This window comes from Moritella sp. PE36 (assembly GCF_000170855.1).
Classification (GTDB): domain Bacteria; phylum Pseudomonadota; class Gammaproteobacteria; order Enterobacterales; family Moritellaceae; genus Moritella.
In genome coordinates this window covers 57672-115342 of the sequence record NZ_ABCQ01000006.1, presented here as the reverse complement: position 1 = coordinate 115342, position 57671 = coordinate 57672, and the positions used below count along the sequence as shown (strand labels likewise).

45 protein-coding genes (2 of these 45 cut by a window edge) are annotated in these 57671 nt (G+C 41.0%); 36 read left to right on the top strand and 9 right to left on the bottom strand.

Going from position 1 to position 57671, the window contains the following annotated elements; translation table 11 throughout:
- From secD to PE36_RS06070, 3 genes are all read left to right on the top strand, one after another.
- Positions 1–1290 carry the 3' portion of a protein translocase subunit SecD gene (secD, locus tag PE36_RS06080; RefSeq protein WP_006031090.1) on the top strand. The gene continues 555 nt to the left of window position 1, outside the view, so only the last 1290 of its 1845 coding nucleotides appear in the window; its start codon lies beyond the left edge, outside the window; the stop codon is at positions 1288–1290.
- Between the two features lie 11 nt (positions 1291–1301).
- Positions 1302–2246, top strand: coding sequence for a protein translocase subunit SecF (gene secF / locus PE36_RS06075; RefSeq protein ID WP_006031089.1), 945 nt, complete (start codon positions 1302–1304; stop codon positions 2244–2246).
- A gap of 161 nt (positions 2247–2407) precedes the next feature.
- Positions 2408–2776: a rhodanese-like domain-containing protein gene (locus PE36_RS06070; RefSeq protein ID WP_006031088.1), complete on the top strand. Its 369-nt coding sequence runs from the start codon at positions 2408–2410 to the stop codon at positions 2774–2776.
- A gap of 105 nt (positions 2777–2881) precedes the next feature.
- Here PE36_RS06070 and PE36_RS06065 read toward each other — a convergent pair whose 3' ends face one another.
- Entirely contained in the window at positions 2882–4102 is a 1221-nt protein-coding gene (locus PE36_RS06065; RefSeq protein WP_006031087.1) for a response regulator, read from the bottom strand.
- A 387-nt stretch (positions 4103–4489) separates the two neighbouring features.
- Here PE36_RS06065 and PE36_RS06060 point away from each other — a divergent pair, with 387 nt between their 5' ends.
- From PE36_RS06060 to ribA, 8 genes are all read left to right on the top strand, one after another.
- Positions 4490–5266, top strand: a complete 777-nt coding sequence (locus PE36_RS06060; RefSeq protein ID WP_006031086.1) for an ABC transporter ATP-binding protein — start codon at positions 4490–4492, stop codon at positions 5264–5266.
- Positions 5241–6305, top strand: coding sequence for an iron ABC transporter permease (locus PE36_RS06055; RefSeq protein WP_006031085.1), 1065 nt, complete (start codon positions 5241–5243; stop codon positions 6303–6305). The genes PE36_RS06060 and PE36_RS06055 overlap by 26 nt, the downstream gene beginning before the upstream one ends.
- The gene (locus PE36_RS06050; RefSeq protein WP_006031084.1) at positions 6302–7348 is read left to right on the top strand and encodes an iron ABC transporter permease; all 1047 of its coding nucleotides are present in this window, start codon (positions 6302–6304) and stop codon (positions 7346–7348) included. The genes PE36_RS06055 and PE36_RS06050 overlap by 4 nt, the downstream gene beginning before the upstream one ends.
- A gap of 61 nt (positions 7349–7409) precedes the next feature.
- A complete protein-coding gene (locus PE36_RS06045; protein ID WP_006031083.1) occupies positions 7410–8381 on the top strand; it encodes an ABC transporter substrate-binding protein in 972 nt (323 codons plus the stop codon).
- A gap of 297 nt (positions 8382–8678) precedes the next feature.
- Positions 8679–10769, top strand: a complete 2091-nt coding sequence (locus PE36_RS06040; protein ID WP_043994037.1) for a TonB-dependent siderophore receptor — start codon at positions 8679–8681, stop codon at positions 10767–10769.
- 391 nt (positions 10770–11160) lie between these two features.
- Positions 11161–12135, top strand: coding sequence for a DMT family transporter (locus PE36_RS06035; RefSeq protein ID WP_006031081.1), 975 nt, complete (start codon positions 11161–11163; stop codon positions 12133–12135).
- Positions 12136–12192: 57 nt separating this feature from the next.
- Entirely contained in the window at positions 12193–12864 is a 672-nt protein-coding gene (locus PE36_RS06030; protein WP_043994069.1) for a cytochrome b/b6 domain-containing protein, read from the top strand.
- 218 nt (positions 12865–13082) lie between these two features.
- Positions 13083–14135 (top strand): GTP cyclohydrolase II, encoded by a 1053-nt coding sequence (gene ribA, locus PE36_RS23945; RefSeq protein WP_006031079.1) that lies wholly within the window; start codon positions 13083–13085, stop codon positions 14133–14135.
- An 84-nt stretch (positions 14136–14219) separates the two neighbouring features.
- Here the strand turns inward: ribA and PE36_RS06020 are convergent, their stop codons facing one another.
- Positions 14220–14975, bottom strand: coding sequence for an ABC transporter substrate-binding protein (locus PE36_RS06020; RefSeq protein WP_006031078.1), 756 nt, complete (start codon positions 14973–14975; stop codon positions 14220–14222).
- Between the two features lie 81 nt (positions 14976–15056).
- Here PE36_RS06020 and PE36_RS06015 point away from each other — a divergent pair, with 81 nt between their 5' ends.
- Complete coding sequence (locus PE36_RS06015) at positions 15057–17363, top strand: response regulator (RefSeq protein WP_006031077.1); 2307 nt, start codon at positions 15057–15059, stop codon at positions 17361–17363.
- A 328-nt stretch (positions 17364–17691) separates the two neighbouring features.
- On the opposite strand, the gene PE36_RS06010 is transcribed toward PE36_RS06015, so the two are convergent.
- On the bottom strand, positions 17692–18153 hold the full coding sequence (locus PE36_RS06010; protein ID WP_006031076.1) for a cytochrome c: 462 nt from the start codon (positions 18151–18153) through the stop codon (positions 17692–17694).
- Between the two features lie 173 nt (positions 18154–18326).
- Here PE36_RS06010 and PE36_RS06005 point away from each other — a divergent pair, with 173 nt between their 5' ends.
- The 3 genes from PE36_RS06005 to dnaJ all read left to right on the top strand — a co-directional run bounded on the left by PE36_RS06005 (position 18327) and on the right by dnaJ (position 22669).
- On the top strand, positions 18327–19238 hold the full coding sequence (locus PE36_RS06005) for an ABC transporter substrate binding protein (protein WP_006031075.1): 912 nt from the start codon (positions 18327–18329) through the stop codon (positions 19236–19238).
- 282 nt (positions 19239–19520) lie between these two features.
- A complete protein-coding gene (gene dnaK / locus PE36_RS06000) occupies positions 19521–21446 on the top strand; it encodes a molecular chaperone DnaK (protein WP_006031074.1) in 1926 nt (641 codons plus the stop codon).
- Positions 21447–21541: 95 nt separating this feature from the next.
- Positions 21542–22669 (top strand): molecular chaperone DnaJ, encoded by a 1128-nt coding sequence (dnaJ, locus tag PE36_RS05995; RefSeq protein ID WP_006031073.1) that lies wholly within the window; start codon positions 21542–21544, stop codon positions 22667–22669.
- Between the two features lie 91 nt (positions 22670–22760).
- On the opposite strand, the gene PE36_RS05990 is transcribed toward dnaJ, so the two are convergent.
- Positions 22761–23483 carry a hypothetical protein gene (locus PE36_RS05990; protein ID WP_006031072.1) on the bottom strand — a complete coding sequence of 241 codons (723 nt, stop codon included), beginning with the start codon at positions 23481–23483 and terminating at the stop codon, positions 22761–22763.
- Between the two features lie 276 nt (positions 23484–23759).
- On the opposite strand from PE36_RS05990, the gene PE36_RS05985 reads away from it, so the two are divergent.
- From PE36_RS05985 to carB, 5 genes are all read left to right on the top strand, one after another.
- Positions 23760–24692, top strand: a complete 933-nt coding sequence (locus PE36_RS05985) for an ROK family protein (protein WP_006031071.1) — start codon at positions 23760–23762, stop codon at positions 24690–24692.
- Positions 24693–24836: 144 nt separating this feature from the next.
- Entirely contained in the window at positions 24837–25454 is a 618-nt protein-coding gene (locus PE36_RS05980) for an FKBP-type peptidyl-prolyl cis-trans isomerase (protein ID WP_006031070.1), read from the top strand.
- Positions 25455–26301: 847 nt separating this feature from the next.
- On the top strand, positions 26302–27120 hold the full coding sequence (gene dapB / locus PE36_RS05975) for a 4-hydroxy-tetrahydrodipicolinate reductase (protein WP_006031068.1): 819 nt from the start codon (positions 26302–26304) through the stop codon (positions 27118–27120).
- A 183-nt stretch (positions 27121–27303) separates the two neighbouring features.
- Positions 27304–28464, top strand: coding sequence for a glutamine-hydrolyzing carbamoyl-phosphate synthase small subunit (gene carA, locus PE36_RS05970; protein ID WP_006031067.1), 1161 nt, complete (start codon positions 27304–27306; stop codon positions 28462–28464).
- A 27-nt stretch (positions 28465–28491) separates the two neighbouring features.
- Complete coding sequence (gene carB / locus PE36_RS05965) at positions 28492–31710, top strand: carbamoyl-phosphate synthase large subunit (RefSeq protein ID WP_006031066.1); 3219 nt, start codon at positions 28492–28494, stop codon at positions 31708–31710.
- A 164-nt stretch (positions 31711–31874) separates the two neighbouring features.
- On the opposite strand, the gene PE36_RS05960 is transcribed toward carB, so the two are convergent.
- Positions 31875–32096, bottom strand: coding sequence for a hypothetical protein (locus PE36_RS05960; RefSeq protein ID WP_006031065.1), 222 nt, complete (start codon positions 32094–32096; stop codon positions 31875–31877).
- A 212-nt stretch (positions 32097–32308) separates the two neighbouring features.
- On the opposite strand from PE36_RS05960, the gene PE36_RS05955 reads away from it, so the two are divergent.
- The 12 genes from PE36_RS05955 (at position 32309) to tadA (ending at position 44009) form a co-directional block, all read left to right on the top strand.
- Entirely contained in the window at positions 32309–32833 is a 525-nt protein-coding gene (locus PE36_RS05955; RefSeq protein ID WP_006031064.1) for a Tfp pilus assembly protein FimT/FimU, read from the top strand.
- A gap of 52 nt (positions 32834–32885) precedes the next feature.
- Complete coding sequence (locus PE36_RS05950) at positions 32886–33440, top strand: hypothetical protein (protein WP_006031063.1); 555 nt, start codon at positions 32886–32888, stop codon at positions 33438–33440.
- On the top strand, positions 33440–33907 hold the full coding sequence (locus tag PE36_RS05945; protein WP_006031062.1) for a hypothetical protein: 468 nt from the start codon (positions 33440–33442) through the stop codon (positions 33905–33907). The genes PE36_RS05950 and PE36_RS05945 overlap by 1 nt, the downstream gene beginning before the upstream one ends.
- Entirely contained in the window at positions 33908–34345 is a 438-nt protein-coding gene (locus PE36_RS05940; RefSeq protein ID WP_006031061.1) for a hypothetical protein, read from the top strand.
- 150 nt (positions 34346–34495) lie between these two features.
- A complete protein-coding gene (gene sstT, locus PE36_RS05935) occupies positions 34496–35710 on the top strand; it encodes a serine/threonine transporter SstT (RefSeq protein WP_006031060.1) in 1215 nt (404 codons plus the stop codon).
- A 346-nt stretch (positions 35711–36056) separates the two neighbouring features.
- Positions 36057–37067: a low-specificity L-threonine aldolase gene (gene ltaE, locus PE36_RS05930; RefSeq protein WP_006031059.1), complete on the top strand. Its 1011-nt coding sequence runs from the start codon at positions 36057–36059 to the stop codon at positions 37065–37067.
- Between the two features lie 154 nt (positions 37068–37221).
- Entirely contained in the window at positions 37222–37632 is a 411-nt protein-coding gene (yciA, locus tag PE36_RS05925; RefSeq protein WP_006031058.1) for an acyl-CoA thioester hydrolase YciA, read from the top strand.
- A gap of 402 nt (positions 37633–38034) precedes the next feature.
- Complete coding sequence (locus tag PE36_RS05920) at positions 38035–38889, top strand: RNA polymerase sigma factor RpoD/SigA (protein ID WP_006031057.1); 855 nt, start codon at positions 38035–38037, stop codon at positions 38887–38889.
- A 199-nt stretch (positions 38890–39088) separates the two neighbouring features.
- On the top strand, positions 39089–40777 hold the full coding sequence (locus PE36_RS05915) for an NAD-dependent malic enzyme (RefSeq protein WP_006031056.1): 1689 nt from the start codon (positions 39089–39091) through the stop codon (positions 40775–40777).
- A gap of 240 nt (positions 40778–41017) precedes the next feature.
- Complete coding sequence (locus PE36_RS05910) at positions 41018–42208, top strand: glycine C-acetyltransferase (protein WP_006031055.1); 1191 nt, start codon at positions 41018–41020, stop codon at positions 42206–42208.
- Between the two features lie 102 nt (positions 42209–42310).
- Positions 42311–43336, top strand: coding sequence for an L-threonine 3-dehydrogenase (tdh, locus tag PE36_RS05905; RefSeq protein ID WP_006031054.1), 1026 nt, complete (start codon positions 42311–42313; stop codon positions 43334–43336).
- Positions 43337–43460: 124 nt separating this feature from the next.
- The gene (gene tadA, locus PE36_RS05900; protein WP_006031053.1) at positions 43461–44009 is read left to right on the top strand and encodes a tRNA adenosine(34) deaminase TadA; all 549 of its coding nucleotides are present in this window, start codon (positions 43461–43463) and stop codon (positions 44007–44009) included.
- Here the strand turns inward: tadA and PE36_RS24540 are convergent.
- Positions 44006–44149 (bottom strand): hypothetical protein, encoded by a 144-nt coding sequence (locus PE36_RS24540; protein WP_006031052.1) that lies wholly within the window; start codon positions 44147–44149, stop codon positions 44006–44008. The genes tadA and PE36_RS24540 overlap by 4 nt on opposite strands.
- A 134-nt stretch (positions 44150–44283) precedes the next feature.
- Positions 44284–45747: a membrane-bound lytic murein transglycosylase MltF gene (gene mltF / locus PE36_RS05895; protein WP_006031051.1), complete on the bottom strand. Its 1464-nt coding sequence runs from the start codon at positions 45745–45747 to the stop codon at positions 44284–44286.
- Positions 45748–46034: 287 nt separating this feature from the next.
- Between mltF and purL the strand changes: the two genes are divergently transcribed.
- Both purL and PE36_RS05885 read left to right on the top strand, forming a co-directional pair.
- Positions 46035–49928 carry a phosphoribosylformylglycinamidine synthase gene (gene purL, locus PE36_RS05890; RefSeq protein WP_006031050.1) on the top strand — a complete coding sequence of 1298 codons (3894 nt, stop codon included), beginning with the start codon at positions 46035–46037 and terminating at the stop codon, positions 49926–49928.
- Between the two features lie 199 nt (positions 49929–50127).
- Positions 50128–51009 carry a chemotaxis protein gene (locus PE36_RS05885; RefSeq protein ID WP_006031049.1) on the top strand — a complete coding sequence of 294 codons (882 nt, stop codon included), beginning with the start codon at positions 50128–50130 and terminating at the stop codon, positions 51007–51009.
- Positions 51010–51116: 107 nt separating this feature from the next.
- Here the strand turns inward: PE36_RS05885 and arcA are convergent, their stop codons facing one another.
- Positions 51117–51833 (bottom strand): two-component system response regulator ArcA, encoded by a 717-nt coding sequence (gene arcA, locus PE36_RS05880; protein ID WP_006031048.1) that lies wholly within the window; start codon positions 51831–51833, stop codon positions 51117–51119.
- A gap of 813 nt (positions 51834–52646) precedes the next feature.
- On the opposite strand from arcA, the gene PE36_RS05875 reads away from it, so the two are divergent.
- On the top strand, positions 52647–53126 hold the full coding sequence (locus PE36_RS05875) for a putative 4-hydroxy-4-methyl-2-oxoglutarate aldolase (protein WP_006031047.1): 480 nt from the start codon (positions 52647–52649) through the stop codon (positions 53124–53126).
- A gap of 153 nt (positions 53127–53279) precedes the next feature.
- On the opposite strand, the gene aceK is transcribed toward PE36_RS05875, so the two are convergent.
- Positions 53280–55004 (bottom strand): bifunctional isocitrate dehydrogenase kinase/phosphatase, encoded by a 1725-nt coding sequence (gene aceK, locus PE36_RS05870; protein WP_006031046.1) that lies wholly within the window; start codon positions 55002–55004, stop codon positions 53280–53282.
- Between the two features lie 331 nt (positions 55005–55335).
- On the opposite strand from aceK, the gene thrA reads away from it, so the two are divergent.
- On the top strand, positions 55336–57671 hold the 5' portion of the coding sequence (gene thrA / locus PE36_RS05865) for a bifunctional aspartate kinase/homoserine dehydrogenase I (protein WP_006031044.1). 124 nt of this gene lie beyond the right edge of the window; 2336 of the gene's 2460 nt are visible here — the first part of the coding sequence; the start codon lies at positions 55336–55338; its stop codon lies beyond the right edge, outside the window.

Here is a 57671-nt window from a genome sequence, read left to right as displayed (position 1 = left end):
GATGCAGCAATCAAACTTATTGAAACTAAATATCAAGACCTACTGTTAACTGACAGTGAAAATAACGGTCAATTTAGTCTCACGGCAAAAATGTCAGAAGATAAACTTGCCGAAATCAAAGAATATGCCCTTCAACAAAACATCACTATTATCCGTAACCGTGTAAACCAACTAGGTGTTGCTGAGCCGCTAGTACAGCGTCAAGGTGCAGACCGCATTGTGGTTGAATTACCGGGTGTTCAGGATACCGCTGGTGCCAAGGAAATTTTAGGCGCAACGGCCACGTTAGAATTCCGTTTAGTTGATAATAAAGCGGACCCTTATAGCAGCCGAGTGCCTGCTGGTAGCCAAAAATATACCACACGTGACGGTCGTCCTGTGGTACTGAAGAAACAAGTTATCTTAACCGGTAACCACATCACGGGTGCCACATCGAGCTTAGATGAGTTTAGTCGTGCACAGGTGAATATCGATCTTGATTCGCAAGGTGGCAGTAAAATGTCTCGTGCGACGAAAAAAGCAATCGGCACATCAATGGCGACAGTATTCATTGAATACAAACCAACGGGTGAAAAAACGGCTGATGGCAAATCGAAACTGCAAAAAATTGAAGAAGTCATTAACGTGGCGACAATTCAAGCGCAGTTAGGTCGTAGCTTCCGTATTACTGGCTTAGACAGTAGCAGCGAAGCTAAAAATCTGGCGTTATTATTACGTGCAGGTGCGTTAGTTGCACCAGTGCAAATCGTTGAAGAACGTACTATCGGTCCTAGCCTAGGTAAGCAAAATATTGAAAACGGCTTATCTGCGATGATTTATGGCATGATCGCCATTGTTATCTTCATGGCTATCTACTACCGTAAATTTGGTCTTGTTGCCAATGTGGCGTTATCTGCCAACATCATCATGATCATTGGTATTATGTCGATGATCCCGGGTGCGACAATGACGCTGCCAGGTATTGCCGGTATCGTATTAACAATCGGTATGGCGGTTGATGCCAACGTACTGATATTTGAACGTATTCGTGAAGAGCTAAGAGACGGTCGTAGCATTCAACAAGCGATTCATTGTGGTTATGATAATGCGTTATCAACTATTGCTGATGCCAATATTACGACGCTATTAACGGCGATCATTTTGTTTGCGGTTGGTACTGGTGCGATCAAAGGTTTCGCTATTACGCTAGCAATTGGTATTGCTGCTTCTATGTTTACTTCCATCATAGGAACACGAGCGATCGTGAACTTCCTTTGGGGTAATAAAAAGATCGATAAACTTTCAATCTAAGGGGATTAATTATGTTTGAAATTATTAAAACAAAACGCACGATCCACTTTATGAAGATGACGAAACCCGCGTTTATTTTATCCGCGCTGTTAGTTATTTTATCGATATCTTCTATTGCGATCAAAGGCATCAATTGGGGTCTTGATTTCACCGGTGGTACGGTGATTGAAGTGGGTTATGATAAACCTGCAGATCTTGAAATTATTCGTCCGCTGTTATCCGCGGAAGGATTTGATGATGCGGTGATCCAACATTTTGGTTCTAGCCGTGATGTATTGATCCGCCTTGCACCACGTGAAGGTTTGGACAATGAGCATCTTGGTAGTCAAGTTATTACCGCATTACAGGGCTATGATAAGAGTGTAGAAATGCGCCGTATCGAGTTTGTTGGTCCTAATGTAGGTGATGAATTAGCTGAACAAGGTGGTCTAGCGCTGCTTGCTGCGTTAATTTGTATTTTGCTTTATGTTGGCGTACGTTTTGAATGGCGTTTAGCATCGGGCGCGGTATTAGCACTGGCGCATGACGTTATCATCACGTTAGGTATCTTCTCGGTATTACAGATTGAATTCGATTTAACTATTTTAGCGGCGTTATTGACCGTTATTGGTTATTCATTGAATGATACGATCGTGGTATTTGACCGTATCCGTGAGAATTTCCGCCGCATGCGTATTGATGATGCTGTCGAGATCATGGATGTATCATTAACGCAGACATTATCACGTACGTTAATCACCTCTGGTACAACATTAATGGTATTAGTATCATTATTCCTGAAAGGTGGCGCACTGATCCATGGTTTTGCATTGGCGCTATTAATCGGTGTTGTGGTTGGTACCTATTCTTCGATTTACGTAGCGAGTGCATTAGCACTGCGATTAGGCGTATGTCGTGAAACGATGTTACCACCCGTGGTCGAAAAAGAAGGCGCAGACCAAGATCCAATGATGTAAGCATAAGGGAAACATAGCTAACTCATTAGTCTTTGGACTGCCATAAAACCCGCCTAGTGCGGGTTTTTGTTGTTTTATGCGCTGGGCGATTGAATTATCAGATATAAAATGAAATTATAGTTCGGTAAGCATTTGCTATTAAACCAAAAAGGATAACAACTATGGCTCATAGTCAGCGATTTTTAGATTTATGTAATGAAGCACGCAAAGTGGTTAAAGAATGCAGCTGTGATGATGTAAAGCAGTGGCAAGATGAAGGTAAACAATTTGTACTGGTAGATGTGCGAGAAGAAAGCGAATGGGCTGCAAGCCGTATTAGCGGTGCTGAGTACATGGGCCGTGGCATTATTGAGCGTGATCTAGAAGGAAAATATCCAGCACTTGATACCTGTATCGTACTGTATTGTGGTGGCGGTTATCGTTCAGCATTATCCGCTGAGTTCATCCAGCGTATGGGTTATACCGATGTTATCTCTATGGATGGCGGTTTCCGTGAATGGAAAATGAAAAGTTATCCGATTAGTAAATAGGTTATTTTTATTATCGAATGAATGTTGTCATGTGAAGTACAACATTCATCTTGTTAGCATAATATGACGCTGAGAATTGATAACTTTTTAACTCTTCTTATCACGCTATTGGTAGACAACTTGGTTACGGCCATTAGTTTTCGCTTTATATAAACGAGCATCGGCTTCGGAGATCATTTCATCAATCGGTTTATTGCCAAAGCTGACGCCTATACTGATCGTAATCTTGATTTCCTCGTCATTGTGCTTCATGGTTAATTGTTCAATCTTATGACGTATTAACTCCAGTTGCGGCACAAAATCTGCGCGATCGCTATTACTTTGAATACAAAATTCTTCCCCGCCAAAACGAGCCACTATCGCGTCTGAAAAGTGATGTTGTAATTGCTGACTGATGGCCACTAAGACCGTATCTCCGCCATCATGGCCATAATTATCATTCACTTTTTTGAAAAAATCAATGTCCAGCATGGCAATATTCTTATGTTCAGAAGTGCTACTGCTACTGTGCTGACTAAAGAAATAGCGTCGGTTCCATAAACCGGTGAGCGCATCTTGATTGGCCATCTTGTAGAGTTTGTCGGCGGTATCTTTCATGTTGAGAATATGATGGATTCGACAATAAAACTCTTCTTGATTAAAAGGCTTATAGAGAAAATCATTAGCGCCGGCTTTAAGAAAACGGGCCGTCATCGAGCGATCACTACTGCCGGATAGACCTAGAATGGCCAGTTGATTCCGATCGAACTGTCGCCGGATCTCCCGGGTCATGGTTATGCCGTCTTTTTTGGGCATGTCATGATCTGTGATGATCAAACTGATATCGGGATGCTGTTGTAATAACTGGATCGCCTGCTCACCATTTTCAGCAGCAATGACCTGCAGGTTTTGTCGCTCTAGTAAATTAATGAGATGGGAACGCACGGTTGCAGAGTCTTCAACTACCAGCGCTTTATGGCGGCTATTTTCTTGCAGACGTTGTAATAATGGGATGAGATAGGATACCGACGATACACTGTCTTTTAATAAGTAGTCAATGACACCTTTTGATAACACTTTTTCGCGAATATGATCACTGAAATGAGCGGTTAAAATAATGGCTTGTACGCCATAGCTCAACACATGTTCGATGATTTCACCGTCATGACCATCAGGTAAGCAGTAGTCCAGTACCGAACAAAGAAAATCGCTTTCTCGTGCGAGGATCTCGCGTGCTTGTGTTATTGATTCAGCAAATACTACTTGAAAACCAGCTCGGCTCAGCAGGACATTAAGGTATTTGCGAAAAGCTCGGCTGTCTTCAACAACAAGTATTTTGCAGAGCAATTAGATATCCTTCTTTTTGTTAACTTCACAACAATCATATTAGATGTTAACTCGTTGAAAATAAATGGCTATATCTATAGTGTTGTGATTGATAGAGTTTATTTAGTTAATGAAACACTATAGCACTATAATATTCTTTGTGTTTTACCACCTTAGGTATAAAATTTAGGTTGATTCAATTTATTGTTGTTGATTACTGTCATGTCTTGAACAGAATCAGTAAATACTTGCGGAGTAAATCTGCATTTACTTCAACTAAAGTCTGCTCATTAGTCTGTTACCATCTTCCTATTATATTTGTCCTTTTTTTAGCCATGTTATACCCGCGGTTTACATCATATTTGTTATTGGTTATCATTCTCATCAACACCATTATGTTGATATACTATGACTCTCAAAATCGATAACGTCAGTTTTGCCTACCAAGCTGATCGTAAAATATTAGATGCCATTTCTCTGACTTTTGAACCGGGAAAATTTTATGTGATCATTGGTCAAAATGGCTGCGGTAAAAGTACCCTGTTCAATTTGATCATGCGTCATTTACCCTTGTCATCAGGGCAGATCAGCATTAATGGCAAAGACCTACAGCAACTTTCCTTTAAAGAGCAAGCACAGCGCGTTTCAGTATTATCGCAGTCTATGCCATTGCCTGAGTTTATGACCGTCGCGGATATGGTGATGCAAGGGCGTTTTTGTTATCAAGGTTTCTTTTCTCGATTTAGTGCCGAAGACCGAACGATAGCTGAGCAAGCAATGCAAAAAATGCAACTCACCGAACTGGCAAATAAACGCTTGTCGACACTTTCCGGTGGTCAACAACAACGTGCCAGAATGGCGATGTTACTCACCCAACAAACGGACATCGTATTGCTGGATGAACCGACTACACATTTAGATTTAAAGCATCAATATATGCTGTTAGACCTAGGTCGAGAGTTGGCAGAACAAGGTAAAACTGTGGTTGCTATTTTGCATGATATGACCCAAGCGGCGTTATACGCGGATCACGTGATCGTGCTTGCCGAGCAAAAAGTATATGCGCAAGGTGCGGCACAATCGGTGATCACCGATACCATGATGCAACATGTTTTTCATGTAAACACGTCACGTGTTGGTAACGAAAAGGTCGGTATTCATGTTCCAACGCATCTCATTGCCTAGCACTTTATCGCGTTCTTTATTTAGAATCTTACCCGGCTATCGTTTCCTTGGCGCGGTATTTTTATTGACGTTGATACTGTTACTGGTGGCGTTAACCCATATTAGTATAGGTGCGAGATCGATAGCTTGGGCTGATATTTTTCAAGCCATTTTCGCTTTTGACAGCCAGCAGTTTGTTCACCACATCGTGATCAAACAAAGATTACCGCGTTTGGTTGTCGCCATGGCCTGTGGGGCAATGTTAGGTCTGGCCGGTTTTAGCGCCCAGAAAATGTTTCAGAATCCGCTGGTATCGTCTTCCACACTCGGGGTTAGTAGTGGGGCGGTATTCTTCAGTTTGTGTGCCATCTATTTCTTTAATGTATCTGAGAATGATATTTTTATTCCGGCGTTTCTCGGTGCCGCGGTTGCCGGGCTCTTTACGTTGTCGATGACGGAAATGATGAATCGCTCGAGTATTTCCAAGAACTTGCATATTGTGCTGGCAGGCAGCCTGGTTTCTATGTTGTTCTCCTCGCTAAGCAGTTTTTTGATGCAGCTCGATCCACTGCGCTTTGCTAATGTTCAAGACTGGTTACTGGGTGATATTAGTCCCGCTGACTTCACCGATTTAAGTCGAATTTATCCTCTGGCATTGCTGGCGATCGGGGTGCTGTTAAGCCAAGGACGCTCGTTGGACGTGATGATCATGGGGGAAAAACAGGCGCGTAGTGCCGGGGTTAATGTCACCCGAACCCGTAATATCACCTTGCTGTGTATTTTTTTACTGGCCTCGTTAGTTGTCTCGATTGTCGGTCCTATCGGTTTTATTGGCTTGGTCGTACCGCATATCAGTAAGTTTTTTGTCAGCGAGGTGGGTAATAAAGGTGCCTGGTTATCGATGCTTATCGGTGGTTTATTATTGAGCCTGTCAGACTTACTCGCTCGTATCATAATTGCGCCCAAGGTATTGATCGTCGGTGGTGTCAGTGCATCTATTGGCAGTATTTGCTTTTTATGTTTACTGTATTTTATGGTCCGGGATAAACGTATGTCATGAATATATTTGACGATCAAAATATGATCATAAGTCCCTCGAAAGGGATCAGCTTACCGATTTATAAACGCACTTTCTGGGTGCTCTGCGCATTAGTGCTAGTGCTGAGTCTGAGTTTTGTTTTCAGTCTTAAATTAGGCTCGGTCAGTGTTTCATGGGCAGATGTTTACGGAGTTATTAGCTTTGATGTCGCGCTTAATGACGCTACGTCTACTATCTATGAACTAAGATTACCCCGTATTATGGGGGCTATTGCTGCGGGTGCATTGATGGCGTTATCGGGTTACTTATTACAGACTGCCGCGCGTAATGCGTTGGCCGATCCTGGCGTATTAGGGCTTTCTGATGGTGCGGCGTTGTCAGTCATTGTGCTGTATGTGGTGTTCTCACAGGTTTCCTTAACGGCGAGTATTCTTGCTAGCTTCTTTGGGGTATTCGTTACCGCGTTGCTGGTGCTCTGGTTTGTCCATAAAAACCTCAACGGGACCTTTATCGTATTAGTCGGTATTGCCGTGGGTGCGGTTGTGTCTGCGTTCAGCGATATACTCTTGTCATCGGTCACTATCGAAGATATGGCTTTTCTTATGGCGTTTTTATCCGGCAGTTTTTTATCTCTGGATCTTGCCAGTGCCAGCTTTTTAAGTATCTGGATGACGGTGATCATCGCGGTGTTTTTGTTGTTAAGCCGTTATATTAATCCGCTCAATTTTGGTTATCAGCACGCCATGTCATTAGGCGTTGATGCCAAAAAATATTATATATTTATTATTATATTAGCGGTATTTGCGATGGCGCCTGTGATTGCCTTGGTTGGTTCTATCGGATTTATTGGCCTGATCGCTACATTTTTAGCTAAAAATATTATTGGTTATCGTGGCACGGAATTAGGTATTGTCAGCATGTTGTTAGGGGCAATAATGACGCTTTGGGCTGATACCCTTGGACGGACACTCTTTGCGCCGATCATGATCAATGCCGGTGTATTTATTGCGTTAATCGGCGCATTATTTTTTATTATCATGACGCGTTACATTGTTAGGCAGTAGCCTGATGCTCGTTAATATAATGATGAAATAATTTAGTATAATGATGAAAGAATATAGGAAAATGATGAAATTAATAAAATTTGTGCAAGGCGCGTTGTTGCTCAGCTTATCGCTGCAAGCGGTTGCTAACGAAACCATGATGATAACTGACCATGCAGGTAACAAGGTTGAAATATTAACCCAACCGAAACGCATCGCATCTCTGCACGTGATGTCGACAACGTCTATTTTGTTAGATGTTGATGCCCCGATAGTCGGCACTTCAACTTATATTAAATTACCGGGAAATACGCCTTATATTCGCGGCGGCGAAGAAGTTTTTGGTATTAAATTTGCCGATACGGGTTACTTCAACTACGGCAATAAAGGCAGTGATATTGAACAGATCAAAGCATCGAAACCGGACCTGATTATCGGTACGGTCAAATATCAGAAAAAACTATTTGATAAACTCTCTAAAATTGCCCCGACGGTATTGATCCAACGTTATACGCCTAACATTTTTGATGCTTATCGCGATGTGGCTACCTGGGTGGGTAAAAAAGATATTTTTGAGCAGAATTATAGCGACTACCAACAAAAAATTGCTCGCTTTAAAGATAAATATACCGATGAATTGTCGGGTAAAACATTTATTTACGCGGTACCCAGCAAAGGTCAGGCGGAAATTAAGATCCGCCAAAACTCGGGGATCATTACCCAGGTATTATTTGATTTAGGCTTAACCAGACCACAATTTTTACAAGATAATTTTGCCCCTGACGATGCGGGTGCCGAAGTGAGCTCGGAACTGATTGAGTCATTAGATGCAGATTGGTTTTTTAGTACCTACACATCCCAGTTAGGCGCGGGTCCCGAGTCAATCGACGCTGGTTTTGATGATGTTGCACCCGGTTGGCAGTTTGCCTTAACGGCTTATCAAAACAACCAGTTCATCCGTTTAAACCGTGAACAAGCGTATACGCCAACGTTTGTTTCTGCAGATTATGTATTGAATGCATTAGAACAACAGATTTTGAAAAATAGAAAATAGAAAATATAGGGTCGAGACGGCCCTTTATTTTAATGACCTGATTAATTTTATTCACTGCCTTTCCAGTTCCTGCACTATCAAAAAGTTCCCCCTTAATTGATATTTTACATACTTATTCTGTAAACGATTAAAAACTAAGCATTTCAAACTTGACACCAGTAAGCTAATCAATAAAATAAAGGCAAATAAGAACGATTCCTATTTCAGTTTGTATTTGGGTTGTTACAGTCCCATACAAAATATTTTAGCGATTAAATATATCCAATGGATGTATTAAGCTACAAAGGTTTTATTTACATGAACACTCAAGTTAAATTTATATCCGCCGTTATTTCGACAATCCTTTATTCACAAGCGAGCCTAGCGCAGGCTGTTCCAGCAGACAGTACAGAAACGATGATAGTGGTTGGCTATCAGCAGCACTATAAAATCGATCAGGCTCATGCTGCAATGCGCTCGGATGTCTCCTTGTTAGAAACGCCACAAATGGTCACAGTGATCCCGAGCGAAGTGCTTGAAGATCAGTTAGCTGTCACCTTAGGTGATGCATTAAGAAATGACGCGAGTGTTTCATTAGGTCGAGTTACATCAGATCGAGAACGCTTTAGCCTGCGTGGTTTTAGCTTAGAAGAAAATACCAATATCCTGAAAGACGGTCATCAGCATTTTGCTAAATACCGGATGCCGATGGCATTGATTGATAATGTTGAGGTATTGAAAGGACCATCAAGTTTATTATACGGTCAGTCAGCACCTGGCGGCATCGTTAACTTAGTCACGAAAAAGCCATCGAATGAAAGCTCGGTTAAATTTGCAGTGAAAGGCGATGATCATGGTTCATTCCGTAACTCGATTGATGCTACTGGCAGCTTGAATGACAATAAAACCATTCGTTACCGTGCCATTATCGAGCAGCAAAACAATAATAGCTGGCGTGAATACCAGGACGGCAGCAACTTAGAAAGTGAGTCTGTAGTTGGCAGTTTAGTTACTGAGTTTGATGTGACGGATGCGCTGACTATCGCCCTGCATTACGATAAATTAGATGATGTTTCTGGTCAGGACAGTGGCGCTTTAGTTGATGATAATGGCAATGTGATCGGCGGTGACAGCACCATCTGGGATATGCCTTGGACTAAGATCGATGCTCAAAGTGAAAACTACGGTGTTGATGTGACTTATCAAGTGAATTCATATTGGCAAGTTGCGACGGGTTATAACAACCAGCATAACGAACGTGAACGCTGGGAAAGTAAACCGCAAACGGGTAAGTATGATCCCCTTGATGGCAGTTATGGCAACAAACCTTATAACAAGTTAGAAGACTGGCAACAGCAGTCATTCTATTTTGATCTGATGGGCTCGGTGACAACTGGCAGTATTAATCATGAGTTATTAGTGGGTGGTAACTACCTTGCGCACGAATACACTTCGCTAAAAGTGAAGGATAAAGAAAAGCTCGATGGCAATATTAACGATGGAACCATTATTGAGCAACCGGTATTAGATTATGCTGATCCTAAAGCAGAATCTAAGAGTGAAGATTATAAGTATTATGGTGTTTATGTTCAGGATCTGGTTACTCTAAATGATCAATGGCAGGTATTAGCAGGCGTGCGTTATGACCGTCAGGATAAAACCGATGCCAATAACAATGCGGTATTACCGAAATTTGGCGTCATTTATCATCCGCAAGATAATGCATCAATTTACGCGAACTACAGTGAAAGCTTTGAACCTTTGGGTCGTGTACTTGATGACGGCCCTAGTGGTAATAATGGTATGGAATTAGATCCAGTTAAGGGCAAAATGTACGAACTTGGCACTAAATGGCAAGTTATGGATAACAAATTAGCGATTAATGCGGCGATTTTTGATATTACTCGCAGTAATATTAAGCTAACTAAAGACGCGGATGATGGTGATGGTGACGTAACAACTCAGGGCGGTGAACAACATCACCAGGGTGTGGAGCTGAGTGCGATTGGTAAGGTTAGTTCTAATTTGTCTTTGATCACCTCGGTGATGTACCTCGATGCTAAATATGCGAAACATAATGAGTTAGAAGGCAATCGTCCGGAAGATGTGCCGGAATGGACTGCATCAATCTGGAGTAAATATGTATTTACTGAGCAGTTATCGGTTAATTTAGGCGCTTATTATGAAGGCGAACGTTATGGTGATGAGGATAACAAATTCTTAAAAGACAGCTATATCCGCATTGATACCGGGATTAATTACCAGACTTCAGTGGCTGGTAACGCGCTGCAACTTCGTCTGAATATCGATAACCTGTTCGATACCGATTATCTTGCTGGCGGTGAAAATGGCGAGGTGAATGTGGGTGAACCAAGAACCTTTAAATTTGGCATTAGCTATACGCTCTAGCAGAATATTATTTTTATAATGATTAAAATGGCCAATTTCAATTGGCCATTTTTTTATCTCAACGAAAGTATTAAGAAAAACAACTTTCACACTACGAAACAGTAATATAGGGCGGTAAGGTACTATATTATCTTGATTATATATTTATCGTGATTTTTAACTTGCTACGGCCATCGCGAATTGTTTTACTCATTGTTCACTATTAATTATTTAGATTCGAACTGCAGGAGTATTGATGACCATTTACCTTAATACTCGTTTTTGTATTCGATTATGGCTGCTCTGGAAACCAGAGTAGCAGCTGACTAATTTTGGCGAGGCTACGGAATTTGTAGCCTGCTATCTGTTTTATTCTACTTATTCCTAGCCTTCATTTTATCTTGGAGGGGTCATGGAACAGACTACTATCACCAGTAATAGCACCAGTACTACCAATAACACAAAGCAACGCACTATTCGCTCAGCGCTACGCGATAGATTATCAGCTCATAAAATTGGTCTACTGTGTGCATTTTTTGCTACCTGTTTGTTTTCGACAAAAGGTATTTTCATTAAACTCGCTTATCAATATGGGATCGATAGCATCACGTTAATGACGTATCGCATGCTCTTGTCGCTGCCTTTTTATATCGCTGTTTTTGTGTGGATGATAAGAAAAAAACCGGCATTAAAATCACCGATAAAAGAACAGTTTGTGCCGGTGATGGGTATTGGTCTTTTAGGTTATTACTTGTCCAGTTATTTTGATCTGCAAGGACTTAACCATATTAGCTCACAGCTAGAGCGGTTACTGTTATTTACCTATCCAACGGTCGTAGTGATCCTCAGCTGGCTGGTATTGGGTAACCGCATCAATCGACAAGTGATTGGTGCGCTTATCTTGGCCTATGCGGGGGTTTTTGTACTGTTTTATCATGACTTGGGTAAACAGGGTGAGGGAGTTATAACTGGTTCGTTATTGGTGTTAACAGCGTGCTTCACGTTTGCTTGTTATTTGCTATTTAGTAAAACCAAGATCCAGAAATTAGGCAGTTTAATCTTTACCTGTATTGCTATGTTTAGCGCCAGTCTTATGATATTTTTGCATTTTTCAATTGTGCATGATGTCGCAGATCTAAGCATACCTATGCCAGTATTTTGGATATCACTGTGGTTAGCGATTGGTTGTACTGTGATCCCTTCATTCTTAATGAGTGAAGCCATTGCCAGAGTGGGGCCTGAGCAAGCATCGATTGTTGGCGGCAGCGGCCCAGTATTAACTGCGTTAATGGCGGTGTTTTTATTAGGTGAAGCATTCACTCTTTTCCATTTTTTAGGTATGTCGATGGTAATTGTTGCTATTGTCTGGTTAAGTGTTAGAAAATAGCCCTATTATCTCAATGTGAGTTGGGCATTTACGTCGTTATTATCTGCAGAGGGTTGTATGGTTAAGGTTAAAGTTTGGGACGGATTTATTCGTGGCTATCACTGGTTACAAGTGAGCTTGTTATTTGCATTGTGGTATTGCGCTGATAACGGCGAAATGGAATGGCACTTTGTGTTTGGCTACACATTACTTGCGCTTTGGATCACCCGCTTTATTTGGGGTTTTATTGGCAGTGATACGGCTAGATTCAGTTATTTTATAAAAAGTCCAAAAGCGTTAATCGATTACCTAACGGATAAAAACAAGTTTGACCGGGTTAAGTTTGGTCATAATCCTGCTGGCGCATGTATGGTGCTATTGTTTTTAGCTTTGCTTGCAACCCAGTTATTCAGCGGACTCAGTGCCAGTGATGAAATTTTGTCAGAAGGCCCATTATCGCAATATTTTTCTGCGGATACAGTCAGCTTTATGACCTGGTTACATAGCGTTAATTTCGACGTACTACTTTGGGCAATAGGCTTACATGTCATTGCTATTGTCGCTTATAAACTCAAGAAGCAGCCATTAGTGAAAGCCATGTTCACAGGCGTAGCAGAGTATAAATTGGTGAGTTCGATTACACAGCCAAAAATGATGAACGGTTTAGTGGCTTGGGTTATCTACGCTGCTATTGCGGGTGTAATTTGGTGGCAATGGGGACATGAAAACTTAGGTTACCTGCTTTATTAGGCCTAACTATTTAAAATAATGTATAAAATGTATTCCTGCAGACATTAAAGTTAATTTTTAACTTTAATGTCTTAATCTTTTAAGCATGTAACACTATTGCTCTCGTCATAGCTCATTCCTTACTATCAGCCCTATACTCATTTTTATGCATGATATTCACGTATTTATATCTGATATATCGATGTTCATTAATATCTTTATTCATGGAGTAGAAGTAAATGATAGATGAAATACAGTTTTATGAACCGAATGATGATTTTGGTTTTCTGTCTAATTTTGCGCTAGCAGCAGTTAAGATAGACGGTGTTGTATGGCCGAGCAGTGAACATTTTTATCAAGCGCAGAAATTCAATGATCCGCAATTACAAGATTTCATTCGCACCGCTACTACACCTGATGAAGCGTTTAGTTTAAGTCGAGAGTATGCACAATTGGTAAAATCGGACTGGATGGCAGTACGTGACGGTGTAATGCGAGATGTCGTGATGGAAAAATTTAGTCAGAATCCATTTTATGCCTACCAACTTGTTGCGACGGGTGAACAAGTATTAACAGAACATTCGCATAAAGACGCGTATTGGGGCGACGGTGGTGATGGTCAGGGGCGTAATGAACTTGGTAAAATATTAATGAATGTACGTCATCAGTTAGCATCACAAGCGCCGTATAATCTTGTCAGTTATATTGATAGTGCAAAGTTACCGACCGAATTCGGTACATTTCAGGTGAATGGTTTTATCGAACACGCCACGGGTAAAGAGCACTTAGCCTTAGTTTATGGTCAACTTGATACCAGTAAACCGGTATTAATCCGTTTACATTCGGAATGCTTGACTGGGGATGCGTTATTCAGTGCGCGTTGTGATTGTGGTTTTCAGTTAGCAAAAGCAATGCAAAATATTGTCGCCAAAGGCAGTGGGGTGATCTTTTACCTGCGTCAAGAAGGCCGTGGTATTGGTTTGCTGAATAAGATCAGAGCTTATCACTTACAAGATGACGGTGCCGATACTGTCGAAGCAAACGAACGCTTAGGATTTGCGGCGGATATGCGAGATTATACGTTTTGCCAAGGTATGTTAGGTTATTTGAATATAAATACCGTTAATTTAATGACCAATAACCCGCGTAAGGTAAATGCATTAATGAAAGCGGGTATCAATATTGCCGAACGCGTGCCGTTACAAGAAGGTCATAACCCGCATAATGCAGGTTACCTTAAAACCAAGGCAAACAAGCTAGGGCATATGTTTGAATCTAATTTTATTAATTAAATGTGATAAGTCAGAATAGGTTTTCAGGGGCGAAATACATACACCGATAACTAAGTTGGTGACTTATTTACCGGTGTTATTATATTAAATATAGCGATTAATGATTTTTGTCAAAGTACCTGAATTCGATAACAGCAATAATTGCTGATTAATGAATTTTTGGATATCGCTATCCATATTTGGGTCGAGTGCTAAATAAATAGGATACCCTGGAATAATTGCTGAAAAATCTTGTAGCTTATAGTCCTTTAGGTCTTTTGATAGCAGCTTAAGGTTATATTTAATGCGTGATGTCATTTCAACAAATATGGCATCTTGCGGCATTCGATCTAAGATACGAAAGGCGGCCGCATAATCTTTCACTCGCAATTCGTTAATTTCGCCACTATCAATAAAAGGTTGTAAGCTCGGGTAATCAAAGCCATTGAGCAATATAAAAACTTTGTCGTTTACGTCTTTAAAATCACGGAAAACAAGGTCAGATTTAGCATGGGTTAAGATACTGTGACTAACGGTATAAATAGGTATGTCAGATAAGTTCGCTGCTTGTACACCGCCCCAATTGGGACTGCCATAAGTTACCCAGTTTTTTTCACCACCAGATTCCAATTCTGAGATCATTCTGTTGAACGGATAGGTGTGATAATTAACAGTATAATTTTCAGCAAATACACTGGATACAATATCTGAAACCATACCTGTATGCTGATTATTGTTGCTTATGATTTGAAATGGCATTGCTTGTTTGGCAATGACATAATAATTAATAGATTCAGCATGAACAGTAAAGCTAGCAAGACAAATCTGTAGAGTTAACATTATTGTAATAAAGCGTTTCATTTTTATGTCCCTATCGTCGTAATTCCATTTCTAGTGTCTATTATTAGGTTAGTCGATTAGTAACAGGATGTGAGTTTAGGGATGAATAAAGCGACTTTACACAAGAAAAAAATAGGTATCGCGAGGCAATTGCTCGTATCAATCATGCTTATCAGCTCTATTTTTACATTACTCATTACAGGTTTGAATGTCTATCTTGATTATAAAGATGATATCTCAGGTATTGAAACTCAGCTTGATCAAATAAAACAAAGTTATTTATCCAGTTTAACGGCAAGTTTGTGGATTGAAGATCGTGAACACTTAACGCTGCAGGCAGAGGGGATAATGCAGTTACCAAGTGTTAATTATCTCGAAATTAGAGATGACAGCGGCATTGTTCTGCAATTAGGAAAACCGCTTGTTGAATATCAGTATAATGTAACTTGGCCAATGCAGCATCACTTTGCAAGTAAGACGTTTGAGCTGGGCATATTTAAGGTTCAGGCCGATCTTTATCCTATCTATAAAGGCTTGTGGGATAAATTTGTTGTCTTGTTATTATCGCAAGCAGTGAAGACCTTCATGGTTGCACTTTTCATTATTTTTGTGGTGTATAAAATTATTATTCGCCCCTTAACTGAGATGTCAGATGCGGTCAGCAAATTTGATAGCGAACAATTGCCACAACCGCTTGAGCTAACCACGCGGTTATTTGATGATGAAATCACCACGCTTACCACCAGTTATAATGCCTCGGTTAAACATACCCGCCATCACTATCGCGAACTTGAAACCGCAAAACGTCAAGCTGAAGATGCTAACTTGAAGAAAAGTGAATTTTTGGCAAATATGAGTCATGAGATCCGCACACCAATGAATGGGGTCATTGGTACGGCATCCTTGTTACAAGAAATGCCAATGGGGCGCGAGCAGAAAGAGTTTGTTGATATGCTTTACTCTTCGTCTATTACGCTACTTGATTTGATTAACGATATTCTCGATTTCTCAAAAATAGAGTCTGGCCAACTTATTCTGGCGAAAAACCCACTGAATCTATTTGAGTTATGTAAAGAGATTGAATCCAACTTTTCTATTATCGCGAGACAGAAACAGATCGCGCTAGTCTGCCATATTGATGACAACATACCTGATATGGTACTCGGTGATATTACGCAATTACGTCAAGTTTTGAATAACCTATTATCTAATGCGATCAAATTCACTTCTATAGGTTGTGTACGTTTGAATATCAAATTAATGGATCGTAAAGATAATAATGCCGGGATTATGTTTCAGATTATTGATAGTGGTATTGGCATTGCTGCCGAGAACCAACAAAAAATATTTGAAAAGTTTCAGCAAGCAGATGGCAGTACAACACGTAATTATGGTGGTACGGGTTTAGGGTTAGCGATTTGCCGTAGCATTGTAAAATTAATGGATAGTGACATTCTTGTTTACAGTAAGCCTGGTAAAGGTAGCCGCTTTGAGTTTGCTGTGCAATTCGAATCTATTGACGAATTATTGCAGAGGCCTGATTCAGAACAAAGTCTTGCAGGGTTATCTATATTGCTGATAGATGACAGTATGTTGAATATGCGTATTACCTCTGCGCAATTGAAAAGTTTTGGGGCGACATCGGTATGTTGTGATGATCCCTGTTTAAGCAAGAGCGTTGTACTTGATGCGTTAGATAAAGGTAAGCCGTTTGATTTAGTTATCATCGATAAAGTGATGCCTACAATGGACGGTTTTACGGTTGCGAAACAATTACAAGATGAGTTTGCTGAGCTCACACCTCGGCTAATGCTTATGTCTGCAGAGGCTCAAGTAGGTGATGATGTATTAGCAAGAAAACTCGGGGTAAGAGCATTTTTGAGTCGCCCTTATAAAGCGGATATATTAAAAAAGGTTGTACTTCAAACGCTGATGAATGCGCAGCCTAAGCAAATGGAAACGGTTGTAGAGGAAACTGTCGCGGCCGATGAAATGCAGGTGTTATTGGTTGAGGATACCTTAATCAATCAGAAAGTAACTAAGATGATGTTACAAAAGCTAGGCATTGTAGTTACGATTGCTGACAATGGCCAAATAGCGGTAGACCTATGTAAAGAGCAAGGGTTTAATTTAATATTAATGGATTGTCAGATGCCTGTGCTTGATGGCTTTGATGCGACAAAAATTATTCGCGACAGTGAAACTGCTGGTCAGCACACCCCCATCATTGCATTAACCGCGAATGTACTGCAAATCGAAAAAGATAAGTGCTTTGCGGCCGGGATGGACGACTTTATAGCTAAGCCCGTCAGCAAACAGGTATTAACCCTGATGTTACAGAAACATTTATCGCCTTGGTTAGCGGATACACCTTACAAGTATACCGTGATCGACATTGATACAGCGTAGCTGAGGGTTATATACCCAAGTTACTTCAAGATGCACAATCAGCAAACCGAAAGGAGAGGATATTCAAGGCATGAAGTCGAGGATTTAGTTATTCTAAATCAAGACTTCATAACGCCGAAGATGCCTTCGGTCGGCTTGCCCTACGGGAGGCGAGCAGGAATAACAGCACTGCGTTACAATATTTGAAAATGGAATAACCATTATCTACATATTGCGTCTTGTGCTGTTATCCCTGCTCGTCTCTGATATAGCATCTTGAAGTAACTTGGGTATGAAAATAAAAAGGCGAACAATATACATTGTTCGCCTTTTTTAGACATGGTTGTGATTATTTTGATTTGTAATCACTATGGCAAGATTTACAATTTTTTGCTGTTTGGCCAAATGCTTTTTTGATTTGACCTCGATTGCCTTCTTTGGCAACTGTCGCTAAGTTTTGTGCGTCTTTACTAAATTGGCTAAATTTAGCCGCGAAACCGTCTGCATCACTCCAGATTGCTGCTTTAGCTTTGGTATCACCAGTTTGACTATCGCTGGCACTAAAACCGTGCTGAGCCATCGGGATTAACTGTGCTAGCTGTTCAGAGCGCAGTTGGAATTGTGCGTCATTCCATTCTTTTTTGCCTTTAACCATATCTGCCATGTCAGAAAAATTAATCGCGATCATGGTTAATGCGGATTGGCGATACTTAATATCTGTTTCAGGTTTATCAAATGTTGCCGCCTGCGCCGTGCTGAACATCATTAATGACGTAAGGCCTGCTAATTTTAGTGTTTTGCTCCAGAACATCTTGCTTCCTTCTTATATTGGTTTAGTTATTCGTTGATAACCTATTATTATATGCTTGATAATAAACTATTTTTAGGTATGGGGAAATGTGATGCATTGCATTACTTAGCAAAACTTAGTGTGTTAAATTAATTGGTCTACCTAGACTGTATTAAATAGCTAAGGAAAGCATAATGCGCGCAGGTCATATCATGGAACGATCACATTTATCATGTCGGCATCTTGGCACATCACGCGCTATATTTTTAATCTGTTTACTTTATTTACTTTCAATTGTGGACACACAAGCCAGCCAGTTACGAGTCGCTGTCTCGGCATCTGATTCTGGCATGGTCGTCAAACACGTACAATTAGGCCTGCAGTCTGAATTAATGCGACAAGGTTATGTGACGGGCACGAATCTTACTTGGATTGACAGCAGTCAGGCAGCCTCATCAGATGTCAATTTAACTATTTCGATGACGAAAAATACGCCTTTTATTACCTTAGTTAACCAGCAAGGTTTATCAACCGACATTTACCTTGATGAAAGTCATAATCACACTGAGTTTGCAGAACATTATGAGGTTAATTTTATCAAAAAACTATTGCCTGGGATTAACACTTTGGGTGTCATTATTGATAAAAAAGTAGCTGATATGCGCAATGCTGAACAGTTTTTAGCACAGCAACAACAAAAAGGCATGCAGATCGTTTATCACTATATTGAAACAAGTGATGAATTAAGAGTGGCGACACGCATGCTGGCTCCGATCGTGGATGTAATCTATTTACCTTATCACATCACTGATATGGCAGAACTGAGTCAAGTGATAACCGTTGCAGAACGGAATAACGTGGCGCTAATTGCTGAGGACCATCGAAGTATTGATAAAGGTATCTTTGCTGTCTACAACATCGACTATGTACAGGTGGGCCGAGATACCGCTGATTTATTAGTGCGCTTAGCTGAAGGTGGCAAAAATTTAAGTCGCGAAAACGTCCTTGCTCAACCCGTTCTTTCTCTTAATCTTGATGCCGCCGCACGTATGGGCGTTGAGTTATCGAGTGACGTGATTAATAAAGCAAAGTTTATTGTAGAATAACCGTGACTTGATCTAGCTTTAATATGCGCTATTTACTGTCGAACACTGAGTATTTAAGTCAACTTTTGCAATTATATTCAATTTTTTTTTAATAAATTCATTTTTCTGCTTGAAGCGTTCAATTTCGCCCCCATATTTATTTTCAATCGCAGAGATAACCTTGCAAGGCGCGGGTTGTCAGTGATGGGTAAAGTATTTTAATTGACTTGAAATTACTTTAACCGTCACCATTTATTCTGTATCAAATTTGTAAATGAAAGTCTTTATTGGAGAATTACGATTATGGGTAGAATCATTGGTATCGATTTAGGTACAACGAACTCTTGTGTATCAATCTTAGATGGCGACACTGCTCGCATAATCGAGAATGCTGAAGGTGATCGTACTACTCCGTCAATCATCGCTTATAGCGCAGATGGTGAAACTTTAGTTGGTCAGCCTGCAAAACGCCAAGCTGTAACTAACCCTGAAAACACGTTGTTTGCAATCAAACGTATGATCGGCCGTCGTTTTGAAGATGAAGAGATCCAACGTGATATCAAAATCATGCCTTTCAAAATTGTGAAAGCTGACAATGGTGATGCATGGGTTGAAGTTAAAGGCGAAAAGATGGCTCCGCCACAAATTTCTGCTGAAGTTTTGAAAAAAATGAAGAAAACAGCAGAAGATTACCTAGGTGAAGCAGTAACTGAAGCAGTAATTACTGTACCTGCATACTTTAACGATTCACAACGTCAAGCAACGAAAGATGCTGGTCGTATTGCTGGTCTTGATGTTAAACGTATCATCAACGAACCAACTGCTGCTGCATTCGCTTATGGTGTGAACACAGCTAAAGGCGACAGCATCGTAGCTGTATATGACCTTGGTGGTGGTACATTCGATATCTCTATCATCGAAATCGATGAAGTTGATGGCGAGAAAACGTTTGAAGTATTAGCGACTAACGGTGATACGCATTTAGGTGGTGAAGATTTCGATACACGTCTAATCAACTATCTAGTAGCAGAATTCAAAAAAGAACAAAACTTTGACCTAACAAACGATCCGCTAGCAATGCAACGTCTAAAAGAAGCTGCAGAAAAAGCGAAGATCGAACTATCTACAACACAACAAACAGATGTAAACCTACCTTACATCACTGCTGATGCAACAGGTCCTAAACATTTAAACATCAAAGTGACACGTGCTAAATTAGAATCTCTAGTTGAAGACCTAGTTAAAGCTACGATGGAACCACTACGTATTGCATTACAAGATTCAGACCTAGCTGTTGGTGACATTAACGACATCATCCTAGTTGGTGGTCAAACTCGTATGCCTATGGTTCAAGCGGCTGTTACTGAGTTCTTCGGTAAAGAAGCACGTAAAGACGTTAACCCTGATGAAGCTGTAGCGATGGGCGCGGCGATTCAAGGTGCGGTACTTTCTGGTGAAAAAACAGACGTACTTCTTCTAGACGTTACACCTCTATCTCTGGGTATTGAGACTATGGGTGGTGTTATGACTAAGCTTATCGAGAAAAATACAACTATCCCGACTAAAGCGTCACAAACATTCTCTACTGCAGAAGATAATCAATCAGCGGTAACCGTTCACGCAATCCAAGGTGAGCGTAAACGTGCTGCAGACAACAACTCACTAGGTCAATTTAACCTAGAAGGTATTCGTCCTGCACAACGTGGTATTCCACAAATCGAAGTTTCATTCGATATTGATGCGGATGGTATCTTACACGTATCTGCAACTGATAAAGATACGGGTAAAGAACAAAAAATTACAATCCAAGCATCGTCTGGTCTTTCAGAAGAAGAAGTAGATGCAATGGTACGTGATGCTGAAGCAAACTCTGCTGAAGATGCTAAATTCGAAGAATTAGTACAAGCACGTAACCAAGCTGATGCAATGGTTCACGGTACGCGTAAGCAAATTGAAGAAGCTGGCGAAGCACTACCTGCTGATGAAAAAGAAAAAATTGAAACAGCAATTGTTGAGCTAGAAGCAGCAATTAAAGGCGACGACAAAGAAGCGATTGAAGCGAAAACTCAAACGTTAATGGAAGCGGCTCAAAAATTGATGGAAATTGCTCAACAGCAAGCTCAAGCACAACAAGCTGGCCCAGAAGCCGGTGAACAGCCAAAAGAGAAAGATGTAACTGGTGATGTTGTTGACGCTGAGTTCGAAGAAGTGAAAGAAGACAAAAAATAATAACGCCTAAGTTATTCGTTTTTAAATAGCAAAGGCGTTGGTGCTTCACCAACGCCTTTCGTGTATCTAAATTATTTCAATTTAAGCTGATTATTATGTCAAAACGCGATTATTACGAAGTGCTAGGTGTATCACGCGACGCTAGCGAAAAAGATGTTAAAAAAGCCTATAAACGCATGGCTATGAAATATCACCCTGATCGAACTAAGGGTGATAAAGCGATGGAAGAGCAATTTAAAGAAGTTAAAGAAGCTTATGAAGTGCTAAATGATGCACAGAAAAAAGCGGCTTATGACCAATATGGACATGCAGGTTTAAATCAACAAGGCGGACACGGTGGTCAAGGTGACTTCGGTGATATCTTTGGCGATGTATTTGGTGACATCTTTGGCGGCGGTGGTGGCCGTGGTCGTCAGCAACGTGCTGCACGTGGTAGTGATCTGCGTTATAACATGGAACTTACCCTTGAAGAAGCGGTGCGTGGTGTAAGCAAAACGATCCGCATTCCAAGCCAATGTCATTGTGAAGTATGTAATGGTTCTGGTGCTAAATCAGGTACTAAAGCAACAACTTGTAGTACTTGTCATGGCCAAGGCCAAGTGCAAATGCGTCAAGGTTTCTTTGCAGTAAACCAAGCATGCCCAACCTGTCATGGTAAAGGAAAAATAATTAAAGATCCTTGCCGTAAATGTCATGGTGAAGGTCGTTACGAACGTAGCAAAGATCTAAAAGTAACCATTCCGGCTGGTGTTGATACTGGCGATCGTATTCGCTTAACTGGCGAAGGTGAAGCGGGTGATATGGGCGCCGGATCCGGTGATCTGTATGTGCAAGTAAGTGTGCGTCAACATGCTATTTTTGAGCGTGACGGCAGCAACCTGTACTGTGAAGTGCCAATTAGCTTTGCCCATGCCGCTATCGGTGGCGAAATTGAGGTACCGACCTTAGACGGTCGCGTTAAATTAAAAGTACCCGCTGAAACACAAACTGGTCGTATGTTCCGTTTACGCGGTAAAGGCGTGAAATCAGTACGTGGCGGTGCGACGGGTGATCTACTGTGTAAAGTAACACTTGAAACGCCAGTTAAGCTAAGCGCTGAGCAGAAAGAGTTGTTACAGCAGTTCGAAGCATCATTAAACAATGCGTCGGCAAAGAAACATAAGCCAAAGTCAGAAGGTTTCTTTGACGGTGTGAAAAGCTTCTTTGATGATTTTACTAAATAATTAAGTCATTTTATTGATTTAACTATTCTAAAGCCGCCGTTTTTACGGCGGCTTTATTTTTATCAATTATTATTACTTTTCTCGACTCTACTCAATCGCTCTTGATGGCATAAGTACTACGTAAAAATGCTTGGGTTAGTTGCTGATATATTGTGTCTATACTTGGACGTTCTTGAATATGCTCAAACAAACAAGTGTGCGCATTAGCCTTCACTAATGGTGTCTTACCTAGCATTCCATAGCAAAGATTGACCGGTTTAATTAATTCATCGAGCAGTACATCAATTAATATAAATGCTTGCGCCAGTACGATCTTACGACCGCCTTTTTTTAGTATGACGCGCTGTGCAGTACCAACAATTTTCCGGCCATTAATATTTAAGTTGTAATCACCATCGCAATAAGAGAAGGGGGTTGCAGCCGCGCTACTTTCTAACCCATATTGTGAAAAAAAGTCATTTAGCACAGTACACAAATGTACATAAGCCGTCGCCGTAGAATAAGGTGTTTTTTCTGGCCAAAGATAGATGTGGGATAAGTTGACGATACCGGGTGATTGAGGCACTGGCGCGCCCCCAGTTCGTCTCGATAATACCTGCCAAGATTGTTCTGCAAGCGCTTGTTTCAGGGTATTCGATTCAGGCCATTTATTTCCTGCCGGTAATACCAGTGTAGGTGTCTTAGCTTGCCATAACATTAAACATTGGCTTAATTCATCCTGTTTTATTTGGGCAATGAATTGTGCTTCTTTAGCGAAAGCATTATCTATATCGATACTTTTAAAACGGATGGATTTATTTTTAGGTTGCAGCATTTTAAAGTCTATAGTTTGGACCGTTACTGCTACTTTAAGCTTTATCACCGGTCACTACAAACCCTTAAGTTGGTGTAATATAGATTAACTGAGCGTGATTTCATCTTGTTCTTCAGTATTTCTGGTTACAGGATATTTAATAAATTGTTGATGTGTGATTGATTACACAGATATAAACCTGCCCATTCGTATGAAATTGATTACACTTTCATTATGAATTGAAACATCACTATATCATCAATTATTTAGCTGTTATTTAACGGTTATGGGGGTTAAATGTATTACGGTTTTGATATTGGCGGTACGAAAATAGAATTTTCGGTATATAACACAGAGCTCGAGTGTGTTTTCAATGAGCGGATCCCCGCACCTACCGAAGATTACGAAGAATTATTAGATGCACTTGATACCTTTATTTTTAAAGCCGATAAAGAATTTGGTTGTAAAGGCATGGTTGGTATCGGTTATCCGGGGGTGATGGATCCAGAAACTAATACCACCATTTGCCCTAATTTACCCAGTTTACATGGCCAAAATTTACAAACAGATTTACAGAAACGTATTAGTCGTGACGTAAAAGTGCAGAATGATGCCAACTGCTTTGCGCTATCAGAATGTTTTAAAGGTGCAGCGGAAGACGCCGATATTGCTATCGCGGTGACTTTAGGCACAGGTTTAGGTGGTGCCATTTGCATAAATAAAACCATTTTGTCTGGGCATAACTTTGGCGCGGGTGAGTTTGGTCATATGGCAATTCCTGGCACCATGTTACAACGTTATCCTGAGCTTCCACTGACTCATTGTGGATGTGGGGGGCATTCTTGTTTAGAAACTTATTGTTCAGGCACTGGACTTGCCGCGTTATATAAACATTACAAGATCTATATAGACGGTTCATGTAACGAAGAACAGGCGCTGAAAGGCCCGGATATTATTGCTGCATATACGGCGAAAGAACCCGTAGCAGTAAAAACCGTGACGGTATTTTTAGATATTTTAGCCGCTGCACTAGGCAGTCTGATTATGATCATTGATCCCCATGTGGTGGTGTTCGGTGGTGGCTTGGCGCGCTTTGAGGCCTTGTATACTCAACTACCTGAAAAGATAAAGGCTTATGTATTTGATAACATGAAATTGCCGCAGTTAAAACAAGCCGAATTTGGTGGTGAAGGCGGTGTTCGTGGTGCAGCGCTGTTGAATTATACCTAACTATTTTAGGGTGATGACATGCAGAACATTATTTAAGAAATAAAAAAGTTATGTTCTCCCTTGTTTTTGTATAAATCGCCCACACCTAGTTATTTAAGCAACACAGTTACTGTGTTTATCATTAAGAATTATGGAAGTTTAATTATGTCTGAATTTGCAACAAGTGAACAAAAAGGTAGTTACGGTATTGGTCTACAAATGGGTCAACAGCTTGCTGCTAATCCATTCGAAGGTCTAGACATTTCAGCTGTTCAAGCTGGTCTTGCAGATGCGTTCGCTGGTGCAGAAAGCAAAGTTAGCGATGAAGAGCTAAACGATGCTTTCAAACTGATCCATGAGAAATTAGAAGCTGAAAAAGCTGAGAAATCTAAATTATTTGCTGCTGAAGGCGAAAAATTCTTAGCTGAAAATGCAGAACGTGAAGAAGTTACTGTAACTGAATCTGGTCTACAGTATGAAGTTATGGCACGTGGTGACATCGAGGAAAAACCAACTGCAGAATCTACAGTGCGTGTTCATTATCATGGCATGCTAACTGACGGTACTGTATTTGACAGCTCTGTTGAACGTGGTCAACCTGCTGAATTCCCAGTTGGCGGCGTTATCGCTGGTTGGACTGAAGCACTACAACTAATGAACGTTGGTGATAAATTCAAGCTATCTATCCCACACAACCTTGCTTATGGCGAACAGGGCGCAGGCGCTGCAATCGGTCCATTCCAAGCACTAGTATTTGAAGTAGAACTATTAGACATCATCTAATCAGTCCTATATATACCCAAGTTACTTCAAGATGCATCTTGACGTAGCTTGGGTATATACTAGCGAAACGCCTTGTTCATAGCGATATGAGCAAGGCGTTTTTTTATGTCTGAAATATGCTTTCCGTTCATTCGTTGGTATTACATCATCATGCACTGCGCTTTTTCGTTAGTCGTGAAACCTTAAATTGACACTACCTATAAAGATATAAATTTGTTCTGTGGCTGATATAGTTGCTGCTGAGCCATTATTATTTAGGTAAGATGATTTTTGATTTAGATCAATTGATGGATAATGAGTAATGGCAACGTATAACGATTTTAACTGGAAATATGCATTAGTATTTTTAATTGTGTTTTTAACTATACCGACGATGCACCTATGGGCTGGCCTGTTTGGTATCTTCGGTTGATTGCTAATATTCAGTATAAGAAAACCCGCATTCTAGTAGTTAGAATGGCGGGTTTTTTTATGCCTAATTTTTATGCTTAAGAAACGCAAGTTAGCGTTGTTGATGTGTTTCGAGGAGTGCTATTATCAAAGTACTATACCCAAGCTACTTCAAGATGCACAATCAGCAAACCGAAAGGAGAGGATATTCAAGGCATGAAGTCGAGGATTTAGTTATTCTAAATCAAGACTTCATAACGCCGAAGATACCTGCTTTCGGTTTGCCCTACGGGAGGCGAGCAGGAATAACAGTACAGCGTTACAATATTTGAAAATGGAATAACCATTATCTACATATTGTGCCTTGTCCTGATATCCCTGCTCGTCTCTGATATAGCATCTTGAAGTAACTTGGGTATATCTATTTGATTAATAATAAACACAGGGAGAAGTCTAGATGGGACAAGCGGTAAGAATTGCGGTGATGGGTTGTAATGGTCGTATGGGCCGTACGATTTTAGAAGCCATTCAAGATAGTGATGGTGCAGCCATTGTGGGTGCAGCAATCGAACGTCCTGAGTGTAACTTCTTAGGCGCAGATGTTGGCGAGTTAGCTGGTCTTGGTTCACTCGGTGTTAAAGTGGTTAGTAGCCTTGCTGACGTGGTTAATGACTTTGATGTCATTGTCGATTTTACCGCGCCAGAAGCAACCTTGCAGCATCTTGAGTTTGCGGTTGCGAATCATAAGAAAATAGTCATTGGTACCACCGGGTTTAGCGATGAACAAAAACAACTGATCCATGATGCCGGTAATACGACAGGCGTGGTATTTGCACCCAACATGAGTGTTGGTGTGAATGTGATGTTTAAACTGTTAGAAATGGCGGCTAAGGTCATGGGTGACTACACAGACATTGAGATCATTGAAGGTCATCACCGTTATAAAGTGGATGCACCGTCTGGTACTGCATTAGGTATGGGCGAAGTGATTGCAAATACACTTGGTCGTGATCTGAAAAAAGTGGCTGTGTATGGCCGCGAAGGTAATACCGGTGAGCGCGATCGCGAAACCATTGGTTTTTCTACCATTAGAGCCGGTGATCTGGTTGGTGAGCATACCGCAATGTTTGCTGACATCGGCGAGCGCATTGAAATTACACATAAAGCATCAAGCCGTATGACATTTGCAAAAGGTGCTATACGTGCATCAACTTGGGTATTTGCCCAAGAGCAGGGCTTGTATACAATGCAAGATGTGCTTGATCTTAAATCTTAAATTCAAAACATAAAACAAAACAGTTGCGTAACATTTGTTTTGTCTGTATTATCCGCGGAATTTGCCAAAATTTAGTAATTCAGAGATTGGTTTTTTTAATCTCGAATTACTATGCTGTGTGACAGCCTGGGGTAAATAGTTGATTTATTTTATTATTTTTCTATCTATTTTTTGGAGGTTGTCTTGAGTAATATCGCCTTGTTGGTGTTGGAAGACGGAACAGTATTCCGTGGTGTGTCTATCGGTGCAGAAGGTCATTCGGTAGGTGAAGTAGTTTTTAATACTTCAATGACTGGTTATCAAGAAATATTAACCGATCCTTCCTATTCTCGCCAAATCGTTACTCTTACTTACCCACATATCGGAAACACCGGTACAAATGATGAAGATGCAGAATCTTCAGATGTTCATGCTTGTGGACTAATCATTCGAGATCTTCCGTTAGTTACTTCTAATTTCCGTAATCAACAATCACTTACTGATTATCTAAAAGAACGTAATGTTGTTGGCATCGCTGATATTGATACCCGTAAACTGACACGTATTTTACGTGAAAAAGGTGCGCAAGCTGGTTGTATCATCGCAGGTGGCTCTATCGCTGGCGAAAGCATAGATGAAGCGAAAGCATTAGAACTTGCTAAAGCATTCCCTGGCCTTAAAGGCATGGATTTAGCGAAAGAAGTAACAGTGAAAGAAGCATACGAATGGAAACAAGGTAGCTGGACATTAATGGGTGGTTTACCTGCTGATGCTACAGACTCTCGCTTTCACGTTGTTGCTTATGATTATGGTGTTAAGCGTAATATCTTACGTATGTTAGTTGACCGTGGTTGCCGTATTACGGTTGTACCTGCGCAAACAACTGCGAAAGAAGTATTAGCGTTAAACCCAGATGGTGTGTTCTTATCAAACGGCCCTGGTGATCCAGAACCGTGTGATTATGCAATCGCAGCAATCAAAGAAATTTTGACTACAGATATTCCAGTATTTGGTATTTGTTTAGGTCACCAATTACTTGCATTAGCAAGTGGTGCTAAAACATTAAAAATGAAGTTCGGTCATCACGGTGCTAACCACCCTGTAAAAGACTTGGAACGTGGCGTAGTGATGATTACGGCGCAGAACCATGGTTTCGCAGTTGACCAAACAACGTTACCGGAAAATCTAGTAATGACGCACAAATCATTATTTGATGACTCTTTACAAGGTCTTCATCGTACTGATAAACCAGCATTTAGCTTCCAGGGTCACCCTGAAGCAAGTCCTGGTCCACACGATGCAGCTCCACTTTTCAATCACTTTATAGAGTTGATGGAAAAGAGTATGGAAAAAAGCCAAGCCTAAGCCTGATACCTAGTAGAGAATTGAACTATGCCAAAACGTAATGATATAAAAAGTATTCTAATCTTGGGCGCAGGTCCTATCGTAATCGGTCAAGCGTGTGAGTTTGACTATTCCGGTGCTCAAGCTTGTAAAGCACTTCGTGAAGAAGGCTACCGAGTTATTTTAGTTAACTCAAACCCAGCTACCATTATGACTGACCCAGAAATGGCGGACGCGACTTACATCGAGCCGATCCATTGGGAAGTTGTACGTAACATCATTGAAAAAGAGCGTCCAGATGCGATCTTACCAACAATGGGTGGTCAAACAGCATTAAACTGTGCACTTGAGCTAGACAGCAAAGGTGTTTTAGCAGAGTTTAACGTTGAACTGATTGGCGCAACAGCTGACGCGATTGATAAAGCGGAAGACCGTAGCCGTTTTGACAAAGCAATGAAAGCCATTGGTCTTGAAACGCCTCGCGCTGGTATCGCACACACTCTAGAAGAAGCAAAAGGCGTTTTAGCTGAAGTTGGTTTCCCGTGTATTATTCGTCCATCATTCACTATGGGTGGTTCGGGTGGCGGTATCGCTTACAACATGGAAGAGTTTGAAGACATTTGTACGTTAGGTTTAGACCTTTCTCCAACAACTGAACTATTGATCGATGAATCACTAATTGGTTGGAAAGAATACGAAACTGAAGTTGTACGTGATAAAAACGATAACTGCATCATCGTCTGTACAATTGAAAACATTGACCCAATGGGTATCCACACCGGTGACTCAATTACGGTGGCACCAGCGCAAACACTCACGGATAAAGAATACCAGATCATGCGTAATGCATCGATGGCTGTTCTACGTGAAATTGGTGTAGAAACAGGTGGTTCAAACGTACAGTTCGGTATCAATCCAGCTGATGGCCGTATGGTTATCATCGAGATGAACCCACGCGTATCTCGTTCATCTGCACTTGCATCAAAAGCAACGGGTTTCCCAATTGCTCGCATTGCGGCAAAACTAGCGGTTGGTTACACGTTAGACGAACTATCCAATGATATTACAGGTGGTGCAACGCCAGCATCATTTGAACCAACACTGGATTATGTGGTAACTAAGATGCCACGCTTTAACTTCGAAAAATTTGCCGGTGCTAATGACCGTCTAACTACCCAGATGAAATCTGTGGGTGAAGTCATGGCGATTGGTCGTAACTTCCAAGAGTCAATGCAAAAAGCAATACGTGGCCTGGAAATCGGTAAGAACGGTTTTGATCCAGAAGTGAACTTAAACGACGAGTCTGCAGCAGCTAAGATCCGTCAAGAGCTAACAGAAGCGGGCGCTGAGCGTATCTTCTATATAGCGGATGCTTACCGTATTGGCATGTCAACAGATGAGATCTATGCGATCACATGTATTGACCCTTGGTTCCTAGTTCAAATCGAAGACATTGTTAACGCGGAAGCAAACGTCAGTAAAATTGGTTTAGCGGGTCTAAACGAAACGTCATTACGTCAACTTAAGCGTAAAGGTTTCTCTGATTTACGTCTGTGTAAACTTGCCGGTGTAAGTGAAAATGAAATCCGTAAATTACGTCATCGTTTAGAGATCTTTCCGGTTTACAAACGTGTAGATACTTGTGCCGCTGAATTCTCAAGTGACACCGCTTACATGTATTCTACTTACGATGAAGAATGTGAAGCAAACCCAACAGATAACGATAAGATCATGATTATCGGTGGCGGTCCTAACCGTATTGGTCAAGGTATCGAATTCGATTACTGCTGTGTACACGCGGCATTAGCAATGCGTGAAGATGGTTACGAAACTATCATGGTTAACTGTAACCCTGAAACGGTTTCAACTGATTACGATACATCTGATCGTTTATACTTCGAACCTATTACACTAGAAGACGTATTAGAAATCGTTCGTATTGAAAAACCGAAAGGCGTGATCGTTCAGTACGGTGGTCAAACACCACTTAAACTAGCGCGTGAATTAGAAGCGGCTGGCGTACCAATCATCGGTACATCACCGGATGCGATTGACCGTTCTGAAGATCGTGAACGCTTCCAACAAGCGGTTGAGCGTTTAGGTTTGTTACAGCCTGACAATGCGACGGTAACAACGACTGAGCAAGCGGTTATTTCAGCTGAAGGTATCGGTTATCCGTTAGTTGTTCGTCCATCATATGTACTTGGTGGCCGTGCAATGGAAATTGTATATGACGAAATCGATTTACGTCGTTACTTCAAAGAAGCGGTAAGTGTATCTAATGAATCGCCAGTATTACTTGACCGTTTCCTAGATAACGCAATCGAGCTTGACGTTGATGCTATTTGTGACGGTAAAGATGTTGTTATTGGCGGCATCATGGAGCACATTGAACAAGCAGGTGTTCACTCAGGTGACTCAGGTTGTTCATTACCTCCTCATTCATTAAGCCCAGAAATTCTTGATGTTATGCGTGACCAAGTACGTGCGTTAGCATTAGAGTTAGGTGTTATTGGTCTAATGAATACCCAGTTCGCGGTGAAAGATAATGAAGTTTACTTGATTGAAGTAAACCCACGTGCTGCACGTACGATTCCTTTTGTTTCAAAAGCAACGGGTGTGCAATTAGCAAAAATTGCTGCACGTGTAATGGCGGGTCAAACGTTAGTTGAACTTGGTTTCACTAAAGAAGTTATCCCACCATATTACTCGGTTAAAGAAGTAGTATTACCATTCGGTAAGTTCCCAGGTTCAGATCCGTTACTTGGCCCTGAAATGCGTTCTACTGGTGAAGTAATGGGCGTGGGTGATACATTCGCTGAAGCTTATGCTAAAGCACAGCTTGGTGCTTCTGCTGAAGTTGCTAAGAGTGGTCGTGCACTTATCTCTGTTCGTAACTGTGATAAAGCCCGCGCTGCGGAACTAGCTAAGCAGTTAATTGAACTTGGTTTTGAGATTGATGCGACTCACGGTACTGCCGTTGCGCTAGGTGAAGCAGGTATTAATCTTCGTCTAGTTAACAAGGTACATGAAGGTCGTCCACATATTCTTGACCGTATCAAGAATGGCGAATACAGCTATATCATTAATACGACTGAAGGTCGTGTTGCGATTGAAGACTCTCGCCAACTACGTGCAGCTGCGTTACGTTATAAAGTGAACTACACAACAACAATGAATGCTGCATTTGCAACGTGCCAAGCGCACTCTGCGGATGACCGTGGTACTGTTCGCTCAATACAAGAGTTACATACTCGCATTAAGTAAGTAGTAAGCAGTAAATAGCAGTATTTATAGTTAATAAAAAACCTCGCTACTTCAGTTACAGCTAGTAACAACAAGGAGCGAGGTTTTTTTATATCTGCAATTTAGCGTAATTGAAATTGTGATGACATTGATGACTTCAATGACAGTTTACAAAATTATTGCCACTACAGTTCAAATTCCAATTCAATAAACGTGCAACCTTTCGCACAGCCCACACCGGTTCTAGATTCATCATTTTTATTCTTTGGTGGTAATAATTTTAATGCTTGTTGACACACTGGGCATAAAACCGTTTTTCCAAGGCATACTTTTTTGATGGTATTACGCTGTTCATGAAACGATTTTGAACTGCTTTCGTTAATTGCTGAAAAATCTATTTTTGACATAATAACTCTTTAATTTTACGTGTTTTTCTTTAATTACACCTGTAATTTACTTGTTTATTTCACTGAGTTTAATCAAAGCGAACAAGCCGTCACTGTGGTTGTATTCAATAATAATTGAACATTTTACCTGTTTATTAATATAAAAGTATCAGTGATTACATTTTATTCTAGGGTTAGTGTTACTCGCCCATGACTAAATGAAGCTAATGCGAATGATACACCGTAAATTAAAATCACCCGGACTAACCTTAATCGAGTTACTGTTAACGTTGGCAATCGTGACTATATTGATGGCTTTAAGTGTGCCTTCATATAGTGCATACGTGCATAAAAATAAACTAGGCAATCTCACCAGGCAATTAGTTGAAGCGCTAAATATCACGAAACAATTAGCGCTACTGCGGGGTGAACGGCATTATTTTAATGTCCAGGTTAATAACGCTGTCAATAGCACAGTCGAGTCATGCTGGGTTATCAGTCATAACGAAAATTGTGATTGTTTAACATCGACTGCGTTATGTCAGTCTAACTATGGTCAAGCGAGCGCAGCGATAAGTGATATAGAGCTCTCCGTTAATCGACCCCTCTTATCTTTTTCACCATTATTTGGCACGACAAATGGTGCCAGTTATCAACTTTCCTTAGGTCGTTTTAGCACTATGGTTATTGTCAGTACTCAAGGACGTATTCGAGTTTGTATGGTGCGGGGAGATAGTGCTATTTATGCGCCTTGTTAAACCCTTGTGCTCGGGCCCTCTTTACATGTGCGGACATGGATTAATTGAGTTGATGATATCAATAACGCTAGGGGGGATTATTTTTACCGGGTCGAGTTATATACACGCCACACATGAAGTGCAAAATAATCGGGCTGAACAATATTATCTCGTGCAGCAGGAGGCTCAGAATGTACTGACTATTATGCAGCGAGAGTTAGGTCGAGCAGGTTATAGCAGTAATATTGCCGCTGCGAATCCTTTTATTTATAGCGATGATAAAATTTATATTTTGAATCCCAGTAATGATTGTATTGTATATCGTTATGATCGTAACGAAGATGGTATGTTTAGAGATGAAAACTTTGGTTTTCGTTTGCATCGTGGAGGGGTACAACAGCGCAAAGGTAGCGAGGTTGACTGTGATGGTGGCTTAGGCTGGGAAATGATCTCAGATGCGGCGAACACCGACATTATCCAATTGCAATTCACTGTGTCACAACAGCGATACACGCTAGCGCATAAAGTTAAAGGTTATGTCAGTATCGCGCTTCGTATACGTCATCGTCAATTCACCGAGATTGAACTGGATTATTTTCGCAATAGCAGCGCGAGGGCTTTTCTATAGTGGCGTCTAAGCAACCGCAATCCCATGCTGTTCGAGGTTTTGCTATGTTATCAATGACGCTAATTTTAGTCTTCATTACGATCAGTAGCAGTTTGGCATTTGCGCATATTCAGCAACAGCGTATTCAACGTAATCAGCTCCATATTAATTACCTGAAAGCTAAAGTTATAGCGGCCAATAAATTGGATTTGTTTTATATCGTGCTTTACGAGTCATCTGAATTGCTGGCTCTATCACCGCCATGTACTAATTTAGCGTTAGATACTTATCAATTAGTCATTCCGAGTGATTTGATGCATCAATATATGTTGTCAGAACAATTCTATTTATGCGTTGCAGAGGAAGCTGTGTTCAATATTGCGATAGTGGTTAGCTACAATAATACGGAGCGAATTGTCATGCAGCGTCAACTTATTACGACATCAATGCCTTGGACTTGGCAACCAACTTCGTTATACGGTTTTTAAATGCGGTTGAGACAACATACTTCGCAGCAAGGTGGCAGTTTACTTGAGGTTATGATCTGTTTATTTATGCTGACCACCGCTATATTTGGCGTCACAAGTTTAAAGTTAACGCAGGCCCAAATTATATTACAGCAATCACAATATACAGCAGCATGGGCGCTACTGGAGTATAAGCTGAATGAAATACGGTATTTGACCGATTCGATTGATGGATTTAATGCTTTGAATACCAACCTTGGCGGTCACATTAGTGCCGGTGATATTCACTATGATCAGCATCAATTTAATTTAACTTGGCAAGTTAGCTCACTAAGTACGATCACCACATCAAATCAGCGAAAGGAAGTGGTGATTGAAATTCATTGGTTGGATCAAACTAATACTGCGCAGATGATTCGCAATAAGACGATGCTGAGTCAGGGCGTTATGCTTAGGTAAGGATGCAATGCAAGTTATGTGAACTATAATTTACGTTGAACAGAATTTTTATTGCTATTTTGTGATGTAATGCCGATATTTAATGTTATGTCAGTAGTTTAATTTGGTATTATCCTGCCTTTATTAATGTTTATGGATATAGGATGTGGTATGGGTAGTAAAGTAGCAGGGCTTTTTCAATTGAGTTTGGTTAAGCAGATCATCATTAGCATTATTGCGGGTACCGCGTTAGCGTATGCTGCCCCAGAAATTGCTAAAGAAGCAAGTTTATTTGGCGGGTTATTTGTCAGTGCATTGAAAGCGATCGCACCTTTATTAGTATTTGTATTAGTTATCTCCGCGATAGCCAATCAAGAAGCGAATACCAATGCTAATATGCGTCCTGTTGTTATTTTGTATCTACTCGGCACCTTTGCTGCTGCGCTTGTCGCCGTTAGTTTAAGTTTTTTATTCCCTGTTCAGTTAGCCTTAATGACTGAAGGTGCAACGAATGCGGCACCAAGTAATATCACTGACGTTCTGCGTAATTTGATTTACAAGGTTGTCGATAACCCGATTAATGCGATTGTAACCAGCAACTTTATTGGGGTGTTAGCCTGGGGTATTGGTTTTGGTGTTGCCTTGAAGCACGCATCATCGACGACCAAACAAGTTATTAGTGACATTGCTGGTGGTGTATCGAAGATAGTGCATGTGGTGATCCGATTTGCACCGCTAGGTATTTTTGGTTTAGTGGCGTCAACATTTGCTACCGTTGGTTTTTCGGCAATGGCAAGTTATACCCACTTACTGGCGGTATTACTGGGGTCAATGGTCATTGTTGCATTAGTGGTTAATCCGGCTATTTTATTTTTCATGTCTCGTCAAAATCCGTACCCGCTTATTTTTCAATGTTTACGTGAAAGTGGCATTACTGCGTTCTTCACGCGTTCATCTGCAGCGAATATTCCGGTAAATATGGAATTGTGTAAAAAGCTAAACTTACATAAAGATACTTATTCAGTTTCTATACCTCTGGGTGCAACCATTAATATGGGCGGTGCGGCGATTACGATCACGGTACTTACGTTAGCGGCAGTGAATACCTTAGGTATTGCAGTAGATTTACCAACTGCCTTACTATTAAGTATCATTGCGGCGATTTCTGCATGTGGCGCTTCTGGTGTTGCTGGCGGTTCATTATTGCTGATTCCATTAGCTTGTAGCTTATTTGGTATCGATAACGATATTGCTATGCAAGTAGTTGCAACTGGCTTCATTATTGGCGTATTGCAAGACTCGGCAGAAACCGCATTAAACAGTTCAACGGATGTGGTGTTTACGGCCGCAGTCAGTCACGCACATGAAAGAAAAACAGACGTGTAAAATATTTTACTAATCGGATTCGCTTTGTTTGTGCGAATTACGGTATATTTACGGTAATAAAAGCAGTCTGTTAATGATAACGGGCTGCTTTTTTATTGATAACGTTAACACCGTATTATTGATGATCTTTAAATACGTAACGATTAGTAACTGAATAGAAAATCATAGTCGTAACACAATACAAAATTATAATGAAAAAATGCGAAATTCACCTGACTCTTGTTACTCGGATGTTATACTCATTTACAATTCGGAGAACCGAAATAGTAATGGATTAAAACATTAATCATCGATTTAAGATGAAAAGATAGTTTTTTGTATAAAGCACGGCAAAGGGAAGAGACAAATGTTCGACTTTAGAAGTGATACTGTCACACAACCCACCGCAGCAATGCGCAACGCGATGGCGACTGCCATTGTGGGGGATGACGTTTATGGTGAAGATCCGACGGTAAATAAGTTGGAAGCAATGGCCGCTGAACGTTATGGATTCGATGCCGCTATCTTTTGTTCGTCAGGTACACAGGCTAACTTGTTAGCTATTATGGCGCATTGTCAGCGTGGTGATGAATATATTTGTGGTCAAAATGCCCATAATTACCGTTGGGAAGGCGGTGGTGCTGCGGTACTTGGTAGTGTGCAACCACAGCCGATAGCCAACGAAGCCGACGGCAGTATTTGTCTGCAAGCGATCCGTGACAACATTAAACCTGATGATGATCACCATGCAAAAACCAAGTTATTATCATTAGAAAATACCATTGGCGGTAAAGTCTTATCGCTTGAGTATCTAGCTCAAGCGCAAGCATTGGCCTTTGAACATGGATTACGAATTCACCTTGATGGTGCGCGTGTCTTTAATGCCGCAGTTAAACTGAATGTAGATGCGAGCGAAATTACCCAATATTTTGATTCTGCGTCTATCTGCTTATCGAAAGGACTTGCTGCCCCGGTTGGTTCATTATTACTTGGCTCTGAATCATTAATTCGCAGTGCTAGACGCTGGCGGAAGATGTTGGGTGGCGGTATGCGTCAAGCGGGTATTCTTGCCGCTGCAGGTATTTTAGCGTTAGATGAGCAAATTGATAAGTTAGCGATTGATCATGAAAACACGCAATATTTAGCGCAACAATTATTGACACTGTCAGAGTTCTCGTTTGATTTAGACAGTGTGCAAACCAATATGATCTTTACGCAATATTCCGGTAAAGATGGTAAAGCACTGTCGGCATATTTACGGACTAAAGGCATTATTATTAGTGCTAGCAATGCGATCCGTTTTGTTGTTCATCAAGATATTACCGTTGACGCAATCGACTTATTAATTGCAGAGATTAAGCAGTTTCATTCAATGTGAAATTAAGCCTTATTTCGCGTAAATCGGGCAGATCGAATATAATTATAATAAAGGCAATATCAGAGTTAGCATGTCAGATAGAACAACGACTAAATAATATGTTTTACTTAGAATCGCTACTTTTAACTAATAAAATAAAATCAAATACTAAGAGATGATTATGACTATACCAAAAGGCCAACTATTAACACGTACGTTATCAATGCCGAGTGATTGCAATGCAAATGGCGATATCTTCGGTGGTTGGATAATGTCACAAATGGATATCGCAGGTGGTATTTTAGCAAAAGAGGTAGCACAAGGACGAGTAGCTACTATTTCCGTTGATGGTATGACATTTCATAAACCGGTTGCTGTTGGTGATGTGGTTTGTTGTTATGGTTCGTGTACTCGCATTGGTAATTCTTCAATGACGATTAAATTAGAGATCTGGGTTAAGCCGTTAATCAACGCGCCTAAAGTGAACTACCGTTATATCGTTACTGAAGCAACATTTACTTATGTTGCTATCGATGATAATGGTCAGTCGCGTAAAATTGAACGTATGTGCGAACTGCCATCGTAATACAGAAATAAAGTGATAGTCATGCAGTAGGGTGTCCTTAGCGGGAACACCCTTTTTTATATCTAAAAATTAGGGTTAAACACCTCCGTCACTAGCTTACGCCGTATTCAACTTGGTATTCTCAGCATCATAACGGTCAAGATAAACTTATTAACAATAGTGGTTGATACTGATTGTCTGGTCTGACCTTGTTTGGTTTTATTGTATTTTATGACTAATCTAATAATGTTATTGTTTTTTTTAAGAATAACCTTTCTAAAATTTAATTCCCGACTAACCTTATTTCTACTGAATTATTTTCTAATCAAAATTTGTTTCTAGTTAGTTTTATAGTTGTTGCTAGGTCTGTTTAATTTGTAAGCGTGGTTTCATGTGGAGAGACTCGCTTAGGGAGATAGAAAAATGGAATTATCTAACGAGTCGAATGCACTAGACGTATACATGTATCAAGTTAACCAAAGTAGTAAACTATTAACTAAAGAGGAAGAATATGAAACGGCTATGGCTTCTAATGAAGGTGATGAAAAAGCCAGACAACGCATGATCCAATCTAATTTACGTTTGGTGATTAATATCGCTAAACGCTACCAACATACCTCTCTACCGCTCGTTGATATAATCCAAGAAGGGAATACAGGGTTAATCCATGCTGTCGAGAAGTTTGATGCGACCAAAGGTTTTCGTTTCTCTACTTATGCTGTTTGGTGGATCAAAAATAATATCGAACGCTTTATTATGAACCAATCACGTACTATCCGCGTGCCAATCCATATTGGTAAAGTATATAAACGCATTTTAAAAACAGCACGTGAACAAGAATTAGACTTACAGTGTAATCATGATGTGATGACATTGGCAGAATTTCTGGAAATGCAGTACGCACAAGTTAATGAAGTGTTATCCTATTATTTTAATGAAGCAAGTTTAGATAAAACAATCGTGACTGATCGTGATTCGAGTACGGCGTTGGTCGACATGTTAGAAGATTATTCTATCTGTAAACCAAACGATGAACTCGAAGATGCTGATACATTATGTTATTTGAATGAAGTATTAGGCCATTTATCTGAACGTGATAGAAAAATCATTGAATTAAGATTTGGGTTAGGTGAAGAAGATCCACTGACTCTACATGTTATCGGCGAACGTCTATCGATGTCGAGAGAGCGAATTCGCCAAATTATTAATTTAAGCTTACAGAAAATTCAACCTGAGTTACTACAAAATACAGTACAAAAACAAGATTATCTCAATTAAATAATCGACCTCAGTGCTTGTTAACTTTCTGTATATATAAAAAGGAATATATTGGAATATATTGTCAGCGATTATCGTTATCTTTAGTTTTTTTCTTTAGATCATGATAGCTTAGCTGGGTATATTCCTTCGTCATTTTAGCCCGTCCAGTAGTTACGGATTGTAACATACTGCACTTTTTCATATATATGAGATATCAATGAGCACAACAAGTCGTCCTCTGTATTTACCCTACGCTGGCTCTGCACTATTAGAAACCCCTTTATTAAATAAAGGCAGTGGTTTTAGTGCAATTGAGCGTCAAAGCTTCAACCTTACTGGTTTAATCCCACCGATGGTTGAATCTATTCAAGAACAAGCTGAACGTGCTTATAAGCAGTTTTCAGGCTTTGAGAGTGCGATGGATAAACACGTTTATTTACGTAACATCCAAGATACTAATGAAACATTATTTTACCGTTTAGTTGATAACCATCTCGAAGAGATGATGCCAATTATTTATACCCCTACGGTTGGTGCTGCATGCCAGCAATTTTCAGATATCTACCGCCGTGCTCGCGGTCTATTTATCTCTTACCCAGAACGTGAAAACATCGATGACATTTTACATAATGTAAATAAACAGAATGTAAAAGTGATCGTAGTAACGGATGGTGAGCGTATTCTTGGTTTGGGTGATCAAGGTATCGGCGGCATGGGTATCCCAATTGGTAAACTATCACTCTATACTTCGTGTGGTGGTATTAGCCCGGCGAACTGTTTACCTATCGTACTCGATGTGGGCACCAATAACGAAAAACGTCTGCAAGACCCGATGTACATGGGCTGGCGTAGTCCGCGTATTGACCAAGATAAATATAATGATTTTTTAGAGTTGTTCATTGATGCAATAAAACGTCGTTGGCCAAATGTATTATTGCAGTTTGAAGATTTTGCACAACAAAATGCAATGCCATTATTACAACGTTACAAAGATGAAATTTGTTGTTTCAATGATGATATTCAAGGTACAGCTGCGGTTACGCTTGGTAGCTTGATGGCGGCATGTCGCGCTGCAAAAACCAAACTCAGTGAGCAAAAAGTTGCTTTCTTAGGTGCGGGTTCTGCGGGTTGTGGTATTGCCGAACAGATCGTTGCGCAAATGAAGTCAGAAGGTCTATCTGATAGTCAAGCACGCGAACGTGTATTTATGGTTGACCGTTTTGGTGTGCTAACAGACAAAATGCCAAACTTACTCGATTTCCAACAGAAACTAGTACAACATCAGGGACTGCGAGACGAGTGGGAAATTGATAGTGATGTGATCTCACTACTCGACGTGATGACACATGGCAAACCATCGATTCTAATTGGTGTATCTGGGCAGCCAGGCCTGTTTACTGAACAAGTCATTAAAACCATGGCGGCAAATACTGAGCGTCCGATTATATTCCCGTTAAGTAACCCGACATCACGAGTCGAAGCAACACCACAAGATCTTATCCGCTGGACAGAAGGTCGTGCATTAGTCGCTACTGGTAGCCCGTTCCCACCGGTAAGTTATGGTGATGAATTGTTCACTATTGCACAATGTAACAATAGCTACATTTTTCCAGGTATTGGTTTAGGTGTGCTGGCTGCAGAAGCTACGCGTGTAACAAATGCAATGCTAATGGCGGCCAGTCGTGCATTAGCAGATTGTTCACCGTTAGGTCGTGATGGTGAAGGTCCACTATTACCACCATTAACAGACATCCATTCGGTAAGTAAAGAGATTGCTTTCTGGGTAGCTAAAACAGCACAATTGCAAGGTGTTGCTCTGCAGACTTCTGATGAAGCGATCCGTAACAAGATTGAAAAGAATTTCTGGTTACCAGAATATCGTGAATATAAGCGTGTAGCTAACTAGTTAATACTCCTGAATATGCAACGCATATAGGCGTTCTATACTGATGTTAAAAAAAACCAGCTGCTTTAGCTGGTTTTTTTATCTGTGTTATTGGTTATATGTTGCAATAAGTAGTGCTACGTAACAATTCTGCAAAAAATACTTGCGTATTTTCCATATACTTCTGGCTTGATCAGCTATGTTTAGTAGAATGCGTGGCATTTCTCTATCAAATCGACATTAACCTTAGGAGTTGGCCAGATGAATACATCATTTTATTCGCAAATTCAATCTCAGCTAGAACAAACTAAAGCTGATGGCCTTTATAAAAACGAGCGAGTGATTACTTCAGCCCAAAATGCCAACATTCAAGTGGCAGGTAATGAAGTTGTTAACTTCTGTGCGAACAACTATTTAGGTTTGGCTAATCATGCTGATTTAATTGCGGCGGCACAATCAGGTTTAGATAGCCACGGTTTTGGCATGGCGTCTGTACGCTTTATCTGTGGTACCCAGGACAAACATAAAGAATTAGAAAGCAAGATCAGTACTTTCCTAGGAATGGAAGATACTATCTTGTATACGTCTTGCTTTGATGCAAACACGGGTTTATTTGAGACGTTATTAAGTGCAGAAGATGCCATTATCTCAGACGAACTAAACCACGCGTCAATCATTGATGGTGTACGTCTATGTAAAGCAAAACGCTTCCGTTACAAAAATAATAACATGGCATCACTCGAAGAGCAGCTTATTGCTGCCGATGCTGCAGGTGTGCGTCACAAGTTGATCGCAACTGACGGTGTATTTTCAATGGACGGCGTGATCGCGAATCTAAAAGGCGTTTGTGACCTTGCAGACAAATATAATGCACTTGTGATGGTTGATGATTCACATGCGGTTGGTTTTGTGGGTGAAGGCGGTCGTGGTACCCCTGAACATTGTGGCGTTATGGATCGTGTGGATATCATCACTGGTACATTAGGCAAAGCATTAGGTGGCGCGTCAGGCGGTTACACATCAGCTAAAAAAGAAGTAGTTGATTGGTTACGTCAGCGTTCACGTCCATACTTATTCTCAAACTCGGTTGCTCCTGCGATTGTTGCTGCATCAATTCGTGTTATCGACATGATGGAAGAAGGCCATGAATTACGTGTCAAAGTTAAATCTAACGCTGAACATTTCCGCCGTGAAATGAGCGCAGCTGGTTTTACACTGGCAGGTGCTGACCACGCAATTGTACCGGTAATGATTGGTGATGCGGCACTGGCTGCTGAAATGTCAGAGCGTTTATTAGCGGAAGGCATTTATGTTATCGGTTTCTCTTTCCCAGTGGTTCCACATGGTAAAGCACGTATCCGTACGCAAATGTCAGCAGCGCACAGCGTAGGACAAATTGATATTGCCATTGCCGCATTTACCCGTATCGGTAAAGACCTTGGCATCATCTAAATAGACAATTAATTAAGCTTCGAAGTACCTAGTACCTAGTACCTACTATCTAGAGTCTAAGTATCGAAGCTTAATATCATCGAGACAAGTGGATTAAAGAAAATGAAAGCACTAGCAAAATTAAAACCTGAACAAGGTATTTGGATGACAGACGTGGAAAAGCCAACACTTGGCCACAATGATCTGTTAATCAAGATCCGTAAAACCGCGATCTGTGGTACCGATATCCATATTTATAACTGGGACGAATGGTCACAAAAAACCATTCCAGTACCTATGGTTGTTGGCCACGAGTATGTGGGTGAAGTTGTTGGTATCGGCCAAGAAGTTCGTGGTTTCACTCTCGGTGATCGCGTTTCTGGTGAAGGTCACATTACCTGTGGTCACTGTCGTAACTGTCGTGCCGGCCGTACCCATTTATGTCGTAATACGATAGGTGTTGGTGTTAACCGTGAAGGCGCATTTGCTGAATACTTAGTTATTCCTGCATTTAACGCATTCAAACTACCAGATGATATTTCTGATGACATGGCGGCAATCTTTGACCCGTTTGGTAATGCAGTACACACAGCGCTATCATTTGATGTGGTTGGTGAAGATGTATTAATTACTGGCGCTGGTCCAATCGGTATCATGGCTGCGGCAGTATGTAAGCACGTTGGTGCACGTAATGTTGTGATCACTGATGTGAATGAATTCCGTTTAGACCTCGCTCGCAAGATGGGTGTTACACGTGCAGTGAACGTAACAACTGAGTCACTTACAGATGTGATGGACGAGCTTAAAATGACAGAAGGCTTCGATGTTGGCCTGGAAATGTCAGGTGTGCCATCTGCATTTCGCGATATGCTAGACAAGATGAACCATGGCGGTAAAATTGCTATGTTGGGTATTCCACCAAATGACATGAGCATCGAATGGGGCAATGTTATCTTTAAAGGTTTAGTTATTAAAGGTATCTATGGTCGTGAAATGTTTGAAACTTGGTACAAAATGGCTGCATTAATTCAGTCAGGTTTAGACCTAACACCAATCATTACGCACCATTTCCCCATTGATCAATTCCAAGAAGGTTTTGATATTATGCGTTCAGGCATGTCAGGTAAAGTTATCCTAGACTGGACATAATATAACGTTAATCTCCTAGATTAATGCTGAAAGGGTAAGCCGGAGAGAATCGGGCTTACCCTTTTTTTGTTGCTGTTTAATTTATGCTATTATCGTCATAAATTACACTGCATTGTAGATAGTCATGACCGAAGACATTACCGAAGATAGAAGCCTTTTATCTGATTTAGCCCTTACTCCTGAACAACTACAAGCTGACGAACGCTGGATGCAACATGCGATCATGTTAGCAGGCAAGGCAGAAGCGATTGATGAAGTACCTGTTGGTGCTGTGATTGTGCTGAATGATAAAATCATTGGTGAAGGCTGGAATCAGTCGATTATTTCACACGATGCTACCGCGCATGCTGAAATTATGGCATTACGTGAAGCGGGTAAAACCGTTGAGAATTATCGACTTATTGATGCCACTCTCTATGTAACCTTAGAACCTTGCTCTATGTGTGCGGGGGCAATGGTGCATAGTCGTGTGAAGCGTTTAGTGTATGGGGCTGTAGATTTAAAAACGGGGGCGGCGGGGTCGGTATTCAATCTGGTTGAGCATGCGCAATTGAATCATCAAATAGAAGTACGTTCAGGGGTTTTTGCTAGTGAGACTGGCGCATTATTGAGTCAGTTTTTTAAAAGACGCCGTAAAGAGAAAAAAGCCCTGAAGTTGTTACTGAAAGGTTAATCTAATAAATCAGGTAAGCCGGCAAATTCATTTTGTAAAAAGAATGAGCGCTGGCGGTTAAGCAGTGAACGATTTATTCTTGAACGCGCTATTTGGCGTCTTGGTGTTTTAAGTTTTAATTTTGATCTTTTCTTTAGCATCTTGTTATCCTTAATATTCTCTGCCTAATCCTAGGCTTTGTTTTATTCTTTATGGTTATAAACATACAGTAATATAAATAAGATGCACATGAAACTTTTATGTCAGTTTTATGCACATATTGTGACAGTGGATGTTAATTTAATTCAGCTATCACCAGTCGTTGTTCTGTTCTTGTCGATAACTTAAACCCCACATCACGGGCAACTTGTTCGGTCAGGTTTATCTGTTCGTCAAACCAACGCAAACTATCGTAATATTTACGAATATTGCTGACATACTTGACCGCCTCATTGCCTCTAGCGTAACCAAAACGGGTATATTTATACCATTTACGTTGTTGCAATAACGGAATGATATCTTTGACTTCAGTCCAGCTATTTTCATTACCACCGAGTTTTTCGGTGATTTTTCGTGCATCAATTAAATGACTGTAACCTATATTATAGGCGGCTAATGCAAACCAAGGTTTTTCATGTTCAGAAATAGTATCTGGCAGGCGATTAATCAACTTGGCTAAATAGGCTGAACCAGCCCGCACACTTTGCTCGGCATCAATGCGTGAGGTAACGCCAAATTCCCTGGCTGTGGGCCAAGTTAGCATCATCATGCCACGGACCCCCGTCGGTGACTTTGCCTTGGGATTCCAATGCGATTCTTGGTAACTCACCGCCGCCAGCAAGCGCCAATCTAATTGCCCGGCATATTGACGAAATAAAGGTTCGTATTTAGGCAGTTGTGAATCAACACGGCGTAAGAAAGTACGGGTATCGACAAAATCGAAGGTATCAATGTGACCAAAATACTTTTCTTGTAGCTGCTCCATTTTACCTGATATTTGCTGCAAGGTGAAAAAGGCTAATACTGCACTCGCTAATGAATCGTCATCGTTTTTATTCATGAGCCAAACGACATCAAGTTCATTCTCAAGTACAAAGGCTTTATTTAAGTGTGGGTAATAATATTGATGCTGAGATAATGAGGTATCATCGGCGATCGCGAGTTTGATGTTACCCGCTTCTAAATTACTGAATAAGATCTCTTCGTCAGGAAACGTTTTATAAGTAATGTTGAGTTCGGGGTTCTCACGTTGCAGTTTTTGCACGTACTCTTCATGACTGGAACTTTTTACTACATAGATAGGATCGACAATCTGCTGCAGATTACGCGGTCTTAGGCTGCCTTTACGATAAATGAGTAATTGTTTCACCTCATAATAACTTGGTCCCATACGATATTCAGTTAAGCGTTTTTTGGTGCGTGTTAAGCCTGCCGCGGATAACGCAAAAGGTTTCTTCTTGGTTGATTTTGCTTCTAACATACTTTTTAGTGAATGGTAGGGGTGGATAATTAACTCGACGCCGAGATAATCGCTGAATTGTTTTAACAATTCATATTCAAGCCCGGCAGGTTTATTGCCTTCAATATAATAGTTAGCAGGGCCATAAATGGTTTTAATATGCAGTTTTCCCGCTGCTTGGATCTTTTCTAATTGGGTTCTGGGATCTTGCTCTTGCATGCAGCCGGAAACAACCAAGCTTAAAATAATGATCAAGCCGGGTTTAAAAAAGTGCTGTAAGCGTGCTAAAAATGTCTGCAAGTCATAACCTTTAAGATGAAAATGTAAATATCTATACGGGATCTATCTTTATAGCGTTTTCGTTGCTATTACACAATAGTTAACCACCATTTGCTGTATAAAAAAACAGTATATTATATGTATAAAATAATAATGTGATCAATACTGTTAATGATGTTATCGGCTAAGGAACAAAAAAAGTTATTAGTAAATTAACTTGTTGCTCATGTAGCGCTATCGTTATTGTAATAATTTGCATATAATGGCCGGGATTTTTCCCCAGTAACCCTTTTAGTGAGAAAAAGTTAATGCATATAATGCGAGGGGCGCCAGCGCTTTCTGAGTTTCGTACTAATAAATTAGTCGAACGTTGTAATGATGTAGGATTATCGGATATAACAATTTACGCGGAGTACATCCATTTTGCCGATGTAACAACTCCGCTCAGTGACAATGAACGGAGCGTCCTGGAAAAATTGTTGACCTACGGGCCAAGAATTGCAGAGCACGAACCCGAAGGAACTCTCCTTCTTGTCACTCCTCGTCCCGGCACTATCTCTCCTTGGTCTTCTAAATCTACCGACATCGCAATCAACTGCGGCCTTTCTAAAATAAAACGTCTTGAACGTGGCATCGCTTACTACATCTCTTCATCTACACCACTTACACCAAACCAATTACAAACTGCTGCAAGCCTTATGCACGACCGTATGATGGAAGTTGTATTTGATAACTTAGATGCTGCGGAACAGTTATTTGTGCAAGCACAAGCGCGCCCATTAAAGTCTGTTGATATCTTAGCGGGTGGCCGTGAGGCACTTGTTGACGCGAATGTTAAATTAGGTTTAGCACTGGCTGAAGATGAAATCGATTATTTGATTGCCAGCTTTACGCAATTAAAGCGTAATCCAAATGACATCGAATTAATGATGTTTGCTCAAGCAAACTCAGAGCATTGTCGTCATAAGATTTTTAATGCTGACTGGACCATTGATGGTCAAGAGCAAGAAAAATCATTATTCCAGATGATCAAGAACACCTTCGCACAAACCGGTGATCATGTTTTATCTGCATATAAAGACAATGCTTCGGTGATGGAAGGTTCAAAAGCCGGCCGTTTCTTCCCTGACCCACATACTCTGCAGTATGAATATCACCAAGAAGATATTCAAATTCTGATGAAAGTTGAGACGCACAATCACCCAACAGCAATCTCTCCTTGGCCTGGTGCCGCGACAGGTTCTGGTGGTGAAATTCGTGATGAAGGCGCAACGGGTCGTGGTTCGAAACCAAAAGCTGGTTTAGTTGGTTTTAGCGTATCGAACTTACGTATTCCAGGATTTGAACAGCCGTGGGAAACCGACTTTGGTAAACCTGGTCGTATCGTTAGTGCATTAGACATTATGCTAGAAGGCCCACTTGGTGGCGCTGCATTTAATAACGAATTTGGTCGTCCTAACATATTAGGTTATTTCCGTACTTATGAAGCTGAAGTTAACAGCCATAACGGTGTGGAAGTACGTGGTTACCACAAGCCAATTATGCTGGCTGGTGGTCTGGGTAATATCCGTGACCAACACGTTAAAAAAGGGGATATCCCAGTAGGCGCGAAACTTATCGCTCTGGGTGGTCCTGCAATGAACATTGGTTTAGGTGGCAGTGCTGCTTCATCAATGGATTCAGGTCAATCACACGAAGATTTAGATTTTGCTTCGGTACAACGTGAAAATCCAGAAATGGAACGTCGTTGTCAGGAAGTTATCGACCGTTGCTGGCAGCTTGGTGACGACAATCCAATTGCTTTCATTCACGATGTGGGCGCGGGCGGTTTATCAAACGCATTCCCTGAACTTGTGCATGACGGTGGTCGTGGCGCTAAATTCGAATTACGTGATATCAACAACGATGAACCAGGTATGTCACCGCTTGAAATCTGGTGTAATGAATCACAAGAACGTTACGTTATGGCTGTTGCACCTGAAAACCTAGCCACATTTGAAGCGATTTGTAAGCGTGAACGCACCCCATTCTCTGTGGTTGGCGTAGCGACTGAAGAGTTGCATTTGACGGTAACGGATTCGTTATTAGACGAAACGCCGATTGATATGCCAATGGAAGTATTATTAGGTAAAGCACCTAAGATGCACCGTGAAGCAACAACGCTGGTAACAGAAGGTGAACCATTAGATTTTACTGGTGTTACGGTTAAAGATGCTGCAGAGCGTCTATTACGTTTACCTGCGATTGCTGAGAAGACGTTCTTGATCACCATTGGTGACCGCTCGGTAACGGGTTTAGTTGCACGTGACCAAATGGTTGGTCCTTGGCAGGTTCCAGTAGCCGATTGCGCAGTAACCGCAGCAAGTTTTGATACTTACGCTGGTGAAGCAATGGCAATTGGTGAACGTACGCCATTAGCATTGTTAAACTTCCCTGCATCAAGCCGTATGGCCGTTGCTGAAGCATTAACCAATATTGCGGCTACTGAAATTGGTGATTTAACCCGTATTAACTTGTCTGCTAACTGGATGTCTGCAGCGGGTCACCCTGGTGAAGATGCGGGTTTATATGCGGCGGTTAAAGCGGTAGGTGAAGAACTTTGCCCTGAATTGAACCTGACTATTCCAGTGGGTAAAGATTCAATGTCAATGAAGACGCGCTGGGAAGATAACGGTGATAATAAAGAAGTTACCTCACCATTATCACTGATTATTACTGCATTCGGCCGTGTGACTGATGTACGTAAAACAGTAACCCCGCAGCTACGCACTGATAAAGGCGCAACTGACCTTATCCTTATCGATTTAGGTAATGGCAAGAATCGTCTAGGCGCTTCATCATTAGCACAAGTATACAAGCAGCTGGGTCAACATACACCCGATGTGGATAGCGCTGAGCAGCTGAAAGGCTTCTTCGATGCGATGCAAGTATTAGTGAAAGAGCAATCATTACTGGCTTACCATGACCGTAGTGACGGTGGTTTATTCTCGACAGTAACAGAGATGGCATTTGCTGGTCACTGTGGTGTTGATGTTGAACTTGATATGCTAGGTACTGATGATCTTGCGGCACTGTACTCAGAAGAGTTAGGTGCTGTGATCCAAGTTACTTCAGCAATGAAGGAACAAGTACTCACAACACTAGCAGGCCACGGTCTAGCTGCATGTTGTCATGTGATTGGTTCAACCAATGAAGATGATATGGTTCGCTTCACCCGTAACGGTGAAATCGTATTAGCTGAATCGCGTACTTATTACCGTGCTATGTGGGCTGAAACAACGCTGAAAATGCAAGCGCTGCGTGACAACCCAAGTTGTGCTCAAGAAGAATTCGATCTTAAACTTGATGTGAAAGACCCTGGTCTAAATGTTAACTTAAGCTTCGATGTGAACCACGATATTGCGGCACCTTACATTGCAACAGGCGTACAGCCTAAAATAGCGATTTTACGTGAGCAGGGTGTAAACTCGCAAACAGAAATGGCTGCGGCATTTGATCGTGCTGGTTTTGCTGCTCAAGATATTCACATGAGTGATATTCTTAGCGGTCGCGTTAACCTAGCTGACTTCGCAGGCCTTGCCGCTTGTGGTGGTTTCTCTTACGGTGACGTACTGGGTGCGGGTGAAGGTTGGGCTAAATCAATCTTATTTAACCCACAAGCACGCGATCAGTTTGCGGCTTTCTTCGAACGTGAAGACAGTTTCTCACTGGGTGTATGTAATGGTTGTCAGATGTTATCTAACTTGGGTGAACTTATCCCGGGTTCAGAATTATGGCCACGTTTCGTGACTAACCAATCGGAACGTTTTGAAGCACGTTTCAGCTTGGTTGAAGTACCGAAAAATCCGTCAATATTCTTAGGTAACATGGCTGGTTCAAGAATGCCTATCGCTGTATCTCACGGTGAAGGTCGCATTGAATTACGCGATGATGCGCATCTGCAAGCACTACAAAACAGTGGCACCGTGACACTTAACTTCGTTGATAACTATGGTCAACCTACGACGCAATACCCATCAAATCCAAATGGTTCGCCATTAGGTATTACTGGTTTAACAACCACTGATGGCCGCGTAACTATCATGATGCCACATCCGGAACGTGTATTCCGCAGTGTGAGCAACTCATGGCATCCAGAAGAGTGGGGCGAAGATAGCCCCTGGATGCGTATGTTCCGCAATGCGCGTGTGAATTTAGGTTAATCTTATCTAAGTTATACCGTCAATAATTAAGACCGCATTTATTGCGGTCTTTTTTTATTTGTAAATCACTACTTTCTACTAAATAAGTATAACCATCATGTCCTAGCCACTATTTTCATTACATAAAATAGTATAAATAATTAACTATGCTATAGTCGGAGGTTAAAGGTAATGTATTAATTAATAAGTAGGAAGGGTAATGAGTCAGTCACAAGGTTTATTATTATTTAAGTTAAATCTTCAGCAAAAATTTGCCATAGGCACGTTGAAAGTACAGGAGATCGTACCCTCCCCCCGCCTTTATTCTATACCGGGTTCTCACCCTATGGTGATGGGTGCTGCGACGTTACGTGGTCGTACTATACCTATTATTGATATGGCGAATGCTGTTGGTTATCGCCCTGTCAGTAAAGAAGAATATGACTCGTGTAATATTATTATCACCGATTGTAGCCGTCAGGTCGTCGGTTTTTTGGTACGCCATATTGATAAGATCATGCATTGCAGTTGGAAAGACATCTCGGCTCCAGATCCATCACTCGGTTGTAATATATATACCATAGGGGTGATGAAGCTTGATGATCAATTAGTGCAATTGATGGATGTTGAACGCTTGTTAGCGGACATTTATCCAAATGATGATGTGGAGTTACCTCAGTTTAGTGAGCTTGAACTTGAACAACTGCGTACCAAAGAAATTTTGGTGGTGGATGATTCAATGGTCGCACGTAATCAACTTGGTGGTGCACTCGATGCCGCAGGTATTCATTATCAAGTGTCAAATAATGGCCAAGATGCGTTAGCCATAATGCAGTCGGCAGTCGAATCTGGTAAGCCAATCGATGTGTTGGTCAGTGATATTGAAATGCCAGGCTTAGACGGATATGAAGTTGCATTTGAAGTACGTAGTACACCGAATGTATCTGCGACTTACATCATTCTGCATACGTCGTTATCGAGTGCTATTAGCACTGAACGTGCGCAGCAAATTGGTGCCGATGAAGCGTTAACTAAATTTGATGCCAGTGAGTTATTACAAGCCATTCTACGTGGCGTAAAAGGGCGAGATAAGGTTAGTTAGAGTTAAGAATCAAGAATACTAGGCACAAAAAAAGCGCTAATTATTAGCGCTTTTTTATAATTCGCTACACCGTAAAGCGCAGCGAATTATATTTAAATTAAGCTAACTTAGCTTAATTCACCACAAAAACGGTAACCTTCACCGTGGATTGTCGCGATGATCTCTGGCGTATCAGCAATGCTTTCAAAATGCTTACGGATACGACGAATCGTTACATCGACAGTACGATCGTGTGGTTTCAGTTCACGGCCTGTCATTTTTTTCAATAACATTGCACGCGTTTGAATCTTACCTGGGTTCTCTACAAAGTGTAGCATGGCACGGAATTCACTACGTGGTAGTTTGAATGAATCATCCAGCGGACTAATTAAAGAGCGGCTGTTGATATTCAGACGCCAGCCATTGAATTGATATTCTTCAATGATTGCTTTTTCTTCGTCTGCTACTGGGATTTTCGTAAAAGTACGGCCTAGTAGGTTACGCGCACGGATAGTTAATTCACGTGGGTTAAATGGTTTGGTAATGTAATCGTCAGCACCAATTTCTAGACCTAAAATCTTGTCAACTTCATTGTCGCGACCAGTTAAAAACATCAAGGCTAGATTATGTTTGTCACGTAGTTCACGCGCTAACAGTAAGCCATTTTTACCTGGAAGATTAATATCCATGATTACCAAGCTGATAGGGTTATTGGTAATGATCTCATACATTTCATCGCCGTTACTTGCTTCATGTACTGAATAACCTTCAGCTTCGAAGATGCTTTTGAGGGTGTTACGTGTAACGAGTTCATCTTCTACGATAAGAATGTTTGGGGTTTGCATAAACGTACCTAGTTTCGCGTTGGATCAAATAGAGCCCAGATTATTGATATTGTATCAATTAATTCAGGAGTAAGAGTAATACATCCATGAAATATAAGACTATTTCCCTAAAACAGCAGGCTGCAGTAGGATATCTAGTGTTATGGCTTCCTTAACTATAGGATTATATGTTATTAACAGCAGTATAACAACCTAATGTAATTATGTTACGTAATAACTAAACATGATTTGATATTTATCAAATCACACTAATGAGCTATATTTTATATTTAAAAATGATCACCAGACTAACTTTAATTAAAGATAGTGGTTTAGCTTGTTGGTTTGTAGTATTTAAGTGTATATAAATCAATTGGTTGCGAGTTCATTCTGAATTTACACATTGCTTTAAACGTACATTCGTTAGGTTCAATGGCGTGTAAATTACGCCGTAAACCCTGTTGATATCGGCTAAAAACATTTTCACAAATCGTATTTTTTTGCTACTTCAGCACAGATTCAGCTGCGTTGGTTGGTTTATAGTACTTACTATGCATGTTTATTTATCTGAATGTGGTGCGATATTATTTATTTGTAGTGGCTTATCATGATTTGGATGACTAAATAATAAATTTCATTCTTTAAAATGTAATCAAATTACAACTTGGTAAGTTTTAATGACTAATTCTTGTCTATGTATGGACTTTGTTAATTAATTATAGATTGGAATAATTGATCTGCGCTAATATGTGGGTAGTTGTAGCAAATATTGTTGTTAGTAACAAATTGCTATGGGATTGTCAGCTATAAAAATAACGATGTTAAGGATGGACTATGTTAGACCTATTACCCGATTTGTGTGATCGACATTTCGATCAATTATCCGTGATGGAGCCTATTTTTCAAAGTTATGGTAACGCGACTATTTTTAGTGGCCAAGCGGTAACTGTTAAATGTTTTGAAGATAACTCGCTGGTGAAAGAACTTGCCGGCACGCCAGGTGAAGGACGTATTTTGGTGATTGATGGCGGCGGTTCAACACGACGTGCACTGCTTGGCGATATGATTGCCGAAAATGCGGTTAACAATGGCTGGGCTGGTTTTGTTATTTATGGCGCTATTCGTGATGTTGCCACTATTAATACCCTGAACCTCGGTGTTAAAGCGATAACCGCCTGTCCAGTAAAAACGGAAAAACGTGGTTTAGGTGACGCAGGTATCGACTTGCATTTTGCAGGTGTGAGTATTGCTGAAGGTGATTATATCTATGCCGATCTAAATGGGGTTGTAGTAGCGAAAGAACCCTTGCTGTAACTGCGCATGATTAGTGTTAGTAGTGATTAGGTTTTGTTACTTATACAGAGAAAGAGTAGATGATGAGGTTAATGGATAATTAACCTCATCACGTTTTTATTCCGTTAACTTCTGCTATCTGCTGTTGCTTTAACGATGTGTTTCGGTCAAAAACTATGTGTCCCGGTCAAACCGTCGAGCCCGGCGATAAGGAAATACATCATTGTAGTTACCGCGATTAATATTGTCTTGTAGTCCCTTCCAGTAATCAGCATCAAGCAGATCTGAATGGTATTTTTTAAACAACTTGTTAATTTCAGGTCGAGATAATAAAAAGGTCTCAAACTCCTCCGGAAAAACATCGTTGGGTGCGACAGCAAACCAAGGTTCAGCCAGCATGATGTCCTCAGGGTAGCGTGGTGGCGGAATGTAGCGGAAGTTAACTTCATGCATATATGAGATCTCATCATAATCGTAAAATATCACCCGATGATGACGGGTCACGCCAAAGTTTTTAAATAACATATCCCCAGGGAAAATGTTTGCGGCAGCAAGTTGCTTGATCGCATTGCCGTATTCATCAATAGCATTATCCAGTTCTTCTTCATTTGCTTGTTCGAGATAGATGTTTAACGGGATCATTTTACGTTCAATGTACAGATGCTGGATCACCACTTTACTGTTAGTCAGTTTTATAATTGATGGCGCAACGGCCAATAATTCATCTAAGAGTTCTTGACTGAAACGATCTTTGGGAAAGGCAAAGTTCTTAAATTGCTGCGTATCTGCCATACGACCGACACGATCGTGGGATTTCACGATCTGATACTTGGCTTTTACAGTGGCATGATCGATTTGCTTCGGTGGTGCAAACTCATCTTTAATGATCTTAAATACTACATCATAAGAAGGTAGGGTAAATACGCTCATCACCATGCCTTTAATACCCGGGGCAATAATGAACTTATCGTCAGAGTTATCTAGGTGTTCTATATAGTGGCGAAACAGTTCGGTTTTTGCGTGTTTTTGACAACCAATAGCAGAGTAGATCTCAAAGTTGGTTTTATGCGGGATCATCGGTTTTAGAAACTGCACGATAGCACCAGGCTCAGGGGCATAAACAAAGAAATAAGCACGGGCAAAACCAAATAGAATACTGGTTTCTTCTTTTTCAAAAATAACCGTATCTAAATAGATCTCGTTTTCTTCGTTATTCAAAATCGGAAATACCAGTGGATACATTTGCCCATCTGCAAAGATCTTACCCATCAGGTATGCGCCCTTGTTACGATAGAATACCTCGTTGAGCATGTGCACTTCGATATGCTTGGCATCGGTAAGCTGTTTAGGCGCATGTTGGTTCAGATAATCCACGACATTAGCAAGGTCCCGGTCCAAGTTCTCCCATCGAGCCGTAAACGTATAACCACCAATAATCTTACGTAAGATCACCGAAAAGTTTCCTCCTCGGCTATAACTGCGATAAAAATTATTTGGGTAGGTGGGGTCTCGAACGCGGTTGGCATTGGTGATGAAGAGTTGGTCTTTGTATATATTAGTGTGTTTAAAGACACGGCGATAAACAGAATTAAAGAAACTCTCGGCTATTTCAAAATTCGGGTAATGTTGTAATAGTGCCTCGTACTCACGCTTGATGCCTTGCAGAAACACCTGGTCGGCTTCTGCTTCAGCGGCAAGGTCCTGCATTTGTTGGGCGGTTTTACCGACGTGGTAATCATAAAGGCTGATACGTTTTTTCGCTGCTATTTGCACGCCATGCCAATCGGCGTTTTCAAAACGTAACTTTGCACCACGGGTAACTTCTAAAAAGCGGCTATAAAAAGCATCAAACGATGCTAATAATGACCCCGCTATTTGCGCTTCTAACACTTTTTCCATACAACAAATCCTTGGACTTAAGACATGGTTCAATATCGCAATGTTTTTACATTATTTCAACATCTTTACCTCCATTTAGCGATGTAGAGTGAAACAACTAAATCTATTTTAAACTTGATTAACGTCGCATTTTTTGATATTGCTATAGGTATTGAAATTATTATAGATTTATTAAATATTATTATGACTTATAACCTAGCGTTTATTACCACCACCATTATTAACACTGTTATTACAACGGTGGGATGATACGCAGGGCTAAGACAGACATAATAAAAGAGCCCGTTACCGATTTAGGAACGGGCTTTTTTGTATCAACAAGGAGCAAAGGATGCGAGTTTTAAAATTTGGTGGTACATCGTTAGCGAATGCTGAACGATTTGCCTGTGCGGCAGATATCTCTGTGAGTAAAATTGAGCAGTCACAGGTAGCATTGGTGTTATCTGCGCCAGCAAAAGTGACCAACAATTTAGTTGCCGCGGTGCAACAAACAGTTCGTGGCCTTGACGCCGAGTCTTCACTGGAAGAAATCGATGGTATTTTTAAAGCACTTGTTGCCGGCTTAAAAGCACAATACGTTAATTTTAATGCGGAGTTAGCCTTAACACAGCTGGAAAAATCGTTAGCGACATTAAGAGAATACTTGTATGGCGTTAAATTATTATCGCAATGCCCAGAAAACATTGAAGCAAAGATTTTATGTATCGGTGAAAAACTGAGTATTGTTTGCATGGAGCAACTGTTATTAGCGCGTGGCTTTAAAGTTGAAGTGATTGTTCCGCAAGACAAGCTAGTCGGAAAGGGCGGTGTATTAGAAGCCACTGTGGATATTGACGCTTCTCGTGCTCGTTTCGAACAAGATCCAATTAAAGCGGATCATATCTATTTAATGCCGGGCTTTACTGCGGGTGACGAACAAGGCAACACGGTTGTGCTTGGTCGTAATGGTTCTGATTATTCTGCAGCGGTATTAGCGGCGTGTCTGTATGCTGAATGCTGTGAGATATGGACAGACGTAGATGGTGTTTACGCCTGTGATCCGCGTTTAGTGAAAGATGCCAAATTACTTAAAACATTAAGCTATCCAGAAGCGATGGAATTGTCGTATTTTGGCGCCAAAGTATTGCATCCAAAAACCATTGCCCCGATTGCGCAGCACCACATTCCTTGTTTGATTAAGAACACTCAAAATCCAGAAGGTGAAGGCACCTTAATTGGTGGCTTAGTATCGAAAACTCAGGCCGAGGTTAAATCATTATCAGAGCTAAGTGGCATGACCATGATTAATGTATCTGGCCCTGGTATGAAAGGTATGGTTGGCATGGCTGGTCGTATTTTCGAAACCGTATCACGTGCTGGTGTATCAATTGCCCTTATCACCCAATCATCATCAGAATACAGCGTGAGTTTCTGTATCCACAGTTATGATGCAGGTAAAGCTAAACTGGCACTGAATAACGAATTTACTTTAGAGATCAGTAACCAGTTACTCGAACCTATCGAAATGCGTGATGGCTTAGCGATTGTGTCGCTGGTGGGCGATGGCATGCGTAAAGCCAACGGTATTGCTGCGCGTTTCTTTACGGCATTAGCACAAGCATCGGTTAATCTGGTTGCTATTGCGCAAGGTTCATCTGAGCGTTCTATTTCTGCGGTTATTGATGAAAGCAAAGCCAATGACGCGATTAAAGCCTCACACAATATTTTCTTTGGTAAACAACAATACATCGACCTATTTTTATTGGGCTGCGGTGGTGTGGGCGCGGCATTAGTCGAACAAATCAAACGTCAAAAAGAATTTTTAGCAGAACGTCATATTGAGATCCGTGTCTGCGGTATCGCCAACAGTCGCCAAATGTTACTCGACTCAGAAGGGTTATCATTAACACATTGGGCTGACGATCTTGCTGCCAGTGATATTGAATTCTCATTAGCCACACTGGAAGATTTGGTTAAACACAGCCACATCATTAACCCAGTGATTGTTGATTGTACCAGTAATGATAATCTTGCCAGTCAGTATGTTGACTTCCTTGGCCGTGGTTTCCACGTCGTTGCGGCAAATAAAAAAGCCAATACCATGAGCATGGATTATTACCACGAACTGCGTTCAACGGCATTAAAAACCCGTCGTCGTTTCTTATACGATACGAACGTAGGTGCCGGTCTGCCGGTGATTGAAAATCTACAGAATCTATTAAGCGCGGGTGATGAACTGGTACGCTTCAACGGTATTCTGTCGGGTTCGATGTCATACATCTTTGGTAAATTAGATGAAGGCATGAGTTTCTCACAAGCAACGGCGCAAGCGCGTGATAATGGCTTTACGGAACCAGATCCGCGTGAAGATCTAAGCGGCATGGATATCGCACGTAAACTGTTAATTATTGCACGTGAAGCGGGCATGGATTTAACCTTAGACCAAGTTGAAGTTGAAGCGGCAATACCAGCGGGCTTTGATGCAACAGGGACCAATGACGAGTTCATGGCTAACCTGCCAAAAGCCGATGCGTATTTTGCCGATCTGCAAGCAACGGCTGCTGCAGAGGGGAACGTATTACGTTATATTGGTCAGATTGAAGACGGTAAATGTACAGTATCGATTGCGGCAGTACCAGAATCTGATCCATTGAATAAAGTCAAAGATGGCGAGAATGCATTGGCATT

Bases quoted from the DNA above. Each gene is read 5' to 3' on its own strand.
- PE36_RS06020 (WP_006031078.1), bottom strand. From the start codon at position 14,975: ATGAAACGCTTTATTACAATAATGTTAACTCTACAGATTTGTCTTGCT.
- ribA (WP_006031079.1), top strand. From the start codon at position 13,083: ATGATAGATGAAATACAGTTTTATGAACCGAATGATGATTTTGGTTTT.
- purL (WP_006031050.1), top strand. From the start codon at position 46,035: ATGCATATAATGCGAGGGGCGCCAGCGCTTTCTGAGTTTCGTACTAAT.
- tadA (WP_006031053.1), top strand. From the start codon at position 43,461: ATGACCGAAGACATTACCGAAGATAGAAGCCTTTTATCTGATTTAGCC.
- PE36_RS05985 (WP_006031071.1), top strand. From the start codon at position 23,760: ATGTATTACGGTTTTGATATTGGCGGTACGAAAATAGAATTTTCGGTA.
- ltaE (WP_006031059.1), top strand. From the start codon at position 36,057: ATGTTCGACTTTAGAAGTGATACTGTCACACAACCCACCGCAGCAATG.
- PE36_RS05915 (WP_006031056.1), top strand. From the start codon at position 39,089: ATGAGCACAACAAGTCGTCCTCTGTATTTACCCTACGCTGGCTCTGCA.
- PE36_RS06070 (WP_006031088.1), top strand. From the start codon at position 2,408: ATGGCTCATAGTCAGCGATTTTTAGATTTATGTAATGAAGCACGCAAA.
- PE36_RS05960 (WP_006031065.1), bottom strand. From the start codon at position 32,096: ATGTCAAAAATAGATTTTTCAGCAATTAACGAAAGCAGTTCAAAATCG.
- PE36_RS05955 (WP_006031064.1), top strand. From the start codon at position 32,309: ATGATACACCGTAAATTAAAATCACCCGGACTAACCTTAATCGAGTTA.
- PE36_RS05875 (WP_006031047.1), top strand. From the start codon at position 52,647: ATGTTAGACCTATTACCCGATTTGTGTGATCGACATTTCGATCAATTA.
- yciA (WP_006031058.1), top strand. From the start codon at position 37,222: ATGATTATGACTATACCAAAAGGCCAACTATTAACACGTACGTTATCA.
- PE36_RS06040 (WP_043994037.1), top strand. From the start codon at position 8,679: ATGAACACTCAAGTTAAATTTATATCCGCCGTTATTTCGACAATCCTT.
- PE36_RS06055 (WP_006031085.1), top strand. From the start codon at position 5,241: ATGTTCCAACGCATCTCATTGCCTAGCACTTTATCGCGTTCTTTATTT.
- PE36_RS06010 (WP_006031076.1), bottom strand. From the start codon at position 18,153: ATGTTCTGGAGCAAAACACTAAAATTAGCAGGCCTTACGTCATTAATG.
- PE36_RS06060 (WP_006031086.1), top strand. From the start codon at position 4,490: ATGACTCTCAAAATCGATAACGTCAGTTTTGCCTACCAAGCTGATCGT.
- PE36_RS05920 (WP_006031057.1), top strand. From the start codon at position 38,035: ATGGAATTATCTAACGAGTCGAATGCACTAGACGTATACATGTATCAA.
- dnaK (WP_006031074.1), top strand. From the start codon at position 19,521: ATGGGTAGAATCATTGGTATCGATTTAGGTACAACGAACTCTTGTGTA.
- PE36_RS06005 (WP_006031075.1), top strand. From the start codon at position 18,327: ATGCGCGCAGGTCATATCATGGAACGATCACATTTATCATGTCGGCAT.
- dapB (WP_006031068.1), top strand. From the start codon at position 26,302: ATGGGACAAGCGGTAAGAATTGCGGTGATGGGTTGTAATGGTCGTATG.
- dnaJ (WP_006031073.1), top strand. From the start codon at position 21,542: ATGTCAAAACGCGATTATTACGAAGTGCTAGGTGTATCACGCGACGCT.
- PE36_RS06045 (WP_006031083.1), top strand. From the start codon at position 7,410: ATGATGAAATTAATAAAATTTGTGCAAGGCGCGTTGTTGCTCAGCTTA.
- PE36_RS05885 (WP_006031049.1), top strand. From the start codon at position 50,128: ATGAGTCAGTCACAAGGTTTATTATTATTTAAGTTAAATCTTCAGCAA.
- sstT (WP_006031060.1), top strand. From the start codon at position 34,496: ATGGGTAGTAAAGTAGCAGGGCTTTTTCAATTGAGTTTGGTTAAGCAG.
- PE36_RS06030 (WP_043994069.1), top strand. From the start codon at position 12,193: ATGGTTAAGGTTAAAGTTTGGGACGGATTTATTCGTGGCTATCACTGG.
- PE36_RS06035 (WP_006031081.1), top strand. From the start codon at position 11,161: ATGGAACAGACTACTATCACCAGTAATAGCACCAGTACTACCAATAAC.
- PE36_RS05980 (WP_006031070.1), top strand. From the start codon at position 24,837: ATGTCTGAATTTGCAACAAGTGAACAAAAAGGTAGTTACGGTATTGGT.
- aceK (WP_006031046.1), bottom strand. From the start codon at position 55,004: ATGGAAAAAGTGTTAGAAGCGCAAATAGCGGGGTCATTATTAGCATCG.
- PE36_RS05910 (WP_006031055.1), top strand. From the start codon at position 41,018: ATGAATACATCATTTTATTCGCAAATTCAATCTCAGCTAGAACAAACT.
- tdh (WP_006031054.1), top strand. From the start codon at position 42,311: ATGAAAGCACTAGCAAAATTAAAACCTGAACAAGGTATTTGGATGACA.
- PE36_RS05940 (WP_006031061.1), top strand. From the start codon at position 33,908: ATGCGGTTGAGACAACATACTTCGCAGCAAGGTGGCAGTTTACTTGAG.
- PE36_RS05950 (WP_006031063.1), top strand. From the start codon at position 32,886: ATGATATCAATAACGCTAGGGGGGATTATTTTTACCGGGTCGAGTTAT.
- secF (WP_006031089.1), top strand. From the start codon at position 1,302: ATGTTTGAAATTATTAAAACAAAACGCACGATCCACTTTATGAAGATG.
- PE36_RS24540 (WP_006031052.1), bottom strand. From the start codon at position 44,149: ATGCTAAAGAAAAGATCAAAATTAAAACTTAAAACACCAAGACGCCAA.
- PE36_RS05990 (WP_006031072.1), bottom strand. From the start codon at position 23,483: ATGCTGCAACCTAAAAATAAATCCATCCGTTTTAAAAGTATCGATATA.
- PE36_RS06015 (WP_006031077.1), top strand. From the start codon at position 15,057: ATGAATAAAGCGACTTTACACAAGAAAAAAATAGGTATCGCGAGGCAA.
- arcA (WP_006031048.1), bottom strand. From the start codon at position 51,833: ATGCAAACCCCAAACATTCTTATCGTAGAAGATGAACTCGTTACACGT.
- carB (WP_006031066.1), top strand. From the start codon at position 28,492: ATGCCAAAACGTAATGATATAAAAAGTATTCTAATCTTGGGCGCAGGT.
- PE36_RS06050 (WP_006031084.1), top strand. From the start codon at position 6,302: ATGAATATATTTGACGATCAAAATATGATCATAAGTCCCTCGAAAGGG.